The organism is Enterobacter soli, assembly GCF_964208575.1.
GTDB lineage: Bacteria > Pseudomonadota > Gammaproteobacteria > Enterobacterales > Enterobacteriaceae > Enterobacter > Enterobacter soli_A.
Genome location: NZ_CAXOFU010000003.1, coordinates 57,672 through 113,937, shown reverse-complemented (window position 1 = coordinate 113,937; position 56,266 = coordinate 57,672). Strand labels below are relative to the sequence as shown.

The window sequence follows — 56,266 nt, the reverse complement described above, 5'->3', positions numbered from 1 at the left end:
CCTGAATAAAACCCACCTCGAAAGCTCGGTGTTCCGCTATGTGCAGGAAAATCTGGGGTTAAAGATTATGGGGTCATACCGCGTGGTGCGCGCGCTCAAGCCGAACGCGCTGGATATGCAGCATCTGGTCTGCGAGCAAACCGATCCGGTTCTGGAAGTGGAGCAGGTTATCTATCTGGAAGACGGCACGCCGCTGGAGTATGCCCACTGCCACTATCGCTACGACCACGGCGGGATCGTGATCGTGAATAATGGGTAAGGTGTTACGCGTTCAGGCGCAAGACTCAAAGTAACTATCGGTATCTTTTATATAAAGATCGTTCTGGCATAAATAGTGGATTTGACCCGGTTTAAACGTAAAACGAATCTTTTGAAAAAAGGAGCGTTTAATTTTGCTGGTATTAGCCCGTGACAAGCCATAGTCATGGATTATTTCATGAACATGACGGATGCTTTCGGCCGAAACATATACAGGTGTTTTAGTCAGCTGAATAAGTTTGCTGATCCAGATATCGTCCGCGCGTGGACATACCTTAAGGAAGTCCTCATTGTAGTGGAAATATTCCGGGATCATACTTTTCTTCAGCACCACACCACCAAGACCGGTGATGATATAGTCCTGCTCGATCACTTTTGGCACGGTAATTAACGGGAAATTACGGTAGGTATCGAGGATATCTTTCTTCTTCTTTACCGTTTTACGGACGCGGGCAGCAACGACGCACTTTTGGTTGTGGCGATAAAATTCCGTGAGGAGAGTTTCAGCCCAGATTTCGTTATAAATAGCGTCGTCATCGGCATAGATCAGAATATCGTCTTCGTTAGCAACCTGTAACGCCGGAAATAACTTGCGGTAAGGTCCTGTATTCTTTACCCATTTGAAAACAAGGTTAGTACCCGTCTGACGAATTTTTTCCACCCACTCTGGTTCTTCAGTGATGCCTTCGTCACTGAGATAGGGGGTTTTGGATACCCAGACAACAATTTGATCGACTTTAGTGCTCTGGTTCGCCAGTGACCACACTGTTTGCGAACAGAGATAAAGGCGCGATTTGGTTGTTGTTAAGTTAATACTGATCATGTAACTAAGCGGGCTCCAGGAAGAATTTACAACCCTACAAAATGCAGAAAAAACTGATTTTACAGGTTGGCGCATCATAGCACTTAGCTTGAAAGAAGTAACCCCGAAGGTTTAACAGAAAATGGCGGGATTGAGAGATATAGCAACTATTGTCTTTTGAACAACCAGAATTTGTGGGGCACCGCAAATAAAAAACCCCGCCTGAGCGGGATTTTCCGAATATTCAGCAGCGGGGGCGTTTAGTTCAAACGCACTGGCATCCCGGAGCGGTTTTGCACAGCCTGGTCAACAACGGTGGTGTCTACGTCAGCCTGAGAAGTCACAGCCTGTACTGAGCTGGTCAGGGTGATTGGAACGATTTCGTTGTTGTTGATCTGGTCTTCGCTGGTGGACAGCGGGTTATGCACTTCGATGTAGCGGCTGCCGTCCGGCTCGGAGGTGGCTTTTACCGGCTCGTTGATGAACTGCACGCGGGTGCCAACTGGAACATTCTCAAACAGGAACTTGATGTCGTCGTTACGCAGGCGCACGCAGCCGTGGCTCACGCGCAGGCCGATACCGAAGTTGGCGTTGGTGCCGTGAATAGCATACAGGCGGCCAATGTACAGGGCGTACAGACCCATTGGGTTATCCGGGCCCGCCGGAACAACGGCTGGCAGCGGCTCGCCCGCAGCGATGTATTCAGCGTGCATTTTCGCGGTTGGCGTCCAGGTCGGGCCTGCTTTCTTACGCTCAACTTTGGTGGTCCAGTTCAGCGGGGTGTCTTTACCCAACTGGCCGATACCAATCGGCAGCACGATAACGGTGTTGGTACCTTTCGGGTAGTAATACAGACGCATCTCGGCGCTGTTAATGACGATACCTTCGTGAACGGTATCTGGCAGGATCAGCTGCTGAGGAATGTTCAGCACGGTACCCGCTTTTGGCAGATACGGGTCAACGCCCGGGTTCGCTTCCAGCATGTTGGAAAGGCCCAGCTGATACTGAGCGGCGAAGTACTCTAACGGCTGAGTATTCCCTTCTTCGATAGTGACAACCTGATTTTGACCAACCAGACGGCTACCATCGGTCGGCAGAGGATAAGTCACCGCAGAAGCGGTTTTGCAAAAACCTACTACGGCAAACGCCGCCGCAAAAAGCGTTGTTAATTTCATGTTCATGTTATGCGAGGTATCTGAGCCACTCTGGCGATTAGTTGATAAGTCTGAATCTGTGATGGGAGCGCATTATATGTGCATTCCATCTAACAGGGAATTCAGATGTGTACGAAATCACATTTTTTTCAATTTTGTTAAAGTTTAGTGGAAAGCCGCAACACGGGATCTCATTTCGGAATTGTGGCATAATGCCGCGTTTATCACACTTTTCGCAGGAATCTCCCCGTGTTAGTTACCAGCAACGTCACTATGCAGTTTGGCAGTAAGCCGCTGTTCGAAAACATTTCCGTCAAATTTGGCGGCGGCAACCGTTACGGCCTGATTGGTGCCAACGGTAGCGGTAAATCCACCTTTATGAAGATCCTCGGCGGTGACTTAGAACCGACGCTGGGCAACGTATCGCTCGACCCTAACGAGCGTATCGGTAAGCTGCGTCAGGATCAGTTCGCCTTCGAAGAATTCACCGTACTCGACACGGTGATCATGGGACACGCGGAGCTGTGGGAAGTGAAGCAGGAGCGCGATCGCATCTACGCGCTGGCCGAAATGAGCGAAGAAGACGGCTATAAAGTGGCCGATCTGGAAACGCAGTACGGCGAGATGGACGGTTACTCCGCTGAAGCGCGCGCCGGTGAGCTGCTGCTTGGCGTGGGCATTCCGGTTGAACAGCACTACGGCCCGATGAGCGAAGTCGCGCCGGGCTGGAAACTGCGCGTGCTGCTGGCACAGGCGCTGTTCTCAAACCCTGACATCCTGCTGCTCGACGAACCAACGAACAACCTGGACATCGACACCATTCGCTGGCTGGAGCAGACCCTGAACGATCGCGACAGCACCATGATCATCATCTCGCACGACCGTCACTTCCTGAACATGGTCTGTACGCACATGGCGGATCTGGACTACGGCGAGCTGCGCGTTTATCCGGGCAACTACGACGAATACATGACCGCGGCGACCCAGGCGCGCGAGCGTCTGCTGGCGGATAACGCCAAGAAAAAGGCACAGATTGCCGACCTGCAATCCTTTGTAAGCCGCTTTAGCGCCAACGCCTCTAAATCTCGTCAGGCGACGTCCCGTGCGCGCCAGATCGACAAGATCAAACTCGACGAGGTGAAAGCCTCCAGCCGTCAGAACCCGTTCATCCGCTTCGAGCAGGACAAGAAGCTGTTCCGTAACGCGCTGGAAGTGGAAGCCCTGGCAAAAGGCTTTGAAAACGGCCCGCTGTTTAAAAACTTCAACCTGCTGCTGGAAGTGGGCGAAAAGATTGCCATTCTGGGCGCCAACGGCGTGGGTAAATCTACCATGCTGAAAACCCTGGTGGGCGAGCTGCAGCCGGACAACGGCACCGTGAAGTGGTCCGAAAACGCGCAGATTGGCTACTACGCGCAGGATCACGAATATGAGTTCGAAAACGACCTGACGGTGTTCGACTGGATGAGCCAGTGGAAGCAAGAGGGCGACGACGAGCAGGCGGTGCGCAGCATTCTGGGGCGTCTGCTGTTCAGCCAGGACGACATCAAGAAGCCTGCGAAAGTGCTCTCCGGTGGCGAGAAGGGCCGCATGCTGTTCGGCAAGCTGATGATGGAAAAACCGAACATCCTGGTGATGGACGAACCGACTAACCACCTGGATATGGAATCCATCGAATCGCTGAACATGGCGCTGGAGATGTATCAGGGCACGCTGATCTTCGTCTCTCACGACCGCGAGTTTGTCAGCTCGCTGGCGACCCGCGTGATTGAGATTACGCCTGAGCGCGTGGTGGACTTCACCGGGAACTACGAAGACTACCTGCGCAGCAAAGGCATCGACGGCTAATTTCCCGTCGTTTTTCACGCTGCGGGTGCATTGGCTTCACCTGTTCACCCCGGTCGCTTACCTGTGTAAGCTCCCGGGGATAAACAGGTTTGCCGCCTTCCTGCAGCGCGAAATACTTAGGGAAAGGCGTCGTGCTTTTATTCCCTCTCCCTGTGGGAGAGGGCCAGGGTGAGGGCATCAGGCCGCGCTACACCACCCACTCATCCGCTTCAACTCCGTTCACCCGCAGCGTGCGTTTTTCCCCAACCGGCAGCGACACCTTCAGCGCTTTCCACGCCGGACGATAATCCCCGCGCGCGTTCACCTTCAGGTTGACGGTTGTGCCGTCGCATACCATTTCCCACTCTACCCACAGGGCATTGCCTGTCTGGTAGCCCCAGCTCTCGCCGTCATCTTCAAACAGCAGCCCGGACGACGTGCCCACGCCTTTCACCGGGAACAGCTTCAGCTCGCGGGTTGTGTCCTGTTCGGCGCTAACGTGGGTAATACGCTCGCTGAGCGGCAGGCCCGCTCCGGCACGCACCAGCAGCGGCAGTTTTTCCAGCGGCGCGTCGCGCACGATACACTGCCCGCCAGAGAACCACTCGTGGGTGTAAAAATCGTACCAGCCGGTTTCGTTATCCGGCAGCCAGACGCGACGCTCGCGCTGTCCCGCCTCGACGACGCTTGCTACCAGCACGTCGCGACCGAGCAGGAAATCGTCGCACTCTTCGAAGGTCTGCGCGTCGTGCTCGTGGTCGAGGAAGGTCGGACGCAGCATCGGCTCATCGTCGGCGTGCGCCTGCCAGAGCAGGGTGTAAAGGTACGGCAGCAGACGGTAGCGCAGCTCGATCGCACCGCGAATGGCGGGGGTCACGCCCGGATACATCCACGGCTCGTTCACGGTGCTATCGTCATTCCACGAGTGAATGGTAAAGCGCGGGTGCATCACGCCGTTTTGTACCCAGCGCACGAACAGCTCGGCGTCGGGCTTATCCCCGGAGAAACCGCCGACGTCGTGGCCCACGTTAAACAGCCCGGACAAGCTCATCCCCAGCCCCATGCGGGTATTAAAGCGCAGGGTATCCCAGTTGGTACGGTTATCGCCGCTCCAGGTCTGGACGTAGCGCTGCATGCCGGCGCAGCCGGAGCGGGAGATCAGATACGGACGCTTCTCCGGGGCGAACTGCTGCTGCGCTTCCAGCGAGGCGCGCATCATCAGCAGCGGCATCACCGGGCGAATGTGCTTGATGGCAATCTCCTTGCCAAACCCGTGACAGCGCGCTTCGCCGTCCCAGACTTCAAACTCGTTGTTATCGTTCCAGGTCGAATCGATCCCCATCTCCAGGATCTGCGTGGTCACGCCGTTCTGCCACCACTTCACCGTCTGCGGGTTAGTAAAGTCGAGGTGGGAACCTTCGTCGTCCCAGAAGCTTGAACGTTCCGGCGCATCGGTTTCTGAATCACGGATGAACAGGCCATTTTCCGCCACCTCGCTGTAGCGCGGGTGATCCTGCAGCAGGCACGGCTTGATGTTTGCCGCAAGCTTCAGCCCCGCATCGTGGAACGCCTGGGTCATGACCTTCGGCTGCGGCACCTTGTCGTAGTTCCAGTTAAAGACGTAGCGCTTCCCGTTGATGGAGGTATAGCCGGACGAGAGCTGGAACGAATCGCACGGAATAGCGTGCTCTTCGCACAGGCGGATAAAGTTCATCAGCTGGTTTTGCGCGTCCGGCGCATCGGTGTAATGCATGGTCGAGCCGCTGTAGCCCAGGCTCCATTTCGGGCCAAACAGCGTCTTCCCGGTCAGGCGCACAAAGGCTTTGGTGACGTCCAGCACCCGTTTGCCGGTAAAGATGTAGTAATCAACGTCGCCCGCTTCCGCCTGCCAGCGGCGGTAGGCGGTGTGGTAGTTATCGATTTCGTTGCCCAAATCCAGCCAGCAGCTGCTCAGGTTGTCGTAAAACAGACCGTAGCTCACGTCGTCCCGGCGGGTGATGGTGAACGGAATATGCTTGTACAGCGGGTCGGTGCTGGCCGCGTTGTAGCCCATCGCGTCGAGATTGCGCATCTCATAGCGCTTGCCGTTGCGCTGTAAATTCCCCGCTTTTTCGCCCAGGCCGTAGAAGCGTTCGTCCTTGCGACGGCTCAGGTAGTGCGCCACGCCGTCGCCGTGGGCGTTCAGCAGATAGGCGCTGGTCGGACGGTCGTTAACCAGCGGCTGCCACTCGCCCGCCTCGTCGCGGTAGTGCCACTCCAGCCACAGGGGCTGGTGAACGGTCACCCGCAGCTGTTCGGTGGCTACGATCGCCACTCCGTCGCGCTCGACCAGCGTCCAGGCCGGGCAGGTAAAGCCGCTCACGTCGTCGCGGCGGCGGCCTTCCCACGGCACGTCTTTATCAGGGGCAATGCTCCAGGTGCGGTCGAGGGCCAGTTCGCCTTTGCGCTTAATCAGCACGCGGAACAGGTTCTCTTCCAGCACGTACAGGCACAGGCGGTGCTGATTATCGACCACCAGTTCCACATGGTTCGCCGACTGCTTATCGAGGGTCCAGTTTTTCAGGGTTTTCATATGCAATACATCCACTATCAGGCGCGCTTGGCGCGACGTTCAGCAATAAATGCTACCAGGAAGACAGCGCCAATCAGGTCAAAGAAGCCCATGGCAATAAAGAGCGGGTTAAAGCCGATTTTGTCGGCGGTCACGCCAATCAAAAGAGAGAACAGGAAGCTGGCGATCCACGCCGCCGAGCCGCGCATTCCGTTGACGGTCGCCATCTGGCCCTTGTCAAAGGACTCCACGACCAGGGCGCTCAGCATGCAGGAGATAATCTGGTGCCCGAAGCCGCCGATGGAGATCAGCACGATGGTGATGTACGGGTCGCGGGTGATGGCGACGATGGCCAGCGAAATCATCAGGAACGCGCCGGTGACGGAGCTGGCGACCACCGAGTTCACGCGGGAGCAGCCGAACCAGCGGGTGTAGAGGCGGGTGAGGTAGCCGCTTGCCACGCTCCCGAGGTCGGCGGCCAGGAACGGCAGCCAGGCAAACATCGCAATCTGCTTCAGATCCATGCCGTGTTCTTTGGCAAGGTACAGCGGCACCCAGAAGCTCAGCACCGCCCAGGCAGGCTCGGCCATAAACGCCGGGATGGCGATGCCGTAGAAGCGTTTGTTTTTCGAGACGGTTTTCAGGGCGGTGAGGAACGGCAGTTTTACCGCCGGCGGCTCGTTATCCTGCTTGATGAACGCCAGCTCGTCTTTGCCCAGATTCGGGTGCTGCTCCGGGTTATGGTAGAACGCCCACCACAGGAGCACCCACAGCAGGGCCAGCACGCCGGTGAACATAAACGCACCCTGCCAGCCAAACGAGGCGTGGGCAAAGTAGATGATTGGCGGCGCAAGCATGGCGCCAACGGAGAACCCTACGCCCGCCCAGCCGGCGGCGACAGGGCGCTCTGATTTCGGGAACCATTCGCCGATGGTTTTGGCGTTCGCCGGGGTAGCGGCCGCCTCAGACGCACCCATAAAGAAGCGCAGAATCGCGAGATGCAGCCAGCTTCCGGCACCCGCGTGGAAGATACACATCAGCGCCCAGAGTCCGGCGCAAACCATAAAGCCAATCTTCAGACCGATCACATCGATCAGCCAGCCGCACAGGGGCTGGAAAATGGTGTAGGCAATCTGGAACGCACCGACTATCCACGAATATTGCTCGGTGGTGATGCCCAGGCTCTCTTTCAGCTCTGGCGCCAGAATGCCGAGGGAGTTACGGGTGATGTAGTTAACGGTGACGCCCAGTAAGAACAGTACCAGAACGTACCAGCGCAGGTTCTTAATGACCCGGCGGGTTTTGCTGGCGGTGACGGTGTTGTTAATGTCCTGACTCATTTCTCGCTCCACAAGAGGACGGTAGGGGATAAGCGTTTCGGGTGTCACACACATTTTTATAGGACTTTGATAGTTATCAGTTTTACCGCTAAAAGTTGCTATACAACTAGTATGGAAGGTGTGTGACAAATTCACCTTAAGGGAGAAAATGGACGGGCAATAGTGGATTTTGTGCAAGCTTTCTCATAACTCACATCAATTGTTTGCCATCATGGCGGCAAATACAGTGATGACCTGATGTTTACGCTATGAAAATTTTTTCATTTAGCAAATGGAGCCAGATCACAAAATGGATAAAAGGCTAAAAATCGCAGAAATTGCCGGTCGAACGCAGCTATCTATCAGCACGGTTTCTCGGGTGCTGGCAGGGAAGGCCAACACCAGTGAAAAAGCGCGCACCAAAGTGCTGGAATGCGCGCGGGCGCTGGGCGTCATCGACGGCATGGCCGCCGGACGATTGCTGCTCAACAGCCTGATGGTCTTCGCGCCGCAGCGCGCATTTGACGAGCGGTCCGACATCTTTTACTACCGCGTGATCCAGAGCGTCAGCAAAGGGCTGGCGTCGCACGAGGTTCGCCTGCGCTACTGCGCGCTGGAAGAGAACGACAGCGACGCGCAGCTCTTTCTGACGCGCATGAACGAAGCCGATACCCAGGCCGCGATATTGCTCGGCATTGACGATCCGCACATTCACGATTTGGCCGTGGATATCGGCAAGCCCTGCGTGCTCATCAACTGCCGCGACAGGCATATGCGCCTGCCCGCGGTCGCGCCCGATCACCGCACCATCGGCGAGCGGGCGGCTGAATATCTGCTCGAAATGGGCCACCGGGAGGTGATGAACGTGCTGTGCCTGCGCCGCTACACGATGGAGCTGCGCCTGGCGGGCATTCGCGACGCGTGGCAGTCCCACAACCTGAAATTCACCGACAGGCGCGACCTGCTGGTGGTGCCAAGCTTCAGCGCAAAAGAGACCGAGGAGCAGGTCAGCGCCTGGCTCAGCGATCGACAGGGGAAAGATCTGCCCACCGCGTTTCTGGTCGGCGGCGATTTTATGGCGGCAGGCACCATCAGCGCCCTGCAAAAGCACGGGCTGCGCGTGCCGCAGGACGTGTCGGTGATGAGCATTGACGGGTTCAATCTGGCGGCAATTCAGGACGTGCCCCTGACGGCGGTGCACGTTCCGCGCGATGAGCTTGGAACCGAAGCGGTACATATGCTCCAGCAGCGGCTGATGCGCCCGGACGCGCCGACGGGCACCTTGCTGATAAACGGCACGCTGACGGTGCGGGAGTCAGTGCGGCGGATACGTCAGGGGAAACGACGCACCGCCGTGGAGCGGGAAGGGCTTTACGACAGTTAGGCCATGCCCAGCGCGCGCTTGCCGTGGATGTTCAGGTCATTCACGGTGAAGCGATCCTGCCAGGTTTTTTCATAATCCTCGCGCGGGAAATCTCCGGGCGACGCGCCGGTTTCCAGCGCCGCTTTTACCTTTTTCGCGTAGGCGAGGTTCTTCTCGCACATCGGCGCGGCAGGAATGTACATCACGTTGCCCCAGCCCTGCTGGTTTTCAACCGGCGCGACCGAGTGGATCACATCGCAATGCCACCACACGGAATCCCCCGCCTCCAGCGCCGGAATGCTGGTCAGCGCTTCGACGAGCAGCGGGTGCCATTTTTCAGAAATCGGCAGCACGCGCCCCGGCGCCACGCCGCACAGCTCGTCTTCCGGCACGTCGTCCAGCAGCGGACGAAGAAGAATATAGGCCATCGCTTCCGGGATCGGCACCACGTGCAGCAGCCCCTGTCCGGGGATCATGTCCGACAGCGCCGTCCAGCCCTGGAAGGTGCGGAACACGGAGCACTTGGTGGTGTTCTCCACGGTGTACTCTTCCACCTCGGTACGGTGCGCGGCGTTCCACGGATCGTACTTCTCGACGTTGCCGTCGAACACGCGGGCAAACACCTGCTGATAGGCCGGGAGCAGCCAGCGCTCCAGCGCGCCGGAGTCGGTATGCGCCCCCAGGCCTTTGGAGGTGGTTCCCGGCGGGCGGCGGCGAATGCGGTCAGGGTAAATCACGCTCACGTCCGGATTAAACCACTGCTTGCCGTTGCTCTCGAATGTCCATAAACGGTTCAGGAACGACTGTACCTGCGCCATCTCTTCGCTCTGGCGCGCCTGCATCTGCGCCTGCGACCAGTAAATTGGGTAAATCTCCGGGCGAGAGGCCGTTAAGGTGCCGAAGAAGTTATCCCCCGGCCCCTTGTAGACGTCATCAAAGTGGTTGAGATCGAGGTAGTCGAGCATCGACCGATCCCACGCCAGCGCCTGCTCGCGCGGGAAGTGCCCCTTAATAACGGCGCAGCCGCGGCGCTTCACCGCCTCGCGCTGGGCGTCGGTAATCGTACCGTTTTTCACGTCCTCGAACGGGATCGACGGCCATACGGCGTCGCCCCTGCTTTTCAGATCGTTAATCTCCGCCACGCGGGTGGCGATCCTGTCGCTCAGCTTGTCGAACACCGCCTGAACGTCACCGATTTGCGCGCGCAGCTCGCGCTTCATCTGACGAATGGCCGCTTTGTGGTCGGCAGGCAAAATCTCACTGGTAAACGTCATAACAGCCTCGCATCTTTCATTCGAAAGTAAAGGTATCTACAAACGATACTTTAAGTTAAAAATAAGTTAATGCAAGTTTAAAAACTTGACGCATAGCACAGGATGGAAAAAGAGTGAGGTGCCGGGACGGTGCCCCGGCGGGGAGGGAAATCAGGCGTCGAACGGGGAGTGGTTGTCCAGCACGGCCTGAATGACGTTCAGCGCGCCCTGGTGGTTGTTGTCGTCGGTGCTGTAGCGGCTAATCTCTTTAATGCTCTCTGCCGCGTTGCCCATCGCGAACGCGTACTTCACCAGCTTGAGCATCTCGGCGTCGTTGCCGCTGTCGCCAATGGCCGCGCACTCCTGCGGGGAGATTTTCCAGCGCTTCAGCAGACGGCTGATGCCGTTCGCCTTGTGCAGGCCAGGAATAATCAAATCGACAAAGCCGAACCCGCTGGTGACGGGCTTCATAATGCCGTCCAGCGACACGTGCAGCTTGTCGATCAGGTCAGGAATGTCGCTGTCCGGCAGGTTCAGGGAGAACTTGAACAGCACGTCGTCGATGTCGCGGTAATCGTCGATGCGTTTCAGGCGGTGGTAATGTTTTGCCATCAGCGCCACGAACTCGTCCGGCGCATTTTTGCTAACGTAGGCGCTTTCCAGCCCGCAGGCCACGAAGTTCAGCCCTTTGTCCTTCAGCAGCTCACCAATCACGATTTGCGATTCGTGGCGGGTCAGCTCGCCGTGGAAAATCTGTTCGCCGTGATCGAACACCAGAGCGCCGTTTTCTGCCACAAAGGAGATCTGTTCTTTCAGCTCCGGGAAGAAAGAGATGAGCTGGTAATACTGGTTGCCGCTGGCGACAACGAATTCAATATTACGGGATTTGAGTTGCTCGAACTGTGCCTTAAAGCGGTCGCGATCGTACTGCTTGGCATCATCAAGAAAAGTTCCGTCCATATCGGTGACGATAACTTTAACGGTCATAAATTGCGCTCCTGAATATTACTGCGGCGAGCAACATTCTAATAACAAGGTGACGGGGAGCACAAATTTATTTCATTCGAAAGTAAAAGCAAAACGGCAACCCGGGTTGCCGTTGTTAATGTTTTCTCCCTCTCCGGGTGGGAGAGGGGATCGAACTACAGCGTATGCTCAGTACGCGCGATAATATCGTCCTGCGCGTCCGGCGACAGGGCGGTGAAGAACGCCGAGTACCCCGCCACGCGCACCACCAGATCGCGATACTGGTCAGGGTGTTTCTTCGCTTCCAGCAGCGTTTCGCGCGACACGATGTTGTACTGGATATGCCAGCCTTTATGCACCTCGAAGAAGGTGCGCAGCAGCACCATCAGCTTCTGGCGATCGCTGTCGTTTTCCAACGTTGCCGGGTTCAGCTTCTGGTTAAGCAGCACGCCGCCGAGAATGGCCTCGGTTGGCAGCTTGCCAACGGAACCAATAACCGCCGTTGGCCCCAGATGGTCAGTACCGGAAGACGGGCTCGCGCCTTCTGCCAGCGGGGTATGCGCTTTACGTCCGTCCGGTGTCGCCATGGTTGCTGCACCAAACGGCACGTTCGCGGAAATGGACGACGTACCCGCGTAGTAGTTACCGCCAATCGGGCCGCGGCCGTAGCGCGGGTTGTGATACTGCTTCAGCTCTTCGATGTAGGTTTCATACGCGCGGGCCAACAGCAGATCCACGCTGTCGTCGTCGTTGCCGTACTTCGGCGCGCCGTTGATCAGACGCTGGCGCAGCTGCTCGTGGGTCAGCCCTTCGTAATCATCGGCCAGCGCCGCCGCCAGCTGCTGCTGACCAATCGCGCCCTGCTCGAAGACCAGCTTCTTCACCGCCGCCAGGCTGTTGCCGAGGTTGGCGATACCGACCTGCAGGCCAGACACCCAGTCGTACTTCGCGCCGCCCTGCTTGATGCTCTTCGCACGCTCGATGCAGTCATCCACCAGCGCAGAGCAGAGAATATCGTGTACGTTCTCTTCCAGCATGGTGTCGACCACGTACTCAATCTCGATGGATTTGCGGGTGTAGTAGCGGATCTGGGTATCCCACGCCGCCATCACCTCATCGAAGTTATCGAAGTTGCCCGCAGAGAGCGCTTTGTCCTGCGGCAGGAAGATTTTGCCGCTGGTGGCATCGCGACCGCCTTCCAGCGCCGCCAGCATCACGCGCGCAAAGTTGATGAAGCTCATGCCGGTGCAGCGGTAGCCCCACTTGCCGCCGACGGCGGTTTCGATGCAGCCGATAGCCGCATAGTCGTAGGCATCCTCTTTTTCCACGCCCAGCTTGATGAACTCAGGGATAACGATCTCATCGTTGTTGAAGGCCGGCATCCCGAACCCGCAGCGAATCACCTGAACGCAGGCGTCGAGGAAGTCGTTGCTCATGCCCGCGTGGTAGCGCACGCTCAGGTTTGGCTGCGTGGAGCGCAGACGACCGCAGGATTCCAGAATGGCGTAGGAGAGCGGGTTCACCGCGTCCATCGCTTCGCCGTTAACCAGCTTCTGACCTCCGATGGTCACGTTCTGATACAGCGGGCTGCCCGCAGAGGCTTTAGAGTGCGAGCCGGAGCGGATTTTATTCACTTCCAGCAGCTTCAGCCAGCAGCTGTGCAGCAGCTCAATGGCGTGTTCGCGGTCAAGCGTCTGGCTCAGCTCCACGTCGCGGCGGTAGTAAGGGTAGAGATACTGGTCCATACGGGCGAACGATACGGAGTGGCCGTTGGACTCGATTTGCAGGATCAGCTGGATGAAGTAGCACAGCTGCAGCGCCTGCCAGAAGGTTTTTGGCGGCTCGTGGGCAATCACGTCGCAGTTATCGGCAATGGCCAGCAGCTCGTCGCGGCGGCTTGCGCGGGTTTCTGTTGCCGCCATTTCGCGCGCCAGCTCTGCAAAGCGAACGATGTGCAGGCTGACCGCGTCGAGCACGATATCAATCGCTTTCAGGAACTGGTCGCCGTGCAAATCGTCCAGCACGGTCAGGTTGATGCGGGAGCGGCGTTCAGCAACTTTGGCGCGCAGTCCGTCCAGCCCTTTTTCCAGCAGCAGCGGGAAATTCACCGCCAGGTGCGCGTCGCCGGAGGTCATGTTGCCTTCGGCTTTGATAATGCCGGTTTCCAGCAGGCCTTTTTGCTCGTCGGTGAACATCCCGTAGCAGCGATCCTGAACCGTCTGACCGCGCCACCACGGGCACACGTCATGCAGCACGCGCTTGTTCTCTTCGCTGACGGAAAAGCCTGCGCCCGGACGGTCGGCCAGATCGTCGATCTCTTTTTCAATCCACGACACGGTGTATTCCGGGAAGATCGGCGCCGCGCGCACTTCGCTGGCCTGGTTACCGACGATCAGCTCGTCGTGTTTGATCCAGATAGTGCGCTGCGCCAGGTGGTGAGCCAGCGCCAGGGCGCGGCGCACCGGGATCGGCTTGTCCAGATGCTGCTGGTACATTTCGGTGTAGTGCTGCGCGCGCTCGGTACACACCGGCGGCTTAACGATATGCACCAGTGCGTTTTTGTGCGCCTTAATACGGTCGCTGAGCGTGTTGAGATTCAGGGTCGTCATAATATTATCCTCGTAAGGTCGCGGTTAACCCTTTCTGGCAGGCGTACTGTTGCGCAAAATCCAGAAGCTCAGGGTTATCAAGCGGTTTATCAGGGGCAGAGTAGGGTTGACCGAGCAGGGTGTACTTGTTCATGCCCAGCGTGTGATACGGCAAAAAATGAATATCGCGGACGTTCAGTTCGTCGGCAGCGAAGTTGGTAATGGCGGTCACGGAGGCTTCGTCCGCGTTAAAGCCCTGGATCAGCGGCACGCGGATGGTGAGCTGTTTTCCGGCGGCGGCCAGGCGTTTGAGGTTATCCAGCACCCGTTTTGCCGAGCCGTCCGTCCAGCGTTTGAACACCTCGCCGTCAACGTGCTTCAGGTCAGCGAGGAACAGGTCAACGTAGGGCAGCGAGGGCTCGATGTAGCGCCACGGCACGTGAAGACAGGTTTCGACGGCGGTATGGATACCGCTTTCATGACTGGCTTTAAACAGGGCCTGAGCCAGATCCGGGTTCATAAAAGGTTCGCCGCCGGAGAGGGTGATCCCGCCGCCGCTGCGATCGTAAAACGGTTTATCGCGCAGCACGGTGGCCATGATCTCCTCAACCTGCTGCTCCTCACCGCAGACGGTTAACGCCTGGGTGGGGCAGCACGACGTCAGGGCGTCAAGGGTGGATTCGCACAGCTTTTCGCGGTGGATGACTAAGCCGTTCAGCGTGCGATCGATTACGCCGGGCGCGGTTTGCTGGCACAGATCGCAACCGTCGAGGCACAGGCGAGCGTCAAACAGCACGTCCCGACTGTGGGAGCGGCTTTCCGGGTTCTGGCACCAGCGGCAGCCCAGAGAACAGCCTTTCAGGAACACCACGGTACGGATACCGGGGCCATCGTGGGTTGAGTAACGCTGAATATTGAAGATCATTTTTTCGCCTCGCATCTTGCATATGAAGATTAAATTACTTTCGAATGAAAGTTATCTTGATGCAGGTCAACTCTTGAGCGGGTTTTGCCGTGATAGGGTTAGTGCAGGCTAATTTTGAGGGTTACATCATGGAACTTTATCTCGACACCTCCGACGTTGCGGCAGTCAAAAAGCTGGCCCGCGTCTTCCCGCTGGCGGGCGTTACCACCAACCCAAGCATCGTTGCGGCGGGTAAAAAGCCGCTCGACGTGCTGCTGCCGGAACTGCACGACGCGCTGGGCGGTAAAGGCCGTCTGTTCGCGCAGGTCATGGCGACGACTGCAGAAGGCATGGTGGAAGACGCGCGTAAGCTGCGCGCCATTATTAACGATCTGGTGGTCAAAGTGCCGGTGACGGTGGAAGGGCTGGCGGCGATCAAAATGCTGAAAGCGGAAGGGATTCCTACGCTGGGCACGGCGGTTTACGGCGCCGCGCAGGGGATGCTGTCCGCGCTGGCGGGGGCGGAATACGTTGCTCCTTACGTGAACCGCGTTGATGCGCAGGGCGGTGACGGCATTCAGACCGTGGTGGAATTGCAGCAGCTGCTGACGCTGCACGTGCCGCAGTCAAAAGTGCTGGCCGCGAGTTTCAAAACGCCGCGTCAGGCGCTGGACTGCCTGCTGGCAGGCTGCGAGTCGATTACCCTGCCGCTGGATGTGGCGCAGCAGTTCATCAGCTCCCCGGCGGTGGATGCGGCGATTGTGAAGTTTGAGCAGGACTGGCAGGGGGCGTTTGGACGGACGTCGATTTGATGGATGCGGCCTGATGCCCTCACCTCAACCCTCTCCCACGGGGAGAGGGAGAAAACACTAAAACGGCAACCTGAAGGTTGCCGTTTGCTTTATCCTCCGCAAACCTCGCATCCCGGATAGCGCATCAGCTTCATCTCCCGGAACTGGCAGGTCATCGCGTCATACATCACGATTTTCCCCGCGGCGGGCGTGCCGTAGCGGCTCAGCACCTTAATCGCTTCCATGGCCTGCAACGATCCGATCACGCCCACCAGCGGCGCCATCACCCCCGCTTCCACGCAGGTTAACGCATTTTCGCCAAACAGACGGCTCAGGCAGCGGTAGCAGGGCTCTCCCTCGGCGTAGGTGAAGACGCTGATTTGCCCTTCCATGCGGATGGCGGCGCCGGACACCAGCGGCGTTTTATGCGCAAAGCAGCCCGCGTTCAGCTGGTTACGGATAGCGACGTTATCGGTGCAGTCCAGCACCAGGTCGTGCTGGGCGATGCGCGCGAACAGCGCGTCGTCGTCCAGCAGGGCATTGATGAGGGTGAACTGAACGTGGGGATTGATCCGCGCAAGCGCCGCTTTCGCCGAGTCAACTTTTGGCTGACAGACGGTCGCATCGCTGTGCAGCGTCTGGCGCTGCAGGTTGGACACCGACACGGTGTCGAAATCCAGCAGCGTCATGCTGCCCACGCCCGCCGCCGCCAGGTATTGTGCGGCGGCGCAGCCGAGCCCGCCCAGGCCGACGACCAGCACGCGGGCGGTCTTCAGCGCTTCCTGACCCTCGAAGTCAAAACCGCGCAGCACGATCTGGCGGTTGTAGCGCATCATCTCCTGGTCGCTCAGTTCCACCGTCATGGTTAGCCTCCGAACAGGTGGTTAAAGGTTTCCACCTCAACCCATTCGCCCGCTTCCACGTGACCGCGCTCGCGCTCCAGCACGATAAAGCAGTTGCCCTGGCTGAAAGAGCTAAAGATGTGCGAGCCCTGATGACCGGTGGTGCTCACTTCCAGCTCGCCGTCGGCGCCGCGCGCTAAAATGCCGCGCTGGAAATCCAGACGACCCGGCGATTTTTTCAGGCGCGTTGCCGCCCGCACCCGCATACGCGCAGGAAGGGGGCTGGCAGCGCTGCCGGAGAGCTTCGCCAGCAGCGGCTGTACCAGCTGGTAGAAGGTCAGCGCGGCGGAGACCGGGTTGCCCGGCAGGCCGCAGAACCAGCTGTGCTCCAGCCTGCCGAAGGCGAAAGGTTTGCCCGGCTTGATGGCCAGCTTCCAGAAGGCGATTTCGCCCAGCTCGTCGAGAATGGTTTTAGTGTAATCCGCTTCCCCGACGGAAACGCCGCCGGAGCTGATCACCACGTCCGCAGCCTTATCCGCTTCGATAAACACCGCGCGCAGCTTGTCCGGATCGTCAGGAATAATGCCGAGATTAATCACCTCGCAGCCGAGCTGCTCCAGCATCAGGTGTACCGCCAGGCGGTTGGTATCGTAAATCTGGCCTTCCTGCAGCGGCTGCCCCGGCAGCTGCAGTTCGTCGCCGGTGGAGAAGAGCGCCACCCGCACCTTGCGGATAACCTCGATGTCGGCAATGCCCAGCGAAGCCAGCACCGGCAGCTCTGCAACGGTCAGCTTTTGCCCGGCGGCGAACACCGTCGCGCCACGCTGGATATCTTCACCCGCGCGGCGGATGTTCTGGCCTGCCTTCACGCTGGCGGTGAATCGCACGCCCGCGTCGGTATCTTCAGTTTCTTCCTGCATCACCACCGCGTCGCAGCCGGCGGGAACAGGCGCCCCGGTCATGATGCGCACGCAGCTGCCGGCAGGCCATTCGCCGCTAAACGGCTGGCCCGCAAAGGCTTTCCCTGCAACTGGCAGCGGCTCGCCCGTCTGGAGATCCGCAAGGCGAACTGCGTAACCGTCCATCGCGGAGTTGTCGAATCCCGGCACGTTAAGCGGGGAAACGATATCGCGCGCGGCAATACGCCCGAAACAGCGCACCAGCGGCAGCGTTTCGCTTTCTTGCAGCGGGGAAATGCGGTCAAGCATCTGCGTGAGGGCCGTGTCGAGCGGCATCAGTCCGGCGGTAAAATCCATGGGTGGCTCCTGCGGGGAAACAACGAAAGCGCTCATTATGGCAGAAAAGTGCCGCTAACTGTATGACCCGATAGGCGTACCCTTTACATCGCGGTAGCGTCTTTCTATATTCAAAAATCATCTGAAGAATCATCGACGATAATGATATTTATAGAAAAAGCAGCGAATCTGGCTGATGGTGATGAGAAATGGTCAATGCGGTTATCGCGATTCACGGTGGCGCCGGGGCAATCACCCGCGCGTTGCTCAGTCCCGAGCAGGAAAAGCGTTATATTGATGCACTAAACGCCATTGTGGAAACAGGGCAAAGAATGCTGGAAGCGGGCGAAAGCGCGCTCGATGTGGTAACCGAGGCAGTACGTCTGCTGGAGGAGTGCCCGCTGTTCAACGCGGGCATTGGCTCGGTGTTTACCCGCGATGAAACGCACGAGCTGGACGCCTGCGTAATGGACGGAATTACCCTCAAGGCCGGGGCGGTGGCGGGCGTTAGCCGTCTGCGAAACCCCGTGCTGGCGGCGCGTCTGGTGATGGAGCAAAGCCCCCACGTTCTGCTGACCGGCGCAGGCGCCGAGCAGTTTGCCTTTGAACGCGGGATGGAGCCGGTATCGTCCGATATTTTCTCTACCCCGGAGCGTTACCAGCAGCTGCTGGAAGCCCGCTCGGCGGGCATTTCGCAGCTCGATCACGCCGCGCCGCTCGATGAGCGCACCAAAATGGGCACCGTGGGCGCGGTGGCGCTGGATAAAGCCGGCAACCTCGCCGCGGCGACCTCGACCGGAGGCATGACCAACAAGCTGCCAGGACGGGTAGGCGACAGCCCCCTGCCGGGTGCGGGATGCTATGCCAATAACGCCACCGCAGCGGTATCGTGCACTGGCACGGGCGAAGTGTTTATTCGCGCGCTGGCGGCCTACGACATCACCGCGCTCATGGATTACGGCTGCTTAAGCCTGTCCGAGGCCTGCGAGCGGGTAGTGATGGAAAAGCTGCCCGCGCTGGGCGGTGAGGGCGGGCTGATTGCGGTCGACCGCGAGGGCAACGTTGCGCTGCCGTTCAACAGTGAAGGTATGTACCGCGCCTGGGGCTATGCCGGGGACGCGCCCAGCACCGGGATTTATCGTGAATAAGGGGGTCTTACGTGCCGCACAGTGAAGAGCTGGACAGCCGCGAAGTGCTTGAGGTTCAACAGCTTAATATTGCGTTCCAGGAAGAGCGGCAGTTCATCCCCGCGGTTAAAAATCTGTCGTTTTCGCTGAACCGGGGCGAAACGCTGGCGATTGTCGGCGAATCCGGTTCCGGTAAATCGGTCACCGCGCTGTCGCTCATGCGCCTGCTGGAGCAGACGGGCGGCCGGATTGAAAGCGATAAGATGCTGCTGCGCCGCCGCAATCGTCAGGTTATCGACCTGAACGAACTCAGCGCCTCGCAAATGCAGGGCGTGCGCGGCGCGGATATCGCGATGATTTTCCAGGAGCCGATGACCTCGCTCAACCCGGTCTTTCCGGTGGGGGAGCAGATTGCGGAGTCCATCCGTTTGCATCAGGGGTTAAACCACGAGCAGGCGCTGGCCGAGGCAAAACGAATGCTCGAGCAGGTGCGCATTCCCGAGGCGCAGGCCATTTTGTCGCGCTACCCGCACCAGCTTTCCGGCGGGATGCGCCAGCGCGTGATGATCGCGATGGCGCTCTCGTGCCGTCCGGCGGTGCTGATTGCCGACGAACCCACTACCGCGCTGGACGTCACCATTCAGGCGCAGATCCTGCAGCTGATTAAAGTGCTCCAGCAGGAAATGGACATGGGGGTGATTTTCATCACGCACGACATGGGCGTGGTGGCGGATATCGCCGACCGCGTGCTAGTGATGCACCAGGGCGTGGCGGTAGAAACCGGCGGCGTCGGGCAGATATTTCACGCGCCGCAGCACCCCTATACCCGGGCGCTGCTCGCCGCCGTGCCGCGTCTTGGCGCGATGAACGGCAGCGCGCTGCCGCGCCGGTTCCCGCTTTTGTCGACGGAGAGCGCCGCGCGCCAGGAAGACGAAACGGAACAGGATACGGTGCTGCCCGGCGAGCCGATTTTGCAGGTGCGCAATCTGGTGACCCGCTTCCCCCTGCGCAGCGGCCTGTTTAACCGCGTGAAGCGCGAAGTGCATGCGGTGGAAAACGTCAGCTTTGATTTATGGCCGGGCGAAACCCTGGCGCTGGTGGGCGAGTCGGGCTGCGGTAAATCCACCACCGGACGCGCGCTGCTGCGGCTGGTGGAGTCGCAGGAAGGCACCATTACCTTTAACGGGGAACGTATCGACACCCTTCCTGCCAGCAGGCTCCAGCCGCTGCGCCGGGATATTCAGTTTATCTTCCAGGATCCCTACGCCTCGCTCGACCCGCGCCACACCATCGGCTATTCGATCATGGAGCCGCTGCGGGTGCATAACCTGCTCGACGGCGAGGCGGCGCAGCGCCGCGTGGCCTGGCTACTGGAGCGTGTGGGCCTGTTGCCTGAACACGCCTGGCGCTATCCGCACGAGTTTTCCGGCGGGCAGCGTCAGCGAATTTGTATTGCGCGCGCGCTGGCCCTGAACCCGAAAGTGGTCATCGCCGACGAGTCGGTGTCGGCGCTGGACGTCTCTATCCGCGCGCAAATCATCAATTTATTGCTCGACCTCCAGCGGGAGATGGGCATCGCCTTTTTGTTTATCTCCCACGATATGGCGGTGGTTGAGCGCATCAGCCATCGGGTGGCGGTGATGCTGCAGGGGCAAATCGTTGAGATTGGCCCGCGTCAGGCGGTATTTGAAAATCCGCAGCACCCCTACACCCGTAAGCTGATGGCGGCCGTGCCGGTTGCCGATCCTGCCCATCGCCGCGCCCAGCGGGTGCTGCTGCAGGACGAGATGCCGGGCAATATTCGTAAGCCGGGAGAGTCGACGGAGCGCGTGGCGCTTCGCGAAGTCAGCCCCGGTCATTTTGTTGCACCACCGCGTCAGGACAACGCATTCTCGCGGTTATAACCTTAAACAGGCAGGAGAACACAATGGTTAAATTTGTTGCTCGTACATGGCTGTTAGCCGCGAGCGTGACGGCAGCCCTGGCCGCAGCCCCCGCGTTCGCTGCCAAAGACGTGGTTGTCGCGGTCGGCTCGAATTTCACGACCCTCGATCCTTACGACGCCAACGACACGCTCTCGCAGGCGGTTGCGAAGTCGTTTTACCAGGGGCTGTTCGGCCTGGATAAAGAGATGAAGCTGCATAACGTGCTGGCGGAAAGCTACACCGTGTCCGACGACGGGCTGGTGTACACCATCAAGCTCAGAAGCGGCGTTAAATTCCAGGACGGCACCGACTTCAACGCCGAAGCGGTCAAGGTGAACCTCGATCGCGCCAGCAATCCGGAAAACAGCCTCAAGCGCTTTAACCTGTATAAAAACATCGCCAGCACCGAGGTGGTTGACCCGGCGACGGTGAAAATTACCCTCAAAGAGCCGTTCTCGGCGTTCATCAACATTCTGGCGCACCCGGCGACGGCGATGATCTCCCCGGCGGCGCTGAAGAAATACGGCAAAGAGATTGGCTTTCACCCGGTCGGAACCGGGCCATACGAGCTGGACACCTGGAATCAGACCGATTTCGTGAAGGTGAAGAAGTTCGCCGGATACTGGCAAAAAGGGCTGCCGAAGCTGGACAGCATCACCTGGCGTCCGGTGGTGGATAACAACACCCGCGCGGCGATGCTGCAAACCGGCGAGGCGCAGTTCGCCTTCCCGATCCCCTACGAGCAGGCCGCTCTTCTTGCCAAAAACAGCAAGCTGGAGCTGGTGGCGAGCCCGTCCATCATGCAGCGCTACATCAGCATGAACGTGACGCAAAAGCCGTTCGACAACCCGAAGGTGCGCGAAGCCATCAACTACGCGATCAACCGCCAGGCGCTCGTGAAGGTTGCGTTTGCCGGATACGCCACCCCGGCCACCGGCGTAGTGCCGCCGTCCATTGAGTATGCTCAACACTATCAGCCGTGGCCTTACGATCCGGCTAAAGCGCGCGAGCTGCTGAAAGAGGCGGGCTATCCGAACGGCTTCAGCACCACGCTCTGGTCGTCACATAACCACAGCACCGCGCAGAAGGTGTTGCAGTTCACCCAGCAGCAGCTGGCGCAGGTGGGGATCAAGGCGCAGGTCACGGCGATGGATGCCGGACAGCGCGCGGCGGAAGTGGAAGGCAAAGGGCAGAAAGAGAGCGGGGTGAGGATGTTCTACACCGGCTGGACGGCCTCCACCGGGGAAGCGGACTGGGCGCTGTCGCCGCTGTTTGCCTCGCAGAACTGGCCGCCAACCCTGTTCAACACCGCGTTCTACAGCAGTCCGCAGGTGGATAAAGACCTGTCCCAGGCGCTGCAAACCACCAAACCAGAAGAGAAAGCGCGGCTGTACAAAGACGCGCAGGACACCATCTGGAAAGAGTCGCCGTGGGTGCCGCTGGTGGTCGAGAAGCTGGTGTCGGCCCATAACAAGGCGCTGACCGGGTTCTGGATCATGCCGGATACGGGCTTCAGCTTTGAAGACGCGGATTTGAAATAAGAGAACTCACTCCCGCAGGCAAGCGCGTGCGGGATGAGAGGAAAAGGCATGCTGAACTATGTGTTTAAACGCCTGCTGGGGCTTATCCCGACGCTGCTGATTGTGGCGGTGCTGGTGTTTTTGTTTGTCCATATGCTGCCGGGCGATCCGGCGCGGCTGATTGCTGGACCCGAAGCGGACGCGTCAGTGATTGAGCTGGTGCGTAAACAGCTGGGCCTCGATCAGCCGCTGTATAAGCAGTTCCTGCACTATATCGGCAATGTCCTGCAGGGCGATTTCGGCACCTCGATGGTGTCGCGCCGTCCGGTGTCGGAAGAGATCGCCAGCCGCTTTATGCCGACATTCTGGCTGACCATCGCCAGCATGACGTGGGCGGTGCTGTTTGGCCTGGTGGCCGGGATTGTCGCCGCCGTCTGGCGCAACCGCTGGCCGGATAAGCTCGGCATGGCGCTGGCGGTGACCGGGATTTCGTTCCCGGCCTTCGCGCTCGGGATGCTGCTGATGCAGATTTTCTCCGTCGAGCTGGGCTGGCTGCCCACGGTGGGGGCGGATACCTGGAAGCACTACGTGCTGCCGTCGCTGACCCTCGGGGCGGCGGTGGCGGCGGTGATGGCGCGGTTTACCCGCGCCTCGTTCGTGGACGTGCTGAGCGAGGATTACATCCGCACCGCGCGGGCGAAAGGGGTGAGCGAAAAATGGGTCGTTCTCAAGCACGGTTTCCGCAATGCGATGATCCCGGTGGTGACCATGATGGGGCTGCAGTTCGGATTCCTGCTGGGCGGCTCGATCGTGGTGGAAAAGGTGTTCAACTGGCCGGGGCTGGGGCGTTTGCTGGTGGACTCTGTGGATATGCGCGATTACCCGGTTATTCAGGCCGAAGTGCTGCTTTTCTCCCTGGAGTTTATTCTTATCAATTTGGTGGTGGACGTGCTCTACGCCGCCATTAACCCGGCTATCAGGTATAAGTAAGATGCGATTGTTAAACTGGCGTCGTCAGGCCGTTTTGAACGCTATGCCGGGGCTAAAGCCGGACCATATTCGAACCCCGTGGCTGGAGTTCTGGCGACGCTTTCGCCGTCAGCCGGTGGCGATGGCGGCCGGGCTGTTTGTTCTGCTGCTGATTGTGGTTGCGGTGATAGCCCCCTGGATTGCCCCTTTTGATGCGGAAAACTACTTCGATTACGACCGTCTGAACGACGGGCCGTCGATGATGCACTGGTTTGGCGTGGACTCCCTCGGGCGCGATATTTTCAGCCGCGTGCTGCTGGGCACGCGCATTTCGCTGGCCGCCGGGGTATTTGCGGTGCTGATCGGCGCCGCGATTGGAACGGTGCTTGGCCTGCTGGCGGGGTATTACGAAGGCTGGTGGGACAGGGTCATCATGCGTATCTGCGATGTGCTGTTCGCGTTTCCCGGCATCCTGCTGGCCATCGCGGTGGTGGCCATTATGGGCAGCGGCATGGCGAACGTGATTATCGCCGTGGCGGTGTTCTCGATCCCGGCGTTTGCCCGTCTGGTGCGCGGCAATACCCTGGTGCTCAAGCAGCAGACGTTTATCGAGTCGGCGCGCAGCATGGGCGCCAGCGATACCACCATTTTGTTCAGCCATATTCTGCCGGGCACTGTGTCGTCCATCGTGGTCTATTTTACGATGCGTATCGGCGTGTCGATTATCTCTGCGGCAAGCCTGTCGTTTCTGGGGTTAGGCGCGCAGCCGCCAACGCCGGAGTGGGGGGCGATGCTCAACGAGGCAAGGGCGGATATGGTGATTGCGCCGCACGTGGCGCTGTTCCCGAGCCTGGCGATTTTCCTGACGGTGCTGGCGTTTAACCTGCTGGGAGATGGGTTGCGGGACGCGCTGGATCCGCGGATTAAGGGGTAAGTTTTGCCCCTCACCCTAACCCTCTCCCCGGAGGGGAGAGGGGACGGTTTGGTGCGGTCTTTGCCCCCTCGCCCAGACCGGAGAGGGTGGCGGTGCGGTCTTTGCCCCCTCACCCAGACCGGAGAGGGTGGCGGTGTGGTCTTTTCACCCTCGCCCAGACCGGAGTGGGTGCGGTGTGGTCTTTTCCCCCTCGCCCCTTTGGGGAGAGGGCCGGGGTGAGGGGAATAACGCGGAATTAAACCCGGCTACCCCACAGATCATACTCGTCGGCGTTCTCAACTTTTACGCGCACGATGTCGCCCGGCTTAACCTTCGTTTCACCGTTCAGGTAGACCGCGCCGTCGATTTCAGGGGCGTCCGCCATGCTGCGGCCAATCGCGCCTTCTTCGTCCACTTCGTCGATAATCACCAGAATTTCGCGGCCCACTTTTTCCTGCAAACGCTCGGCAGAGATCTGCTGCTGCAGCTGCATGAAGCGGTTCCAGCGCTCTTCTTTGATCTCTTCCGGCACCTGATCCGCCAGTTCGTTCGCGGTTGCGCCTTCTACCGGGCTGTATTTGAAGCAGCCTACGCGATCCAGACGCGCTTCTTTCAGGAAGTCGAGCAGCATCTGGAAATCTTCTTCGGTTTCACCCGGGAAGCCAACGATAAAGGTTGAGCGCAGGGTCAGCTCCGGGCAGATTTCGCGCCACTGCTTGATGCGCGCCAGCTGGCGGTCAACGGAGCCTGGGCGTTTCATCAGCTTCAGAATACGCGGGCTGGCGTGCTGCAGCGGGATATCCAGATACGGCAGAATTTTGCCTTCCGCCATCAGCGGGATCACATCGTCAACGTGCGGATACGGGTAAACGTAGTGCAGACGCGTCCAGATGCCGAGCTTAGAGAGCTGCTCGCACAGGCCGACCATGCTGGTTTTCACCGGCTCGCCGTTGTGGAAGCCGGAACGGTGCTTCACGTCCACGCCGTAGGCGGAGGTGTCCTGGGAGATCACCAGCAGCTCTTTCACGCCCGCATCGGCCAGACGTTTTGCTTCGGCCAGCACCTCGCCAATCGGACGGCTCACCAGATCGCCGCGCATAGACGGGATAATGCAGAAGGTGCAGCGGTGGTTGCAGCCTTCGGAAATTTTCAGGTACGCGTAGTGGCGCGGGGTCAGCTTCACGCCCTGCTCCGGCACCAGGCTCAGGAACGGGTTGTGCTTTGGTTTGGGTACATAGTGGTGAACATGTTCCAGCACCTGCTCATAGCTGTGGGGGCCGGTGATCTCCAGCACCTTCGGGTGCACTTCACGGATCTGATCCACCTTGGCGCCCAGGCAGCCGGTAACGATCACTTTGCCGTTTTCCGTCAGCGCTTCACCGATGGCTTCCAGGGATTCCTGAACCGCGCTGTCGATAAAGCCGCAGGTATTCACGATAACCATATCGGCGTTGTCGTAGCTTGGCACCACGTCATAGCCTTCGGTACGGAGTTCGGTCAGGATGCGTTCGGAATCCACCAGGTTTTTCGGGCAGCCCAGGGAAACGAAGCCGATTTTCGGCTGGTGCGTAACATTGCTCATAGGTTAAAAATTCATCAATTATGGAGTTATCAGGGCGGGATTTTACAGCGTTCCGCGGGGGATTTATACACTCTTCGCGCGGTCGCGCCATCATGCAGAGGTTGTAACATTGTAAAGAATGTTAATCAGATAAGATTTATTGATCTCAACCATTAAACTGTACAAAAAATAACCGTATTCTGACTATGCACAATGGCTGACAGAGGAGGAAATAGCATGTCCGTTGACAGACTGAAACGCGATCTGCTTAACAAGCTGATCAACGCCCGCATCGATCTTGCTGCTTACCTGCAGCTGAGAAAGGCCAAAGGGTATATGTCAGTCAGCGAAAGCGAACATCTGCGTGATAATCTCTTTGAACTGTGCAACTTCATGCGTGAAAAAGCCCCGATCCTGAAAGCGGAGTACGCTGAAAGCGAGCTGATTGCTCTGCGTCGCGCCGCCGAGGTGCTCTCCATCGCGGGAGTTTGTCTGATGACCGGACACCACGACTGTCCAACGTTTATCGCCGTTAACGCAGAGAAGCTCGAGCACTGCCTGACTACGATCTCTCTTTGCATTATGTGCCTGAGCGAACATAACGAGCTCGAACAGCACTGAACCCGGGGGAGGCAACTCCCCCTTCTGATTAAGCTTTTGTAAAAGTGATAACGCGCCGGGCCTCAGTGGCTAACCTTTAAGCCATATGCTGATAAAGGAGCGCGTTATGCATCGATCCTCGCTGATTTTCCTGCCCGTGCTGTTATTTCCCGTTTCCCTTCTCGCTGCGCCTCAGGCGGTAAAGGTTGAGGTGCTGCAAAGCAAGCTGGATCACCCCTGGTCGCTGGCATTTTTGCCGGACAATAAAGGGCTGCTGGTCACCCTGCGCGACGGGCAGCTTAAGCACTGGCAGGCGGGCAAAGGGCTTTCCGATCCGATCGTTGGCGTGCCGAAGGTGTGGGCGAACGGACAGGGCGGCCTGCTGGACGTGGTGCTGGCGCCTGATTTTGAAAAATCCCGGCGTATCTGGCTCAGCTACGCCGAAGCGGGGAGCGACGGGAAGGCGGGGACGGCGGTGGGCTATGGCCGCCTGAGTGAGGATCTGTCGCGCATCGAGGGCTTCCAGGTGGTGTTCCGCCAGATGCCGAAGCTCTCCACCGGCAACCATTTCGGCGGCCGTCTGGTGTTTGACGGCAAAGGCTATCTGTTTATCGGCCTCGGCGAGAACAACCAGCGCCCGACGGCGCAGGATCTGGACAAGCTGCAGGGGAAGGTGGTGCGTCTGACCGAGGACGGTAAGGTCCCGGCGGATAATCCGTTCGTGAAGACCGCCGGCGCGCGGCCTGAAATCTGGTCCTATGGCATCCGCAATCCGCAGGGAATGGCGATGAACCCGTGGAGCGACGTCCTGTGGCTCAACGAGCACGGCCCGCGCGGCGGGGATGAGATCAACATCCCGGAAAAAGGCAAAAACTACGGCTGGCCGCTGGCGACGCACGGCATCAACTACAGCGGGCTGAAAATTCCCGAGGCGAAGGGCGAGCACGCCGAGGGCACCGAGCCGCCGCTGTTTGTCTGGAAAGTGTCGCCCGCGGTGAGCGGCATGGCGTTCTACAACAGCGACGTTTACCCGCAGTGGAAAAACAAACTCTTCGTTGGGGCGCTGAAAGAGAAGTCGGTCATCGTGCTGAGCGTTGACGGCAATAAGGTAACGGAGGACGGGCGCATTCTGGAGGAGAGAGGGGAACGTATTCGCGATGTGCGGGTCGGGCCGGACGGCGCGCTGTACGTCCTGACGGACGAATCGGACGGGCATCTGCTGAAGGTCAGCCCGTCCGCGTCGTAATTAGCTAACCGGGGTCATTACCGTGTTCTGGTACGCCGGGCGCTCGCTCAGCTGTTTGATCCAGCGTTCGAGGTGAGGGCGCGGCGCCCACTTCAGCCCCATGTTGGTCAGATTCCACACGAACGGCGCCACGGCGATATCGCCCACGCCGAAGGCCTCGCCGGAAAACCATTTATGGTTCGCCAGCTCGTTGTCCATCAGGGCGAACAGCGATTCGCAGGCGTCCTGCGCGGCGTGAATGGCGGGGTAGTCGCGCTCGGCTTCCGGGGTGCGGATAAGGCCCATCAGGATCACCCTGTGGGTTGGCGAGAGGGTCTGGTTGGCCCAGTCCATCCACTTTTCGCCCTGGGCGCGCTCCGCCGGGCTATCGACCCACAGGCGGCTCTGACCATACTGGGCGGCAAGGTAGCGCACGATGGTGTTAGATTCCCAGAGCGTGATGCCCGTTTCGTCGTCGCGCAGCAGCGGCACCAGCCCGTTTGGGTTCATGGCCAGATATTCGGCCTCTTTATTCACTCCGTACTGCAAGCCCGCCATAATCTGATTAAACGGTAAATCCAGCTCTTCCAGCGTCCAGAGAACTTTCTTAACGTTGGTTGAATTGTTCCTGCCCCACAGCGTAATCATATTAACTCCCGAAATAGTCAAACAACCTGAGATGTGAATCAGCGCCAGCGATTTGACATGGTGAGATAAAGCTAACAATTACGCAACAGAAGACAAAAAAATCGCGTCAACCGAAGCGTATCCGGCTGTTATTGCATAAACTTTAAAAACTTTACCTGGTTTAGGTTTCTTTAACAGTTTTAGTGCGCTATTACTCATCGCTTCTTGCGACACGGTGATGTGACGTAATTTTTGAAATGGACACTCGGGTGGCATTTATGACGCGAAAAACTTCTTCTCTGCGCAGCCTGGCGGCAGGCTCTGCGCTCCTTTTCCTTTTTGCTCCGACACTTTACGCAGCAGAACAGACGGCTCCCGAAGCGCCGCCCGTTGACGCGCGTGCCTGGATATTAATGGACTACGCCAGCGGCAAAGTGCTGGCGGAAGGTAACGCCGACGAGCAGCTTGATCCGGCGAGCCTGACCAAAATCATGACCAGCTACGTGGTCGGCCAGGCGTTGAAAGCGGGCAAGATCAAGCTTGAGGACATGGTCACCATCGGAAAAGATGCCTGGGCGACCGGCAACCCTGCGCTTCGCGGCTCCTCGGTGATGTTCCTGAAGCCTGGCGATCAGGTATCGGTAGCGGATTTAAACAAAGGGGTGATTATCCAGTCGGGTAACGACGCCTGTATCGCGCTGGCGGACTACGTGGCGGGCAGCCAGGACTCCTTTATCGGCCTGATGAACGGCTACGCCCAGAAGCTTGGCCTGACCAACACCACCTTTAAAACCGTCCACGGCCTTGATGCGCCGGGCCAGTTCAGCACCGCGCGCGACATGGCGCTGCTGGGCAAAGCCCTGATCCACGACGTGCCGGAAGAATACGCCATCCACAAAGAGAAAGAGTTTACCTTCAACAAAATCCGCCAGCCGAACCGCAACCGTCTGCTGTGGAGCAGCAATGTGAACGTCGATGGGATGAAGACCGGAACGACGGCAGGGGCGGGCTACAACCTGGTGGCCTCCGCGACGCAGGGCGATATGCGCCTGATCTCCGTGGTGCTGGGCACCAAAACCGACCGCATTCGCTTTAACGAGTCCGAAAAACTGCTGACCTGGGGCTTCCGCTTCTTCGAAACCGTGACGCCGATTAAGCCGGACGCCACCTTCATCACCCAGCGCGTCTGGTTTGGTGACAAGAGCGAGGTTAACCTGGGCGCCGGTGAAGCGGGCTCCGTGACCATTCCACGCGGACAGCTTAAAAACCTGAAGGCGAGCTACACCCTGACCGACAAGCAGCTGACCGCACCGCTGAAAAAAGGTCAGGTCGTGGGGACAATTGACTTCCAGCTTAACGGCAAATCCATCGAGCAGCGTCCGCTGATCGTGATGGAGGCAGTCGAAGAAGGCGGCTTCTTTAGCCGGATGTGGGACTTCGTGCTGATGAAATTCCACGGATGGTTTGGCAGCTGGTTTAGCTAATCTTTAATCCGTTTCCCCCTCTTCCATAGGGAGAGGGCCGGGGTGCGGGCATCAGACCGCACCCCTTTCAATACATCAACTTTATCTGCTGCGCTTTGGCGTGAGCCGCCAGCTCGTCATCCGGACGGCAATCGCTCACGATCGCATCAAAGCGCGACAGCTCGCCCATTCTCGCCGAACGAACCTTGCCGAACTTGCTGTGATCCACCACCAGCACGTGGTACTGCGCCGCGTTCAAGGCCCAGTGCTTCACCGGAAGCTCTTCCAGGTTAAAGCAGGTCGCGCCCTGCTGCACGTTCACCCCTGCCGCGGAGTAAAAGGCAATGTCCGGGCATAAATTGCTCAGGGTATCGTGCAGATTCAGCGGCTTAAAGATGGCATTGCTGGCGTGGAACTCGCCGCCGCAGAGGATCACGCGGCACTCGGGCTTTTCCTGCAAGGCGAGAAAGGTATTCAGGGAATAGCAGACGGCGGTGAAGGGCAGGCTGCTGTCAATCGCCTCAATGATCCACGGCGTGGTGGTACCGCAGTCGAAAAACAGCGTCTGGTGCGGCTGCACCAGCGAGGCCGCGACGCGGGCCGCTTTGCGCTTTTCTTCCACCAGGCGCGTTTTTTGATCGCTGATCAGATAGTGGCTGGCGCTGCGGGGTTCAAGAACGATATACCCGCCCAGCAGCACAACGGGGGCGCTGTCGCTGTTCAGGTCACGACGAATGGTCATCTCAGAAACGCCGAGCAGGTTCGCGGCTTCTTTGAGGTGCAGCTTGTCGCTGCGCTTCAGCGCCTGTAGCAGCTGAGCAATGCGGTCATCGCGTCGTGTTTCCATATGTCCTCAGGGTATAAAAAAGTGAGCCCCCGCAGGGCGGGGGCTCAAAGTGTAACCTGTCTGACCGGGATTAGTCACGCACCCAGCCTTTGCGGATGGGGATGGCAAAAATAACCCGATAGGCCTGAGACAGGCCGCGGTAGAGCGCCTGACCGAAGAGGCTCCACAGGATCGCCGCGCTCACGCAGCCAATCAGCCCCACCAGGAAACCGCCCACCATATCCAGCGGCCAGTGCACGCCGAGATAAACGCGCGACCAGGCGATCGCCAGCGCCGCCACCATCAGCACGGCGCCAGACCACAGGCGGTGCCAGAACAGGAACGCCAGCGCAAAGGTGAAAATCACCGTGCCGTGATCGCTCGGGAAGGAGTCATCCGGCGCGTGGTGCAGGAAGTTGTAGCCCACGCGATCGACGAACGGACGATCGTGCGGGAACAGGAGCCCCAGGGCGTAGCTTGCCAGCACGCTGACGGCGAGCGCCATGGCAACTTTGATAATCAGCTGGCGCTGGGCGTTAACCTGGCTGCGCGGCCCCCACAGCCAGAGGATCGCCGCCAGCACGGGAACGATGCTTATCAAATCCTTTGCCAGGAAGGTCGCGAAATCAATCATCCATTCCGGGGATGCCGGAGTGGCGTTGATCCAATAAAACAGGTCGTAATTCAGTTGCTCTAACATAGCGTTGTCACTCTTTAGCAAACCAGGCGGAAACCAGTCCGTAGACTGCGACCTGGGAAAACCAAACCCACCACCCGGCCCACAGGTTGTGAGAGAAAAAATGTGCCCCGCGCATCACCTGGCCGTAGCCCATCGCCAGACCTAACGCTAAGCCCAGCGCGACAAGGCTCCACGCCAGGCGAGGCCGCTCGCGCCAGAAGGCAAAAAACAGCCCCATCACCATAAAGCCGCTCGAGGCATGGCCGCCGGGGAAGCAGCGTCCGGGGCCGCTGTCCGCCGGGGCTGCGCTGAACAGGGGGTAAGAAACGGCCTTACCGCCATACTCCACCAGATCCCACGGGCAGCTGTGGTGGCTGATGCTTTTCAGCACCCCCACGGCCAGCGCCCCCACGCCCATCAGCAGCGCGGCGGTCACCAGCCTCGCGTTGCGCGTCCAGGCGCCGTAAAACAGCGCCACGGCACCGAGCGCAATGGCAATGTATTTCGCCAGTCGATGGTTCAGCAGATCCAGCAGGTGATTCTTTTGCAGTGGAAAACTCTGCGTCGCCGCGTCGTACCAGTAGCCGGTTATCCATTTGTCGAGCGTTTCAGTGCGCGACAGCCAGGTAAACACGACAGCGAGGGCAATCAGCACTAAAAGCTGATAACCATAAAAGCGGGCCGGCAAAGGGTAAAGACGTTTTGTCTTATTTGTCGGTAACTTAGATAATTCTGAACGGCGGGTGGTTTGTGCCATAATTTAGCGTCGGTGACGTGAAATAGGGCTATCATAGGGGTGTCAACTTAAGGAAACCTTAAACAACTACGCTGTGTGCTTTATTTCTGTTTCTCCTCGATAAATTGCTATCTCAGACAGCGGCATTTCATTACACTCATCGCGATTTTTTCATCATAAAGAGATTGCATGTTAAACCGTTCTTCTTCCGGTAATCGTCTGGGTCGTCAGGCGTTACTTTTCCCCCTGTGTCTGGTGCTCTACGAATTCTCCACCTATATCGGCAACGATATGATTCAGCCAGGGATGCTGGCCGTTGTTGAACAATACAACGCCGGGATCGAGTGGGTACCGACCTCCATGACTGCCTATCTTGCGGGCGGCATGTTTTTGCAGTGGCTGCTAGGGCCGCTGTCAGACCGTATTGGCCGCCGCCCGGTGATGCTGACGGGCGTGGTGTGGTTTATCATGACCTGCCTCGCCACGCTGCTGGCGCAGAACATCGAACAATTCACGCTGCTGCGCTTCCTGCAAGGGGTGAGCCTGTGCTTTATCGGCGCGGTGGGCTATGCCGCCATCCAGGAGTCGTTTGAAGAGGCGGTGTGTATCAAAATCACCGCGCTGATGGCGAACGTGGCGCTGATTGCGCCGCTGCTTGGCCCGCTGGTGGGCGCCGCGTGGGTTCACGTTGCGCCGTGGGAGGGGATGTTTGTTCTCTTCGCGGTGCTGGCTGCGATTTCTTTCTTCGGCCTGCATCGCGCCATGCCGGAAACCGCCACGCGCCTGGGCGAGAAGCTGTCGCTCAGGGAGCTGGGGCGCGATTATAAAGAAGTGCTGAAAAACGTCCGCTTCGTGGCGGGAGCGCTGGCGACAGGGTTCGTCAGCCTGCCGCTGCTGGCGTGGATCGCCCAGTCTCCGGTGATTATCATCAGCGGCGAGCAGCTCAGCAGCTACGAGTACGGCCTGCTGCAGGTGCCGATTTTCGGCGCGCTGATTGCCGGTAACCTGGTGCTGGCGCGCCTTACGTCCCGGCGCACCGTGCGGTCGCTGATCGTGATGGGCGGCTGGCCGATTATGGCAGGGCTGATTGTCGCGGCGGTGGCCACGGTGGCCTCGTCGCACGCCTACCTGTGGATGACCGCCGGGCTGAGCATCTACGCGTTCGGCATCGGCCTTGCGAACGCCGGGCTGGTGCGCCTGACGCTGTTTGCCAGCGAGATGAGCAAAGGCACGGTGTCGGCGGCGATGGGGATGCTGCAAATGCTGATCTTCACCGTCGGCATCGAGGTGAGCAAACACGCCTACGCGCTGGGCGGGAACGGGCTGTTCAGCCTGTTTAACCTGGCCAACGGCCTGCTGTGGGTGGGGCTGATGGTGGTGTTCCTGAAAGACAAGCGCGTCGGGAACGCATTGCAACCGTAAAACGTATTCCCTCTCCCTGTGGGAGAGGGGACCAGAATTAATTAAACGGCGCTTCCCCGTTCAACACTTTATCAATCACATCCAGTACGCCTTCGTCGTTATTGTGCGGCGCTTCGAAGCGGGCAACCGCTTTGATGTGCGGCCTGGCGTTCGCCATCGCAAAGCTGAACCCGGACTGGCGCAGCATTTCCACGTCGTTCCCGCTGTCGCCAAAGGCCACCACTTCGCCGTCTTCGATGCCCCAATGCTTTTGCAAGATCCGCAGGCCGTTGGCCTTATGCACGCCGGGAATGATCAGGTCGATACTGCCGTGGCCGGTGGTGACGGGCACCATGATGTCGCCAAGCTTTTCGTGCAGCAGCGCCTGAATGCGCGGGATTTCATCGTCGGAAACGTTAAGCCCGAACTTGAAGAAGATATCGTTCAGGTTGTTGAAGTTGTCCACCATTTCAAGACGATGGTAGTAAAGCGCTGCGATGGCTTTAAAATTGTCATCGTAGGCTTTAAGCGTATACGCGCTGCCTTTACCGCAGGCGATGATCTCGATGCCGGGAACGTCGTTTAACAGGGCGGCGACGGTCGCAAAATCGGCTTTCGTCAGCTCGCCGTTGAATACGTCTTCCCCGGCATTCACCACCCAGCCGCCGTTTTCGGCAACGAAGGCAATCTCGTGGGCGATCTCCGGGAAGAACGAAATTAGCTGGTAATACTGGTTACCGCTGGCGACCACAAAGCGAATGCCCTGCGCCTTCATGCGCGCGTACTGGGCGCGAAAACGGTCGCGATTGTAGGTTTTCGCGTCGTTCAGGAAGGTGCCATCCATGTCGACTGCAATCAGTTTAACGCTCATATCCCTTCTCCAGTGTCGTCTGTTCTGTTTCTGGTTTTGCCACCGCGCGCGCCACCAGCGCCGCAATCATCACCAACCCTAATACCACCAGCATCGCGCTGCGCAGCCCGTAGTGCTCGCCGAGGAAACCAAGCAGCGGCGGGCCCACCAGGAACGCGAGATAGCCGGTCGTTGCCACTACGCTGACGCGGGTCGGGGCATCCGGTCCGGTGTCGCTGGCGGCGGAGATGGTCAGCGGGAAGCCAAGCGATGCGCCGAGCCCCCACAGAATGACCGATACCCCGGCGATCCAGTCCACGTCTACAAAGATGATCATCGCGATGCCCAGCCCGCCCAGCAGGGCGCTGGCGCGCACAACCGCCACGCGGCTGTAGCGGTCGATAAACCAGCCCCCGGTAAAGCGCCCGACGGTCATGCCCAGGGTAAACCCGGCGTAAATCAGCGACCCGGAGGTCGGGCTAAAGCCGTGACCGTCCACCATCAGCAGCGGCAGCCAGTCGTTCGCCGAACCTTCGGCAAAGGCCATCGCCAGCACCACCACGCCAATCAGCATCAGCTGCATGTCGCGGTAGAAGGGCAGGCCCTTTTCAGCGGACTTCTGCTCATCGCCGGAGTTTTTCCCGGTACCGTTCGGAATGGCCCTGATGCCCGTGAGAATGGGAAGAATACAGACCAGCGCCGCGAGCAAAATATGCACGTTCGCCGCAATGCCAAACGCCGTCAGGGCCATCCCCACCCCCGCGCCCGCGAGCGTACCGAGGCTGTAAAAGCCGTGCATCATCGGCAGCACCGTTTTGTTCATCTCGCGCTCGACCGCGGCCCCTTCGACGTTGATCGCCACTTCCGCCGCGCCAAAGCTGCCGCCAAACACCGTCAGCCCGAGGGCAAACAGCACCGGAGAGGCAAACCACAGCGCCACGCTCAGCACCATCATCCCGAACACCGCGCAGCACATGGTGGTGCGGATCACCGCCCGCGTGCCGAAGCGTTTGACCAGCCAGGCGGAGCAGAGAATGCCGCTCATGGATCCAATCGACAGGCCAAACAGCACGATGCCCATTTCAGCGGTGGAGACCGACAGGATGTCGCGGATCGCAGGCGTGCGCGTGGCCCAGGAGGCCATCAGCAGCCCGGGAATAAAGAAGAACATAAACAGCGCCCACATGCGCAGTCGCAGGGCCTTACGGGAAGAGTTCAACGTCATTGGGATAACCACCAGAAGTACAACAATAGCGACAACACTATCAACTTTGTGTACATTTGTACACAAACGACGTGAGGGTTTTATGAGCAGACCACCGAACGATCCCAACCGCCGGGAGAAGATACTTCAGGCCACGCTGGACACCATTGCCGAACATGGGATCCATGCCGTCACGCACCGCAAAATCGCCAGCTGCGCGGGCGTGCCCCTGGGCTCGATGACCTACTATTTCGACGGCAAAGAGCCGCTGCTCGAAGAGGCGTTCACGTGGTTTACGCAGCAGATGTCCCGGCAGTATCGCGACTTTTTTGCGGGCGTCACCGGCCCGGAAATGGCCTGCGAATCCATCACCACGCTTATTCACAGCTCGGAAGTCACCACGCCGCAAAACATGGAGCTGATGTATCAGCTTTACGCCTTTATGAACCGCAGCGCTGCGCTAAAAACGGTAATGCAGGACTGGATGAAAATGAGCCAGAACACGCTCGAACAGTGGTTTGACCCGGTAACCGCCCGCGCGCTGGACGCGTTTATTGAAGGAATGACGCTGCATTTTGTGACGGACAGACAGCCGCTTTCCCGGGATGAGATCGGGGCGATGGTGAGGAGAATTGCGGGAATTTAGGGCAACAAAAAACCCATCAACCTTGAACCAAAACGGCGGGGTTGATGGGCTCCACAAATTGGGGACATCAAAGAAAAGCAGTGGCACTAGTTATGACTGCCCCCTGAGTAAAAAGTTCTGCGCATATCAAAAATTTTTTCTGCCGTGCGCAAACTTGAGACTTATCCGAGTCCCGGCCAGATAATGATGATTAGCGTACCCGCCAGCGTCAGCAGCACGTTGGCGATGGCATACGTCCCGGCATAGCCCAGCGCCGGGATGTTGCTGCGCGCGGTGTCGCTGATAATTTCCATTGCGGGGGCACAGGTACGCGCACCCATCATCGCGCCGAAGAGCAGGGCGCGGTTCATGCGCAGCACGTAGGCGCCGAACAGGAAGCAGATCACCACCGGCACCAGGCTGACGATCAGGCCGGAGACCAGCATCTGCCAGCCGACGGCGCCCAGGCTGTGGCCGATGCCGCTGCCCGCGCTTAAGCCGACGCCTGCCATAAATACCATCAGCCCGAACTCTTTCACCATGTTCAGCGCGCCCTGCGGGATATAGCCGAAGGTCGGGTGGTTCGCTCGCAGGAAGCCGAGCATGATCCCGGCGAACAGCAGCCCGGCGGCGTTACCGATACCGAAGCTAAAGTTGCTGAACTGGAAGGTGATCATCCCGATCATCAGGCCGACGATAAAGAAGGCGCAGAAGGCCAGCAGATCCGTTACCTGGCTGTGAATGGAGATAAAGCCGATGCGGTCGGCCACGGTTTTTACGCGGCGCGCGTCCCCGCTGACCTGCAAAACGTCGCCCTTGTTGAGCACCACGTTGTCGTCGATAGGCATCTCAATTTGGCTGCGGATCACGCGGTTTAAGAAGCAGCCGTGGTCGGTCAGCTTGAGCTGCGCCAGGCGGCGGCCCACGGCGTTGTGGTTTTTCACCACGATCTCTTCGGTGACGATACGCATGTCGAGCAGGTCGCGGTCGAACACCTCTTTACCGTTGCGGAAGCTCGGGTCGAGGCGCGCGTGCGCGTCCGGGTAGCCCACCAGCGCGATGTCATCGCCCATTTGCAGCACCGCGTCGCCGTCCGGGTTCGCCAGAATGCCGTTACGGCGGATACGCTCGATGTAGCAGCCGGTCTGGCGGTAAATGCCCAGCTCGCGCAGGTTTTTACCGTCCGTCCAGGCCACCAGCTCCGGGCCGACGCGGTAGGCGCGAATCACCGGCAGGTAGACTTTGCGCTTGCTGTCGGTATCCAGGCCGCGCTCGCGGGCGATTTGCTGCGCGCTGGTCTGCAAATCCTGATGCTGCAGCTTTGGCAGATAGCGCGCGCCGACGATCAGGCTCACCAGACCAATCAGGTAGGTCAGGGCATAGCCCAGGCTCAGGTGGTCGAGCGCCGTGGAAAGTGAATCACCCGCCATGCCGGAGTGACGCAGGGTATCCCCCGCACCGACAAGCACCGGGGTGGAGGTCATGGAGCCCGCCAGCATACCGGCCGTCAGGCCGATATCCCAGCCAAACAGTTTGCCTAAGCCGAGGGCGATCAGCAGGGCGCTGCCGACCATCACCAGCGCCAGCATCAGATAATTTTTGCCGTCGCGGAAGAAAATTGAAAAAAAGTTCGGACCTGCTTCAACACCCACACAAAAAATAAACAGCATAAATCCGAGGTTGAGCGCGTCCGTGTTAATGCTGAAATGTTGCTGACCTAATAATAATGAAACGACCAAAACACCAATCGAATTACCAAGTTGAACTGAACCCAGGCGCAATTTACCCAGACAAAGGCCCAGTGCCAGTACCACAAATAATAACAGGATGTAATTCCCGTTTAACAAGTCTGCGACGTTTATATTCACGGAGGCTAACTTCTTGTTTACCAGTAAGTTGTTGAATGAAGAGGTTTTTTGGGCTACTGTTTTGAGCGTTAGGGAAAATTCTTAGTTCCCAAACTCCCTTAATTAATTCCATAAAACAATAACCGGTGTTTAGTTTAATCGTATTAGCTATCAACGGCTACCTATTATCGCGCGCTTGCGTGCGGGCTTTGGCAAGGATTGCCACTCTGCTTTATCTGACTGGGCGTCCTCGGGACGAAAGTGTATTTGATAGAGAATTGGTCAGGAGGATTGTTTGAACATTAAACGTAACTGGGCCGGTGTGGTCAGCTGCTTTTTGCTGTTCATCGTGGTGTGCCTGTCATTAACCTTTAATGTGAAAGGGGCGTTCAGAGCGGAAGGCCATCCCGAGCTGGGGCTGCTGTTTTTCACGCTTCCGGGCGCGGCGGCAAGTTTCCTTTCACGCGGAGGTGAGGTGGTCAGGCCGCTGCTCGGCGCCATGCTGGCTGCACCATTATGTCTGCTGTTAATGCGTTTGCTGTTTGTAACATCAAGAAGTTTCTGGCAGGAGCTGGCGTGGCTGATGAGCGCCGTGTTCTGGTGCGCGCTTGGGGCATTGTGTTTCTTGTTTATCCGCGGCCTCGTGGGCAGGCTGCGCCATCACAAATAAAAACGCCCTCAGGTGAGGGCGTCTTCGCGTTACTGGGCGGCAAACAGGCCCAGGTTTTCTTTGGCGTAAGCTTCAAAATCAGTGCAGCCGCCGATGTGTTTCTGATCGAGGAAGATCTGCGGTACGGTTTCAACCGGTTTACCCACGGTTTTTTCCAGATCGGCTTTGCTGATCCCTTCCGCGTGGATATCCACGTAGCGGAAATTAAAATCATCACGCTCTTCGGTCAGCTTCTCAGCCAGCTCTTTTGCACGCACGCAGTAAGGGCATCCTGGACGACCAAAAATGACTGCAAACATATCTCTCTCCTGAAAAAACAAGCCTGACGGCGAATAGCAGCTATATTGCCTGATAACCTACGGTGATGAAAAGAAGGTTTCGCCTGTCGCATTGATATCTTCGGGCTATGTTTCGCCAATTACATCCCGCACATCATTGCCTATACTGGCAGCCATACCGCGTAAAGAGAGCTAGAGAGAGACAAGATGACGCCTACAATTGACCTGCTGCGTTCCCACCGTTCCATTCGCCATTTCACCGATGAACCCATTACCCAGGCGCAGCGCGACGCGATTATTGACAGCGCCAGAGCCACGTCCAGCTCAAGCTTCCTGCAGTGCAGCTCGATTATTCGCATCACCGACCCGGCCATGCGCGAGCAGCTGGTGACCCTGACGGGCGGGCAGAAGCACGTCGCGCAGGCCGCCGAGTTCTGGGTGTTCTGCGCCGACTTTAACCGCCATCTGCAAATCTGCCCGGAGGCTGAATTAGGCCTGGCGGAACAGCTGTTGCTGGGCGTGGTCGATACCGCGCTGATGGCGCAAAACGCCTTTACCGCCGCAGAGTCGCTGGGGCTGGGCGGCGTGTACATTGGTGGGCTGCGCAACAATATCGAATCCGTCACCGAGCTGCTGAAGCTGCCTAAACACGTCCTGCCGCTGTTCGGCCTGTGCCTCGGCTGGCCGGCGGATAACCCGGACCTGAAGCCGCGCCTGCCTGCGGCGATGCTGGTGCACGAAAACCACTACCAGCCGGTGGACCAGGACGTACTGAATCAGTACGACGAAGAGCTGGCGAACTACTATCTGACCCGCGACAGCAACAACCGCCGCGATACCTGGAGCGATCACATCCGTCGCACCATCATCAAAGAGAACCGCCCGTTTATTCTCGACTATTTGCACAAACAGGGCTGGGCAACGCGATAGTCCATTTATCCTGTGCCTGCCTGCGTATATGATACGCAGGCTTTTTCCATGTATTTAGAGAGGTGCAGGGTGAAAATTGCCATTTTGTCCCGGGATGGAACGCTCTATTCATGCAAACGCCTGCGCGAAGCGGCGGCCAAACGCGGGCATCAGATTGAAATCCTCGATCCGATGTCCTGCTATATGAACATCGATCCTGCGGCATCGTCGATCCACTACAAAGGCCGCAGGCTGCCGCATTTCGATGCGGTGATCCCGCGCATTGGCTCGCAGATCACTTACTACGGCACCGCCGCGCTGCGGCAGTTTGAAATGCTCGGCAGCTATCCTCTCAACGAATCCGTTGCTATCTCCCGCGCCCGCGACAAGCTGCGCTCGCTACAGTTGCTGGCCCGTCAGGGAATCGACCTGCCGGTGACCGGCATTGCGCACTCCCCGGACGACACCAGCGATCTGATTGACATGGTCGGCGGCGCGCCGCTGGTGATCAAGCTGGTGGAAGGCACCCAGGGCATCGGCGTGGTGCTGGCCGAAACGCGTCAGGCGGCAGAGAGCGTTATTGACGCCTTTCGCGGCCTCAACGCCCATATTCTGGTGCAGGAGTACATCGAAGAGGCCAAAGGGCGGGATATTCGCTGCTTCGTGGTCGGTGACGAAGTGGTGGCCGCCATTGAGCGCCAGGCGAAAGAGGGCGATTTCCGCTCGAACCTGCACCGCGGCGGCGTGGCGCGAATCGCGGACATCAGCGATCGCGAGCGCGACATCGCGGTAAAAGCGGCGCAGACCCTGGGGCTGGACGTGGCGGGGGTCGATCTTCTGCGCGCCACGCGCGGCCCGCTGGTCATGGAGGTTAACGCCTCACCGGGTCTGGAAGGGGTGGAGAAAACCACGGGCGTCGATATCGCGGGTAAAATGATCGCCTGGATCGAGCGGCACGCGACGCCGGGATTTTGCCTTAAAACGGGCGGTTAAATGGATTACAGCGCACTTTTTGCGTAATCTAGGCGAAGTTTATTTTAAGAGGCTGCACTGCTATGGAATTACAGGTCGTTCCCACTCTGGATACGTTACGTCAATGGCTCGATGATGCCGGTATCACCTATTTCGAGTGCGATTCTTGTCAGGCTCTGCACCTGCCGCACATGCAAAATTTCGACGGCGTGTTCGATGCGAAAATCGATCTGATCAACGACGTTATTCTTTTTTCGGCCCTCGCTGAAGTTAAACCTTCTGCGCTGCTGGCGCTGGCGTCCGATCTGTCTGCGATCAACGCGAGTTCTTTGACCGTGAAAGCATTTCTGGACATACAGGACGATAATCTGCCGAAGCTGGTGGTTTGCCAGTCTTTATTCTCCGGTGCCGGGGTGTCGTTTAAACAGTTCTCCTGGTTTATGCGCCTGAGCGAAGAGCAGATCTCCATGGTGATGCTGGAAGCCAGCGCACACCATCTGCTGTATGGCAACGAAGAAGAGTCAGAGAATAATGATGCATCTCCCAATTTTCTCCACTAGCGCTGTTTGACTTTTGCGCAGTCGCTGCCAGAGCGGCTGCATAACGCCATTTTTTCTGCTGCATTTAACCTTTCATTAAAGATTTATTCACCTCCCTCAAGGCCATTTCGGCTTATCACATAGACATAATGTGCATAAAAAATTGATAAAAGGCGTTTTTTCGTCTGGGCTATAGCCTGATCCACAGGCTACAGTTATTCTTGCGATGCTTTAAAAAGCGAGCGATTACTGCCGGAAAATTTCTTTTCAATCCTTTCGGTCAGAGCGACAAAATATGCATGATTCTTGCATATCTCCAGATTGCACAGTTTTAGTTCGTTTGTTAACGAGCTTTCAGAAGGAATAAAGATATGATCGCCTTGAATAAAAAGTGGTTATCGGGTCTGGTTGCGGGTGCTCTGATGGCTGTCTCTGCCGGCACGCTCGCTGCGGAACAAAAAACGCTGCACGTTTATAACTGGTCTGACTATATTGCGCCGGACACGGTGGCAAATTTCGAAAAAGAGACCGGCATTAAAGTTGTCTATGACGTGTTCGATTCCAACGAAGTGCTCGAAGGCAAGTTAATGGCCGGCAGCACCGGGTTTGACCTCGTCGTCCCTTCCGCCAGCTTCCTTGAGCGTCAGCTGACCGCTGGCGTCTTCCAGCCGCTTGATAAAAGCAAACTATCGAACTGGAAAAACCTCGATCCGGAGGTGCTGAAGCTGGTCGCTAAACACGACCCGGAGAACAAATACGCGATGCCTTACCTGTGGGCGACCACCGGTATCGGCTATAACGTCGACAAGGTGAAGGCCGTGCTGGGCAAAGACGTTAAGCTGGACAGCTGGGACGTGGTGCTCAAGCCGGAAAACCTCGAAAAGCTGAAAAGCTGCGGCGTCTCTTTCCTCGATGCACCGGAAGAGATTTTCGCGACCGTGCTTAACTACCTGGGCAAAGATCCTAACAGCAGCAAGGCCGATGACTACACCGGCCCGGCCACCGATCTGCTGCTGAAGCTGCGTCCGAATATTCGCTACTTCCACTCCTCCCAGTACATCAACGATCTGGCGAACGGCGACATCTGCGTCGCGATCGGCTGGGCCGGCGATGTCTGGCAGGCGGCCAACCGCGCGAAAGAGGCGAAAAACGGCGTGAACGTGTCTTACTTCATTCCGAAAGAGGGCGCCCTGGCGTTCTTCGACGTCTTCGCCATGCCTGCGGATGCGAAAAACAAAGAAGAAGCCTATCAGTTCCTCAACTACCTGATGCGTCCGGACGTCATCGCACACATCAGCGACCACGTTTACTACGCGAACGGTAACAAGGCCTCCGTGCCGCTGGTCAGCGAAGAGATCCGTAACAACCCGGCGATTTACCCACCGGCGGACGTCTTCGCCAAGCTCTTCACCCTGAAAGTTCAGGATCCGAAGATTGACCGCGTGCGTACCCGCGCGTGGACCAAGGTAAAAAGCGGCAAATAACGGCGTTTGGTATTGTTGCCCGGTAGCCTAAAAGCCTGCCGGGCATGCAAAACCCGTAGGCCGGGCAAGCGTTCGCGCCGCCCGGCGATGCGCACCCTGACGGTGCGTTTGCACCAGTTTTGATCTCTACCGGAGAACACCCCGTGAATGACGCTACCCCCCGCCCGCAGGCGAAAGTCCGTAAAGCGCTGACCCCGCTGCTTGAGATCCGCAACCTCACCAAATCCTTCGACGGCCAGCATGCCGTGGACGACGTCAGCCTGACGATTTACAAAGGTGAAATTTTTGCGCTGCTTGGCGCATCCGGCTGCGGAAAGTCGACCCTGCTGCGTATGCTGGCCGGATTTGAACAGCCCAGCGCCGGGCAGATTGTGCTGGACGGCGTGGATCTCTCCAGCGTGCCGCCCTATCAGCGTCCGATAAACATGATGTTCCAGTCTTACGCCCTGTTTCCGCACATGACCGTGGAGCAGAACATCGCATTCGGCCTCAAGCAGGACAAGCTGCCCAAGGCGGAAATCACCGCCCGCGTGGCCGAAATGCTGAGCCTGGTGCATATGCAGGAGTTCGCCAAACGCAAGCCGCACCAGCTCTCCGGCGGCCAGCGTCAGCGCGTGGCGCTGGCGCGCAGCCTGGCGAAGCGCCCGAAGCTGCTGCTGCTCGACGAGCCAATGGGCGCGCTGGACAAAAAGCTGCGCGACCGCATGCAGCTTGAGGTGGTGGATATCCTTGAGCGCGTGGGCGTGACCTGCGTGATGGTGACCCACGACCAGGAAGAGGCGATGACCATGGCCGGGCGCATCGCGATCATGAATCGCGGTAAGTTCGTGCAGATCGGCGAGCCGGAAGAGATTTACGAGCACCCGACGACTCGCTACAGCGCGGAGTTCATCGGCTCGGTCAACGTGTTCGAAGGGCTGCTGAAGGATCGTCAGGAAGACGGGCTGGTGATTGAATCGCCGGGGCTGGTGCATCCGCTGAAGGTGGATGCCGATGCCTCTGTGGTGGACAACGTGCCCGTCTACGTGGCGCTGCGCCCGGAAAAAATCATGCTCTGCGAGGATCCGCCTGCGGATGGCTACAACTTTGCCGTCGGCGAGGTGGTGCATATTGCCTATCTGGGCGACCTCTCCATCTACCACGTTCGCCTCAAGAGCGGGCAGATGATCAGCGCCCAGCTGCAAAACGAACATCGCTACCGTAAGGGGCTGCCGACCTGGGGCGACGAAGTGCGCCTGTGCTGGGACGCGGACAGCTGCGTCGTGCTGACGGTATAAGGAGCGGCTATGAGTACACTTGAACCACCGGCCCGCGTGCAAAAACCGGGCGGCGCTGCAAACTGGCTGACGCAGATGAAGATGGCCCACGGGCGCAAGCTGGTGATTGCCATGCCGTATATCTGGCTGATCCTGCTGTTCCTGCTGCCGTTCCTGATCGTGTTCAAAATCAGTCTGGCGGAGATGGCGCGGGCGATCCCGCCTTACACCGACCTGTGGGAGTGGGCCGACGGGCAGTTTACCCTGACCCTGAATCTCGGCAACTTCCTGCAGCTCACCGACGATCCGCTCTACTTCGACGCCTATCTGCAGTCGCTGCAGGTGGCGGCGATCTCGACGATCTGCTGTCTGCTGCTTGGCTATCCGCTCGCCTGGGCGGTGGCGCACAGCAAGCCCTCGACGCGCAATATTTTGCTGCTGCTGGTGATCCTGCCGTCGTGGACGTCGTTCCTGATCCGCGTCTACGCGTGGATGGGGATCCTGAAAAACAACGGCGTGCTGAATAACTTTCTGATGTGGCTTGGGGTTATCGACCAGCCGCTGACGATCCTGCACACCAATCTGGCGGTTTATATCGGGATTGTGTACGCCTATTTGCCGTTTATGGTGCTGCCAATCTACACGGCGCTGACGCGCATCGACTATTCGCTGGTCGAAGCGTCGCTGGATCTGGGCGCGCGGCCGCTCAAAACCTTCTTTAGCGTGATCGTACCGCTGACCAAAGGCGGCATTATTGCAGGTTCGATGCTGGTGTTTATTCCGGCGGTGGGGGAGTTTGTGATCCCGGAACTGCTCGGCGGCCCGGACAGCATCATGATTGGCCGCGTGCTGTGGCAGGAGTTCTTCAATAACCGCGACTGGCCGGTGGCCTCTGCGGTGGCGATCGTGATGTTGCTGCTGCTGATCGTGCCGATCATGTGGTTCCACAAGCATCAGCAAAAACAGATGGGAGACCACGGATGAACAACTTACCGGTAGTGCGCTCCCCGTGGCGAATTCTGATCCTGGTGATTGGCTTTACCTTCCTGTATGCGCCGATGCTGATGCTGGTGATCTACTCGTTCAACAGCTCGAAGCTGGTGACGGTGTGGGCGGGCTGGTCAACGCGCTGGTACGGGGAGCTGTTCCGCGACGACGCGATGATGAGCGCGGTGGGGCTGAGCCTGACCATCGCGGCGCTGGCGGCCACCATGGCCAGCGTTCTGGGCACGATTGCCGCGCTGGTGATGGTGCGTTTCGGACGCTTTCGCGGCTCGACCGGCTTTGCGTTTATGATCACCGCGCCGCTGGTCATGCCTGACGTGATCACCGGCCTGTCGCTGCTGCTGCTGTTCGTTGCCCTGGCGCACGCCATCGGCTGGCCGGCGGATCGCGGGATGCTCACCATCTGGCTGGCGCACGTAACGTTCTGTACCGCCTACGTTGCGGTGGTGATCTCCTCGCGCCTGCGCGAACTGGATCGCTCCATCGAAGAGGCGGCGATGGATCTCGGCGCAACTCCGCTGAAGGTGTTCTTCATTATCACGCTGCCGATAATCATGCCCGCGGTGATTTCCGGCTGGCTGCTGGCGTTCACCCTCTCCCTTGACGATCTGGTTATCGCCAGCTTCGTTTCGGGTCCGGGGGCGACGACGCTGCCGATGCTGGTCTTCTCCAGCGTGCGCATGGGGGTGAACCCGGAAATCAACGCCCTGGCGTCCCTTATCCTCGGCGTTGTCGGCATTGTCGGTTTTATCGCCTGGTATCTGATGGCGCGTGCTGAAAAACAGCGCGTGCGTGATATCCAGCGTGCAAGACGCGGCTGAAGCATTTAAAATTTCCAGTGAAGTGCCGCGCGTGTCGCGGCACTGTTTTTCAGGGAAGTAAAACATTGGGATTCTTTAGAAAATCACGTCAAACGCACGCCCGTCTGAACGTACCTGCGCTGGTGCAGGTGGCGGCGCTCGCCATTATTATGATCCGCTGCCTCGACCTGCTGATGATCCTGAACACCCTCGGCGCGCGCGGGATCGGTGAATTCATTCACCGCAGCGTGCAGACCTGGAATCTGACGACGGTCTTCCTCGGCAGCCTGATGCTGGTGTTTATCGAGATTTACTGCGCGTTTTCGCTGGTCAAAGGCCGCAACTGGGCGCGCTGGATCTATATGCTGACGCAAATCATCGCGGCCAGCTATCTGTGGGCGGCCTCGCTGGGCTACGGGTATCCGGAGCTGTTCAGCATTGCCGGAGGCTCGAAGCGGGAAATTTTCCAGTCGCTGGTGATGCAAAAACTGCCGGATATGCTGGTGCTCTGCCTGCTGTTTATCCCGGCGTCCAGTCGGCGGTTCTTCCGCCTGCAATAATGTGTATACACGTCATCCTCCAAGCCGTCTCTGCGTTGGCCGCGTCTGTTCACCCCAGTCACTTGCTTGAGTAAGCTCCTGGGGATTCTCAGACTTGCCGCCTTGATACAACTTGCATGATTTTGTGTATATAATCGCAGCCCTCGTGATTCTTAAGGTTTTAATATGCAGTGCGCACTCTATGACGCGGGTCGCTGCCGCTCCTGTCAGTGGATAGAACAGCCGATCGCCGAACAACTCGCCGCCAAAATGACCGACCTGCAGCAGCTGCTGGCTGACCGTGCGGTAGGCGAGTGGTGCGCACCCGTCAGCGGGCCGGAGCAGGGCTTTCGCAATAAAGCCAAAATGGTGGTCAGCGGCAGCGTCGAAAAACCGCTGCTGGGCATGCTGCACCGCGACGGTACGCCGGAAGATTTAACCGCCTGTCCGCTCTATCCCGCCTCTTTTGAACCGGTCTTCGCCGCCCTTAAGCCCTTTATTGCCCGCGCGGGCTTAACGCCCTATAGCGTGGCGCGTAAACGCGGCGAGCTGAAATACCTTCTGCTTACCGAAAGCCAGCGCGACGGCGGCATGATGCTGCGTTTTGTGCTGCGTTCCGAGGCCAAGCTGGAGCAGCTGCGCGCGGCGCTGCCGTGGCTGCAGGCGCAGCTTCCGCAGCTTAAGGCGATCTCCGCAAACATTCAGCCGGTGCATATGGCCATCATGGAAGGGGAGAAAGAGATTTTCTTCACCGAACAGCACGCGCTGGCCGAAACCTTCAACGGCGTGCCGCTGTGGATCCGCCCGCAGAGCTTTTTCCAGACCAACCCGACGGTGGCGAGCGCGCTGTATGCCACCGCACGCGACTGGGTGCGGGCGCTGAATATTCAGCATATGTGGGATCTCTTCTGCGGCGTCGGCGGGTTTGGCCTGCACTGCGCCACGCCGGAAATGCAGCTGACGGGTATCGAAATTTCGCCCGAAGCTATTGCCTGCGCGAAGCAGTCCGCCGCCGAGCTGGGTCTGACGAACCTGCGCTTCCAGGCGCTGGACTCCACCCGGTTCGCCACCGCGCAGGGGGACGTGCCGGAGCTGGTGCTGGTCAATCCGCCGCGTCGCGGCATTGGCAAAGCGCTGTGCGACTACCTGAGCGAAATGGCGCCGGACACCATCATCTACTCCAGCTGTAACGCGCAGACCATGGCAAAAGACATCGCAAACTTGCCGGGCTACCGCATTGAACGCGTTCAGCTTTTCGATATGTTCCCGCATACCGCGCATTATGAAGTGCTGACGCTATTAGTGAAAACGCGCTAATCCTTAACATTGCCCGGTAAGGCGAAGCCGCAATGTTCAACAAAATGTGAACTCTTCGTCCCCACAAAATCAGGTAAGCTTAAGCCATAAGAACCCAATAAAGGCTTACCCATGAAGCAGATCCTGCTGGTGGAGGACGATCGCGACATCGCGGCGCTCCTGCGCCTCAACCTGGAAGACGAAGGCTACGCCATCACCCACGAGGACGACGGCGGCAATGCGCTGCGTCTGCTGGAGCAACATACCTGGGACGCGGTGATCCTTGATTTAATGCTGCCCGGCGTCGACGGGCTGGAGATTTGCCGCCGCATTCGCCAGATGACCCGCTATTTGCCAATCATTATTATCAGCGCCCGCAGCAGCGAAACCGACCGCATAACCGGCCTGGAAACCGGGGCCGACGATTACCTCGCTAAGCCGTTCTCCGTGCAGGAGCTGATTGCCCGCATCAAGGCGCTGTTCCGCCGCCAGCAGGCGATGGGGCAGGCGCAGACCGACGGGCATATTCAGGCGCACGGCCTGACCATCGATCCGCTGGCGCGCAGCGTGCTGCTTCACGGTCAGGTGGTGGATCTCACCCCGCGCGAATTCGAGCTGCTGTACTTTTTTGCCCGTCATCCGGGAGAGGTGTTTTCGCGCCTGGCGCTGCTGGAGCAGGTCTGGGGCTATCAGCACGAAGGCTACGAACACACGGTCAACACCCATATCAACCGCCTGCGCATCAAGATTGAAAAAGATGCCGCCGAGCCGGAAATCATTCGCACCGTCTGGGGAAAAGGCTACAAATTTGCGGAGCTGCCATGATGCGACGTTTTAGTCTCAGCCAGCGCCTGACGCTGCTGTTTATCCTGCTGATGATGCTCTGCGCCACCGTCGCCTGCGCGGTTCAGCTTTACAGCAGCACCCAGTACGGAAACGCGATGGTGCAGCGGCTGTCCGGCGGGCTGGCGCAGCAGATCGTGCAGCGGGAACCGATTCTGGACGCGCAGGGGAGGGTTGACCGCAGCGCGCTGAAACCGCTGTTCGGTCGGCTGATGACCTTTAATCCGAGCGTCGAGCTGTACGTGGTGTCGCCCGACGGCGAGATCCTGGCCGATGCCGCACCGCCGGGCCACGTTCAGCGCCAGACCATCGACCTTGCTCCGGTGCAGAGCTTCCTCAGCGGCGCCTCCATGCCGGTGTTTGGCGACGATCCGCGCAGCCAGAACAAGAAAGTGTTTAGCGCCACGCCGCTGCGGCAGGACGGCGAGCTTAAAGGCTATCTGTACATCATCCTGCAGGGCGAGGAGTCGAACGCGCTGGCGGAGATGGCATGGCATAAGGCGCTGTGGAGCACGGTGCTGTGGTCATTGCTGTGGGTGGCGCTGTTTGGCCTGCTGGCAGGACTGCTGGTCTGGTACTGGGTGACGCGTCCGGTGAAGCGCCTGACCGCCGAGGTTGCCGGGCTGGAGCAGGACAGCATCAGCGCCATCCGGGTGCTGGCGGCGCAGCCGCCGGTTCCGGCGGCGAAGGATGAGGTGGCGCTGCTGCGCAACGGCTTTATCGAGCTGGCGCGCAAAATTACCTCCCAGTGGGACGAGCTTGCCGACAGCGACCGCCAGCGCCGGGAGTTTATCGCCAATATTTCTCACGATCTGCGCACGCCGCTGACCTCGCTGCTCGGCTATCTGGAAACCCTGTCACTCAAGTCCGCCACCCTGACGGCGCAGGAGCACCAGCAGTATCTCGCCACCGCGCTGCGTCAGGGGCAGAAGGTGCGCCACCTTTCCCAGCAGCTGTTCGAGCTGGCGCGTCTGGAACACGGTGGCATCAAGCCCCAGCGCGAGCGCTTTGCGATGGGGGAGCTGATCTCCGACGTGGCGCAGAAGTTCGAGCTGACCGCGCGCACCCGGGAGCTGAGCCTGCATATTGACGTGCCGGGGCCGCTGCCGCTGGTCAACGCCGACGTGTCGATGATTGAGCGCGTGGTGACCAACCTGCTGGATAACGCGATGCGCCATACGCCCGTCGGCGGTGAGATCCGTCTGGCGGTGTGGCAAGAGAACGAACGGCTTCAGGTCGAGGTGGCCGACAGCGGTACGGGCATCGATGCGGCGCTGCGCGACGATCTGTTCCAGCGGCCCTCGGCCCTGAACACTCAGGCCTCGCGAGAGAATCGCGGCGGGTTAGGTCTGCTGATTGTGAAACGGATGCTGGAGCTGCACGGCGGCGGGATCAGGCTAATGGATTCGGTTGGCGGGGCGCGGTTCAGGTTCTTTGTGCCATTGTGAGAGAGTGCCGGGTGGCGCTGCGCTTACCCGGCCTACAACTCCCCCCGTAGGCCGGGTAAGGCGAAGCCGTCACCCGGCAAAAAACATTACTGCGGGAACCACTGGTCGCTAATTTTCTGGTACGTACCGTCGGCTTTAATCGCTTTCAGCGCACCGTTCAGTTTTTCCAGCAGCGCCTTGTTATCCGGACGTACCGCAATGCCGAGGCCGGTGCCGAAGTACTGCGGATCGGTCACTTTCTCGGTCGCGGTGCCGAGCTGCGGGTTGGTTTTCAGCCATTCGTTGACCACCGCGGTGTCGCCGAAGACGCCATCGATACGGCCATTCTTCAGGTCGATAATCGCATTCTGGTAGCTGTCGTAAGCCACGGTTTTCACTTCAGGATGTTTGTCCTGCAGGTATTTCTGGTGCGTGGTGCCGTTTTCCATCCCGATGCGTTTGCCTTTCAGCTCGTCAAAGGAGGTGTAGGCGCCTTTCTTCGCGATCACCACCGCCGAGTTGGCGTAGTACGGGTCGGTGAAGGAGACCTGCTTGCTACGCTCCGGCGTGATGTCCATTCCGGAGATCACCGCGTCGTATTTTTTGAATTTTAAAGACGGGATCAGGCTGTCGAACGCGTGGTTGGTAAAGGTGCAGTCGGCCTGCATTTGTTTGCACAGGGCTTTCGCGAGGTCGATATCAAAACCTACGATCTGGTTGCTGGCATCCAGGGATTCAAAGGGTGGATAGGTAGCAGATACGCCGAAATTGATTTTATCCGCAGCGGATGCGCCAGCGGCAAACGTTGCCAGTAATGCGGCCAGAATAACCTTTTTCATTTTAATACTCCCGTCTGTAGGTCTTGAACGTTGCTACAATGCCAGTGATTGAATTTATATGCAATAAAAATGATTAAATATTATTTCAGGCATAAAAAAAGCGGGTAAACCAGAAGGTTACCCGCTATGGATTTTTGCATTTATGCAGTTTTAGCGTTAGTTTCTGCGCTCAAACGCCAGCGCTTTACGCTCGATCAGGCGCATCATCAGGGTCAGCAGACCGTTAACCACCAGATACACCACGCCCGCCGCGCCGAACACCATCACATCGTAGGTGCGTCCATACAGCAGCTGCCCGTGGCCCATCACTTCCATCAGCGTGATGGTGTAAGCCAGCGAGGTACTCTTGAACACCAGCACCACTTCGTTGGAGTAGGAGGAGAGGGCGCGCTTAAACGCGTACGGCAGCAGGATCGCCAGCGTGTCTTTCTTGCTCATCCCCAGCGCACCGCACGACTGCCACTGCCCTTCCGGGATGGCGCGGATAGCGCCGTAGAACAGCTGGGTGGTATAGGCGGCGCTGTTCAGCGAGAGCGCAATCAGGGCGCACAGCCACGGCTCAGAGAGCAGATGCCAGATAACCGGATACTCTTGCAGCGTCGGGAACTGGCCCGGGCCGTAGTAGATCAGGAAGATCTGCACCAGCAGCGGCGTACCGGTGAACAGCGTGATATAGCCGCGCACGATCCACACCAGCACCGGCGTTTTCAGCGTCAGGATGATGGTAAAAATCAGCGCCAGGATCAGCGCCACGACGATGGACGCCACGGTCAGCGTCAGGCTGGTGTGCAGCCCTTTCATCAGCTCGGGTAAGTAGTCCAGCATCAGCCTGGTCTCCGTTCAAAACGCGTTGCGCGCAGGTCAATACGCTTGAGGATGTACTGACTCAGCAACGTGATTACCAGGTAGATAGCCGCCGCCACGATGTACCAGGTAAACGGCTCCTGGGTGCGGGTGGCGATACTTTTGGTTTGCAGCATTAAATCGTTCACGCTGATAAGGCTCACCAGCGCGGTATCTTTCAGCAGCACCAGCCACTGGTTGCCCAGCCCCGGCAGCGCGTGACGCCACATCTGCGGCATCACCAGGCGGAAAAAGATGGCCGCTTTCGACAGCCCCAGCGCCTGGCCGGATTCCCACTGCCCCTGCGGTACGGCTTTCAGCGCACCGCGCAGGGTTTGCGACGCGTATGCGGAATAGAGCAGGGAGAGGGCGATCACGCCGCACAGGAACGGACTGACGTCAAAATTTTCAATCTGCATCTGAACCGGGATCTGCACCACGCCCAGATTAAGGGTGAAGCCGTCGGACAGCATCAGCAGCAGCTGTGAAGAGCCGAAATAGATAAACAGGACCACCAGAATTTCCGGTAGCCCGCGCAGCACGGTAACCAGCGCCGAGCCAGCCCATGCGACGGGGTGCCATTTGGCTGACTCCCACACCGCAAAGAACATCGCCAGCACGAGGCCGATAATCAGCGCACAAACGGCAAGGCCGACGGTCATCCCGGCGGCGCTTGCTAAAGGAAGAATTTCATTCATCAGGAATTACTTCTGGAACCATTTTTTGTAGATGGTTTCGTAGGTGCCGTCTTTCTTCACTTTTTCCAGAGCAGCGTTGAATTTCTGCTGCAGCTCAGTGTTGCCCTGACGAACCGCGATACCCAGGCCGGTGCCGAAGTAGTCTTTATCGGTCACTTTGTCGCCTACCGCTGCCAGCTTGTCGTTGGCCTTCAGCCACTCGGTCACCACGGCGGTGTCACCAAACACGCCGTCGATACGGCCGTTTTGCAGATCCAGCTTGGCGTTCTGGTAGCTGTCGTAAGGGACGGTAGTGATTTCCGGATGTTTATCCATGATGAATTTCTGGTGCGTGGTACCGTTCTGTACGCCCACTTTCTTGCCTTTCAGCTGGTCGGCAGAGGTGAATTTGCCTTTCTGACCGATGAACAGCGCGGAGTTATCGTAGTAAGGGGTGGTGAACAGAACCTGCTTTTCACGCTCCGGGGTGATGTCCATACCGGCCATCACCGCGTCAATACGGCGGAACTTCAGGCTTGGGATCAGGCTGTCAAAGGCCTGGTTGCTGAAGGTACAGGTCGCGTCGATCTCTTTACACAGGGCGTTCGCCAGATCCACGTCAAAGCCGACAATCTTGTTGTTGGCGTCGATGGATTCAAACGGAGGGTAAGAGGCTTCCGTTGCGAAACGAATGGTCTGGGCTGCGGTAGCGGAAAGGCTGACGCTGGCAAACAGTGCGGCGATCAATACTTTTTTCATTATCATTTCCCCTGGCAAATCAGTGAGACAAGTAGTTTTTGAAGGCGTCGGTTTGCGGTTGGGTAAAGCAGCTCGCATCACCTTGCTCGACGATGTATCCATTTTCCATGTACACCACGCGGCTGGCGGTTTTACGCGCCACTTCCACTTCGTGGGTCACGATAACCTGCGTGATGTTGGTTTCAGCCAGCTCACGGATGATGCTCACGATCTGGGCGGTGATTTCCGGATCCAGCGCGGCGGTCGGTTCGTCAAACAGCAGAACGGCCGGCTCCATCATCAGGGCGCGGGCAATGGCCACGCGCTGCTGCTGGCCGCCGGAAAGGTGCAGCGGATAGCGGTCGCTGTATGGCTTAAGGCGCAGACGCTCAAGCAGCTTTTCGGCACGCGCCATCGCCTGATCCTTGCTTAAGCCCAGCACGCGGCAGGGGGCTTCAATCAGGTTTTGCAGCACGGTCAGGTGCGGCCAGAGATTGTATTGCTGGAAAACCATGCCCACGTTCTGACGCAGCTCGCGAATGGCTTTATCAGAAGGCGTTTTTGCGAAATCAAAGTGGTTACCGGCGATGGCCAGCGTGCCCGAACGGGGCATTTCAAGCAGATTAAGCACACGCAGAAGGGAGCTTTTGCCTGCGCCGCTAGGGCCGAGCAAAACCAGCGTTTCGCCCTCAGGGCAGTCCAGCGTGATGTCGAACAGCGCCTGGTGTGCGCCGTAGAAGCAGTTAATGCCGTTTAGTTTAATACTCATCGGGGCAGTCTTTACTCATCCAGGCAATCTATAGCAATTGAGGCCGCAGATAGTACCGTTGACAGAATAGTTATGCAATATTTCTGCGTTAAAAGTTAAATATAACCCGTATTCTTATCTAAACATAGCACAAAATAGCGAAGGCCAATGGCGGCGAGTATAAATGTCGGCATTCCGCATGAAATGCCGGACATTTTACGGGGTTAACATTTATCTGACTGATGAATTAACGGTTCTCAATCGACTGACGGAGGGTGCCCGCCGGGGCGTGAACGCTGCCGCCAACGTAGCGTACATCGTCAATGGCCCAGCACTGTCCTTCGCGGATCATCAGCACTTCATCCTGCCAGGTTTGCGTGCCCTGGGTCAGCTTCACGCGCAGTGGAATGTTCCGCGCATCGGTGTTGGGGATGGTGGATGCGCTGGTCACCTCGGCGCTGTCGGGGAGCGTCGTGCGGCTTGAGAACGGATCGGATTTAAGCAGCGCGTTATGCTGCGGGTCGCGTGAGGCATCGTTAAGCAGTTTTGCCAGGCTATCGCTCAGATACGGACGCAGCGCGGTGACGTCGTTGCTGCGGTGCTGAATGCGATAATCATAGAACTGCTGGGCCACGGTGTCCGGGCCGCCATCAATACAGGGGCCGCTGCGGGTACCGATATCCTTAAAGGCTGGCGTGACCGTGGTGGTGCAGGCGCTGAGCACCAGCGCGCATGGCACTAAAAGCGTTAAAGCAGAGTAGCGCATGTTGATTTCCTTATTTATTAACTATCCTTTCAATCATAGCGTAACGAACCGATAATGCAGTCCCTAAGGCATTGAACGCTAAAGAAGGAGAGAACCATGCAGTTTTCAACAACGCCAACCCTGGAAGGGCAGCCTATTGCCGAGTACTGCGGCGTCGTCACCGGCGAAGCCATTCTCGGTGCCAACATCTTCCGCGACTTCTTCGCCGGGATCCGCGACATCGTCGGCGGGCGCTCCGGTGCGTACGAAAAAGAGCTGCGTAAAGCGCGGGAAATCGCCTTCAAAGAGCTGGGCGAGCAGGCGAAGGCGCTGGGCGCCGATGCCGTGGTCGGAATTGACATCGATTACGAAACCGTGGGGAAAGACGCCAGTATGCTGATGGTCAGCGTGAGCGGGACGGCGGTGAAGATCCGTCGATGAAGCGTTCGTTATCCACACTCCTGCTGGCGCTGCTGCTGGCAGGCTGCGCCACGGAAAAGGGCATTGTTGATAAAGGCGCGTATGAGCTGGATACGCGCCACCAGGCGCAGGCGGCCTACCCGCGTATAAAGGTGCTGGTGATTCACTACACCGCCGGGGATTTCGACAGTTCCCTCGCCACGCTCACGGACAAGAACGTTAGCTCGCACTACCTTATTCCCGCCATTCCCCCTGCGCCTGACGGCAAACCGCGTATCTGGCAGCTGGTGCCGGAACACGAGCTCGCCTGGCACGCGGGGATAAGCTTCTGGCGCGGCACGAACCGCATCAACGACACCTCTATCGGCATTGAGCTGGAAAACCCCGGCTGGCAGAAAAACGGTGAGGTGAAGTTCTTCGTGCCGTTTGCCCCGACGCAGATTGCCGCCCTGGTTCCTCTCGCCAAAGACATTATTGCCCGCTACAACATCCGGCCTGAAAACGTGGTTGCCCATTCGGATATTGCGCCCCAGCGCAAAGACGATCCCGGCCCGCTATTTCCGTGGCGCGAGCTGGCGCAGCAGGGCATCGGTGCCTGGCCCGATCCTGCGCGCGTGAGGTTTTATATGAACGGCCGCCCGCCCTATGAGCAGGTGGACACCGCCGCGCTGCTCGATCTGCTCGCGCGCTACGGCTATGAGATCCCCGACGCTGCGACAGAGCAGCAGCAGAAGAGAGTTATTACAGCCTTTCAGATGCATTTTCGTCCAACATTATGGAACGGTGTTGCTGATATAGAAACACTGGCCATTGCCGAAGCATTACTGGAGAAATACGGGCAGGGATAAGACTTTTCCTGCACTTCTTTTCAGGCTTTTATCAGATTTATGTGAGATTAATCTTAGGTTCAATCTCAATTCACTTTTAGTTAATTGACTTAAAATTACCCGCGATTAGTATAGACACATAGCTTGCTAACCAATCTAGCAAATAAATATTACTACTGAGATTCATTTCCAGTATTAATCATTAAAAAAATTTAAACACATTGTCGTTATATATTATTTCGGCACGGTTTCTCTATATTAAAAATTAAACATCTTAAGCGGGTATATAATCATGTTAAGCATTTACGGTAAAAAACTGCGTCCTCATAGCGAAATGGAAGCGATTATTTCTGCGACCGACGGTTATGAAGAAAAAACCTTAAAAAAATGGCAAAAAATCACCACCTCTGAGTCAGATTACATTCACGTCATCGTCAGCGGGGAAGTGGAATTCCGCCGTGCA

Annotated in this window: 54 protein-coding genes (2 of these 54 only partly in view); 29 read left to right on the top strand and 25 right to left on the bottom strand. The window is 58.3% G+C overall.

The window, feature by feature from the left end:
* Window positions 1–259 carry the 3' end of a GntR family transcriptional regulator gene (locus tag AB6V08_RS03970; RefSeq protein ID WP_368541482.1) on the top strand. It extends 458 nt beyond the left edge of the window, so only the last 259 of its 717 coding nucleotides appear in the window; the start codon falls outside the window, past its left edge; it ends in the stop codon at window positions 257–259.
* A gap of 12 nt (window positions 260–271) precedes the next feature.
* Here the strand turns inward: AB6V08_RS03970 and AB6V08_RS03965 are convergent, their stop codons facing one another.
* On the bottom strand, window positions 272–1,081 hold the full coding sequence (locus AB6V08_RS03965) for a glycosyltransferase (RefSeq protein WP_368541481.1): 810 nt from the start codon (window positions 1,079–1,081) through the stop codon (window positions 272–274).
* A gap of 239 nt (window positions 1,082–1,320) precedes the next feature.
* On the bottom strand, window positions 1,321–2,241 hold the full coding sequence (ldtB, locus tag AB6V08_RS03960; protein ID WP_368541480.1) for a L,D-transpeptidase: 921 nt from the start codon (window positions 2,239–2,241) through the stop codon (window positions 1,321–1,323).
* Between the two features lie 222 nt (window positions 2,242–2,463).
* Here ldtB and AB6V08_RS03955 point away from each other — a divergent pair, with 222 nt between their 5' ends.
* Entirely contained in the window at window positions 2,464–4,059 is a 1,596-nt protein-coding gene (locus AB6V08_RS03955; protein WP_047346997.1) for an ABC-F family ATPase, read from the top strand.
* A gap of 187 nt (window positions 4,060–4,246) precedes the next feature.
* Here AB6V08_RS03955 and AB6V08_RS03950 read toward each other — a convergent pair whose 3' ends face one another.
* Window positions 4,247–6,610: a glycoside hydrolase family 31 protein gene (locus AB6V08_RS03950; RefSeq protein WP_368541478.1), complete on the bottom strand. Its 2,364-nt coding sequence runs from the start codon at window positions 6,608–6,610 to the stop codon at window positions 4,247–4,249.
* Window positions 6,611–6,627: 17 nt separating this feature from the next.
* Window positions 6,628–7,929, bottom strand: coding sequence for an MFS transporter (locus tag AB6V08_RS03945; protein ID WP_368541477.1), 1,302 nt, complete (start codon window positions 7,927–7,929; stop codon window positions 6,628–6,630).
* 289 nt (window positions 7,930–8,218) lie between these two features.
* Here AB6V08_RS03945 and AB6V08_RS03940 point away from each other — a divergent pair, with 289 nt between their 5' ends.
* The gene (locus tag AB6V08_RS03940; RefSeq protein WP_368541476.1) at window positions 8,219–9,292 is read left to right on the top strand and encodes a LacI family DNA-binding transcriptional regulator; all 1,074 of its coding nucleotides are present in this window, start codon (window positions 8,219–8,221) and stop codon (window positions 9,290–9,292) included.
* Here AB6V08_RS03940 and AB6V08_RS03935 read toward each other — a convergent pair.
* The 4 genes from AB6V08_RS03935 to AB6V08_RS03920 form a co-directional block, all read right to left on the bottom strand.
* The gene (locus tag AB6V08_RS03935) at window positions 9,289–10,545 is read right to left on the bottom strand and encodes a DUF1479 domain-containing protein (RefSeq protein ID WP_368541474.1); all 1,257 of its coding nucleotides are present in this window, start codon (window positions 10,543–10,545) and stop codon (window positions 9,289–9,291) included. The genes AB6V08_RS03940 and AB6V08_RS03935 overlap by 4 nt on opposite strands.
* Before the next feature lie 150 nt (window positions 10,546–10,695).
* A complete protein-coding gene (locus AB6V08_RS03930) occupies window positions 10,696–11,511 on the bottom strand; it encodes a Cof-type HAD-IIB family hydrolase (protein ID WP_368541473.1) in 816 nt (271 codons plus the stop codon).
* Between the two features lie 155 nt (window positions 11,512–11,666).
* Complete coding sequence (locus tag AB6V08_RS03925; RefSeq protein WP_368541472.1) at window positions 11,667–14,099, bottom strand: formate C-acetyltransferase/glycerol dehydratase family glycyl radical enzyme; 2,433 nt, start codon at window positions 14,097–14,099, stop codon at window positions 11,667–11,669.
* A 4-nt stretch (window positions 14,100–14,103) separates the two neighbouring features.
* Window positions 14,104–15,003 (bottom strand): glycyl-radical enzyme activating protein, encoded by a 900-nt coding sequence (locus tag AB6V08_RS03920; RefSeq protein WP_368541471.1) that lies wholly within the window; start codon window positions 15,001–15,003, stop codon window positions 14,104–14,106.
* A 128-nt stretch (window positions 15,004–15,131) separates the two neighbouring features.
* Between AB6V08_RS03920 and fsa the strand changes: the two genes are divergently transcribed.
* Window positions 15,132–15,794 carry a fructose-6-phosphate aldolase gene (gene fsa / locus AB6V08_RS03915; RefSeq protein ID WP_368541469.1) on the top strand — a complete coding sequence of 221 codons (663 nt, stop codon included), beginning with the start codon at window positions 15,132–15,134 and terminating at the stop codon, window positions 15,792–15,794.
* Window positions 15,795–15,883: 89 nt separating this feature from the next.
* On the opposite strand, the gene moeB is transcribed toward fsa, so the two are convergent.
* Together moeB and moeA are read right to left on the bottom strand one after the other, a co-directional pair.
* Window positions 15,884–16,636, bottom strand: coding sequence for a molybdopterin-synthase adenylyltransferase MoeB (gene moeB, locus AB6V08_RS03910; protein WP_368541467.1), 753 nt, complete (start codon window positions 16,634–16,636; stop codon window positions 15,884–15,886).
* Window positions 16,637–16,638: 2 nt separating this feature from the next.
* The gene (gene moeA / locus AB6V08_RS03905) at window positions 16,639–17,871 is read right to left on the bottom strand and encodes a molybdopterin molybdotransferase MoeA (protein ID WP_368541465.1); all 1,233 of its coding nucleotides are present in this window, start codon (window positions 17,869–17,871) and stop codon (window positions 16,639–16,641) included.
* 188 nt (window positions 17,872–18,059) lie between these two features.
* Here moeA and iaaA point away from each other — a divergent pair, with 188 nt between their 5' ends.
* From iaaA to gsiD, 5 genes are read left to right on the top strand one after another with little or no spacing between them, the layout of a single operon-like run.
* Window positions 18,060–18,998 (top strand): beta-aspartyl-peptidase, encoded by a 939-nt coding sequence (gene iaaA, locus AB6V08_RS03900; RefSeq protein WP_368541464.1) that lies wholly within the window; start codon window positions 18,060–18,062, stop codon window positions 18,996–18,998.
* An 11-nt stretch (window positions 18,999–19,009) separates the two neighbouring features.
* Entirely contained in the window at window positions 19,010–20,881 is a 1,872-nt protein-coding gene (gene gsiA / locus AB6V08_RS03895) for a glutathione ABC transporter ATP-binding protein GsiA (RefSeq protein ID WP_368541462.1), read from the top strand.
* 23 nt (window positions 20,882–20,904) lie between these two features.
* On the top strand, window positions 20,905–22,443 hold the full coding sequence (gene gsiB / locus AB6V08_RS03890) for a glutathione ABC transporter substrate-binding protein GsiB (protein ID WP_368541461.1): 1,539 nt from the start codon (window positions 20,905–20,907) through the stop codon (window positions 22,441–22,443).
* Between the two features lie 48 nt (window positions 22,444–22,491).
* The gene (gsiC, locus tag AB6V08_RS03885; RefSeq protein ID WP_368541459.1) at window positions 22,492–23,412 is read left to right on the top strand and encodes a glutathione ABC transporter permease GsiC; all 921 of its coding nucleotides are present in this window, start codon (window positions 22,492–22,494) and stop codon (window positions 23,410–23,412) included.
* A gap of 1 nt (window position 23,413) precedes the next feature.
* Window positions 23,414–24,325, top strand: coding sequence for a glutathione ABC transporter permease GsiD (gsiD, locus tag AB6V08_RS03880; protein ID WP_368541458.1), 912 nt, complete (start codon window positions 23,414–23,416; stop codon window positions 24,323–24,325).
* A gap of 235 nt (window positions 24,326–24,560) precedes the next feature.
* On the opposite strand, the gene rimO is transcribed toward gsiD, so the two are convergent.
* On the bottom strand, window positions 24,561–25,886 hold the full coding sequence (rimO, locus tag AB6V08_RS03875; RefSeq protein WP_368541457.1) for a 30S ribosomal protein S12 methylthiotransferase RimO: 1,326 nt from the start codon (window positions 25,884–25,886) through the stop codon (window positions 24,561–24,563).
* 216 nt (window positions 25,887–26,102) lie between these two features.
* Between rimO and bssR the strand changes: the two genes are divergently transcribed.
* Entirely contained in the window at window positions 26,103–26,486 is a 384-nt protein-coding gene (gene bssR, locus AB6V08_RS03870) for a biofilm formation regulator BssR (protein WP_368541456.1), read from the top strand.
* Between the two features lie 106 nt (window positions 26,487–26,592).
* Window positions 26,593–27,711 carry a PQQ-dependent sugar dehydrogenase gene (locus tag AB6V08_RS03865; protein WP_368541455.1) on the top strand — a complete coding sequence of 373 codons (1,119 nt, stop codon included), beginning with the start codon at window positions 26,593–26,595 and terminating at the stop codon, window positions 27,709–27,711.
* Here AB6V08_RS03865 and AB6V08_RS03860 read toward each other — a convergent pair whose 3' ends face one another.
* Complete coding sequence (locus AB6V08_RS03860) at window positions 27,712–28,338, bottom strand: glutathione S-transferase family protein (RefSeq protein WP_368541453.1); 627 nt, start codon at window positions 28,336–28,338, stop codon at window positions 27,712–27,714.
* 257 nt (window positions 28,339–28,595) lie between these two features.
* On the opposite strand from AB6V08_RS03860, the gene dacC reads away from it, so the two are divergent.
* Entirely contained in the window at window positions 28,596–29,801 is a 1,206-nt protein-coding gene (dacC, locus tag AB6V08_RS03855) for a serine-type D-Ala-D-Ala carboxypeptidase (protein ID WP_368541452.1), read from the top strand.
* 67 nt (window positions 29,802–29,868) lie between these two features.
* Here the strand turns inward: dacC and deoR are convergent, their stop codons facing one another.
* From deoR to AB6V08_RS03840, 3 genes are all read right to left on the bottom strand, one after another.
* Window positions 29,869–30,627, bottom strand: a complete 759-nt coding sequence (gene deoR / locus AB6V08_RS03850) for a DNA-binding transcriptional repressor DeoR (RefSeq protein ID WP_368541451.1) — start codon at window positions 30,625–30,627, stop codon at window positions 29,869–29,871.
* A gap of 70 nt (window positions 30,628–30,697) precedes the next feature.
* Window positions 30,698–31,306 (bottom strand): undecaprenyl-diphosphate phosphatase, encoded by a 609-nt coding sequence (gene ybjG, locus AB6V08_RS03845; protein WP_368541450.1) that lies wholly within the window; start codon window positions 31,304–31,306, stop codon window positions 30,698–30,700.
* A 7-nt stretch (window positions 31,307–31,313) separates the two neighbouring features.
* Window positions 31,314–32,042 carry a phosphatase PAP2 family protein gene (locus AB6V08_RS03840; protein WP_368541448.1) on the bottom strand — a complete coding sequence of 243 codons (729 nt, stop codon included), beginning with the start codon at window positions 32,040–32,042 and terminating at the stop codon, window positions 31,314–31,316.
* A 168-nt stretch (window positions 32,043–32,210) separates the two neighbouring features.
* Between AB6V08_RS03840 and AB6V08_RS03835 the strand changes: the two genes are divergently transcribed.
* On the top strand, window positions 32,211–33,443 hold the full coding sequence (locus tag AB6V08_RS03835) for an MFS transporter (protein ID WP_368541446.1): 1,233 nt from the start codon (window positions 32,211–32,213) through the stop codon (window positions 33,441–33,443).
* 37 nt (window positions 33,444–33,480) lie between these two features.
* Here AB6V08_RS03835 and AB6V08_RS03830 read toward each other — a convergent pair whose 3' ends face one another.
* Together AB6V08_RS03830 and AB6V08_RS03825 are read right to left on the bottom strand one after the other, a co-directional pair.
* Window positions 33,481–34,293, bottom strand: a complete 813-nt coding sequence (locus tag AB6V08_RS03830; RefSeq protein ID WP_368541445.1) for a Cof-type HAD-IIB family hydrolase — start codon at window positions 34,291–34,293, stop codon at window positions 33,481–33,483.
* Window positions 34,283–35,497, bottom strand: coding sequence for an MFS transporter (locus tag AB6V08_RS03825; protein WP_368541444.1), 1,215 nt, complete (start codon window positions 35,495–35,497; stop codon window positions 34,283–34,285). The genes AB6V08_RS03830 and AB6V08_RS03825 overlap by 11 nt, the downstream gene beginning before the upstream one ends.
* An 82-nt stretch (window positions 35,498–35,579) precedes the next feature.
* Between AB6V08_RS03825 and AB6V08_RS03820 the strand changes: the two genes are divergently transcribed.
* The gene (locus tag AB6V08_RS03820) at window positions 35,580–36,122 is read left to right on the top strand and encodes a TetR/AcrR family transcriptional regulator (RefSeq protein ID WP_368541443.1); all 543 of its coding nucleotides are present in this window, start codon (window positions 35,580–35,582) and stop codon (window positions 36,120–36,122) included.
* Between the two features lie 161 nt (window positions 36,123–36,283).
* On the opposite strand, the gene AB6V08_RS03815 is transcribed toward AB6V08_RS03820, so the two are convergent.
* Window positions 36,284–37,969 (bottom strand): aspartate:alanine antiporter, encoded by a 1,686-nt coding sequence (locus AB6V08_RS03815; protein WP_368541442.1) that lies wholly within the window; start codon window positions 37,967–37,969, stop codon window positions 36,284–36,286.
* 274 nt (window positions 37,970–38,243) lie between these two features.
* Here AB6V08_RS03815 and AB6V08_RS03810 point away from each other — a divergent pair, with 274 nt between their 5' ends.
* On the top strand, window positions 38,244–38,618 hold the full coding sequence (locus AB6V08_RS03810; RefSeq protein ID WP_368541441.1) for an inner membrane protein YbjM: 375 nt from the start codon (window positions 38,244–38,246) through the stop codon (window positions 38,616–38,618).
* Window positions 38,619–38,647: 29 nt separating this feature from the next.
* On the opposite strand, the gene AB6V08_RS03805 is transcribed toward AB6V08_RS03810, so the two are convergent.
* On the bottom strand, window positions 38,648–38,917 hold the full coding sequence (locus AB6V08_RS03805) for a GrxA family glutaredoxin (RefSeq protein WP_014069504.1): 270 nt from the start codon (window positions 38,915–38,917) through the stop codon (window positions 38,648–38,650).
* A gap of 186 nt (window positions 38,918–39,103) precedes the next feature.
* Between AB6V08_RS03805 and nfsA the strand changes: the two genes are divergently transcribed.
* The 11 genes from nfsA (at window position 39,104) to AB6V08_RS03750 (ending at window position 49,987) form a co-directional block, all read left to right on the top strand.
* The gene (gene nfsA, locus AB6V08_RS03800) at window positions 39,104–39,826 is read left to right on the top strand and encodes a nitroreductase NfsA (protein WP_368541440.1); all 723 of its coding nucleotides are present in this window, start codon (window positions 39,104–39,106) and stop codon (window positions 39,824–39,826) included.
* A gap of 69 nt (window positions 39,827–39,895) precedes the next feature.
* A complete protein-coding gene (rimK, locus tag AB6V08_RS03795) occupies window positions 39,896–40,798 on the top strand; it encodes a 30S ribosomal protein S6--L-glutamate ligase (protein WP_368541439.1) in 903 nt (300 codons plus the stop codon).
* A 62-nt stretch (window positions 40,799–40,860) separates the two neighbouring features.
* Window positions 40,861–41,337, top strand: a complete 477-nt coding sequence (locus AB6V08_RS03790) for a YbjN domain-containing protein (RefSeq protein WP_368541438.1) — start codon at window positions 40,861–40,863, stop codon at window positions 41,335–41,337.
* 350 nt (window positions 41,338–41,687) lie between these two features.
* On the top strand, window positions 41,688–42,800 hold the full coding sequence (gene potF / locus AB6V08_RS03785; RefSeq protein ID WP_368541437.1) for a spermidine/putrescine ABC transporter substrate-binding protein PotF: 1,113 nt from the start codon (window positions 41,688–41,690) through the stop codon (window positions 42,798–42,800).
* A gap of 143 nt (window positions 42,801–42,943) precedes the next feature.
* The gene (gene potG, locus AB6V08_RS03780; protein WP_368541436.1) at window positions 42,944–44,077 is read left to right on the top strand and encodes a putrescine ABC transporter ATP-binding subunit PotG; all 1,134 of its coding nucleotides are present in this window, start codon (window positions 42,944–42,946) and stop codon (window positions 44,075–44,077) included.
* Between the two features lie 9 nt (window positions 44,078–44,086).
* The gene (gene potH / locus AB6V08_RS03775; protein WP_368541435.1) at window positions 44,087–45,040 is read left to right on the top strand and encodes a putrescine ABC transporter permease PotH; all 954 of its coding nucleotides are present in this window, start codon (window positions 44,087–44,089) and stop codon (window positions 45,038–45,040) included.
* On the top strand, window positions 45,037–45,882 hold the full coding sequence (gene potI, locus AB6V08_RS03770; protein ID WP_368541433.1) for a putrescine ABC transporter permease PotI: 846 nt from the start codon (window positions 45,037–45,039) through the stop codon (window positions 45,880–45,882). Before potH ends, potI begins: the two co-directional genes overlap by 4 nt.
* Before the next feature lie 17 nt (window positions 45,883–45,899).
* Complete coding sequence (locus tag AB6V08_RS03765; RefSeq protein WP_368541432.1) at window positions 45,900–46,421, top strand: YbjO family protein; 522 nt, start codon at window positions 45,900–45,902, stop codon at window positions 46,419–46,421.
* A 165-nt stretch (window positions 46,422–46,586) separates the two neighbouring features.
* Entirely contained in the window at window positions 46,587–47,717 is a 1,131-nt protein-coding gene (gene rlmC, locus AB6V08_RS03760; protein ID WP_368541431.1) for a 23S rRNA (uracil(747)-C(5))-methyltransferase RlmC, read from the top strand.
* A gap of 111 nt (window positions 47,718–47,828) precedes the next feature.
* Window positions 47,829–48,521 carry a response regulator transcription factor gene (locus tag AB6V08_RS03755; RefSeq protein WP_368541430.1) on the top strand — a complete coding sequence of 231 codons (693 nt, stop codon included), beginning with the start codon at window positions 47,829–47,831 and terminating at the stop codon, window positions 48,519–48,521.
* Window positions 48,518–49,987 carry a sensor histidine kinase gene (locus AB6V08_RS03750; protein ID WP_368541429.1) on the top strand — a complete coding sequence of 490 codons (1,470 nt, stop codon included), beginning with the start codon at window positions 48,518–48,520 and terminating at the stop codon, window positions 49,985–49,987. The genes AB6V08_RS03755 and AB6V08_RS03750 overlap by 4 nt, the downstream gene beginning before the upstream one ends.
* Before the next feature lie 86 nt (window positions 49,988–50,073).
* On the opposite strand, the gene artJ is transcribed toward AB6V08_RS03750, so the two are convergent.
* The 6 genes from artJ to AB6V08_RS03720 form a co-directional block, all read right to left on the bottom strand.
* A complete protein-coding gene (artJ, locus tag AB6V08_RS03745) occupies window positions 50,074–50,805 on the bottom strand; it encodes an arginine ABC transporter substrate-binding protein ArtJ (protein WP_368541428.1) in 732 nt (243 codons plus the stop codon).
* Window positions 50,806–50,961: 156 nt separating this feature from the next.
* Complete coding sequence (gene artM / locus AB6V08_RS03740; RefSeq protein WP_368541427.1) at window positions 50,962–51,630, bottom strand: arginine ABC transporter permease ArtM; 669 nt, start codon at window positions 51,628–51,630, stop codon at window positions 50,962–50,964.
* A complete protein-coding gene (gene artQ / locus AB6V08_RS03735) occupies window positions 51,630–52,346 on the bottom strand; it encodes an arginine ABC transporter permease ArtQ (RefSeq protein WP_368541426.1) in 717 nt (238 codons plus the stop codon). Before artQ ends, artM begins: the two co-directional genes overlap by 1 nt.
* A gap of 6 nt (window positions 52,347–52,352) precedes the next feature.
* Window positions 52,353–53,084 (bottom strand): arginine ABC transporter substrate-binding protein ArtI, encoded by a 732-nt coding sequence (artI, locus tag AB6V08_RS03730; RefSeq protein ID WP_368541425.1) that lies wholly within the window; start codon window positions 53,082–53,084, stop codon window positions 52,353–52,355.
* Window positions 53,085–53,103: 19 nt separating this feature from the next.
* The gene (gene artP, locus AB6V08_RS03725) at window positions 53,104–53,832 is read right to left on the bottom strand and encodes an arginine ABC transporter ATP-binding protein ArtP (RefSeq protein ID WP_368541424.1); all 729 of its coding nucleotides are present in this window, start codon (window positions 53,830–53,832) and stop codon (window positions 53,104–53,106) included.
* 226 nt (window positions 53,833–54,058) lie between these two features.
* Entirely contained in the window at window positions 54,059–54,577 is a 519-nt protein-coding gene (locus AB6V08_RS03720; protein ID WP_368541423.1) for a lipoprotein, read from the bottom strand.
* A 96-nt stretch (window positions 54,578–54,673) separates the two neighbouring features.
* On the opposite strand from AB6V08_RS03720, the gene AB6V08_RS03715 reads away from it, so the two are divergent.
* The 3 genes from AB6V08_RS03715 to AB6V08_RS03705 all read left to right on the top strand — a co-directional run.
* Window positions 54,674–54,997, top strand: coding sequence for a heavy metal-binding domain-containing protein (locus tag AB6V08_RS03715; protein WP_368541422.1), 324 nt, complete (start codon window positions 54,674–54,676; stop codon window positions 54,995–54,997).
* Window positions 54,994–55,824 carry an N-acetylmuramoyl-L-alanine amidase gene (locus tag AB6V08_RS03710; RefSeq protein WP_368541421.1) on the top strand — a complete coding sequence of 277 codons (831 nt, stop codon included), beginning with the start codon at window positions 54,994–54,996 and terminating at the stop codon, window positions 55,822–55,824. The genes AB6V08_RS03715 and AB6V08_RS03710 overlap by 4 nt, the downstream gene beginning before the upstream one ends.
* 271 nt (window positions 55,825–56,095) lie before the next feature.
* A protein-coding gene (locus tag AB6V08_RS03705; protein ID WP_368541420.1) for a helix-turn-helix domain-containing protein crosses the window boundary here: on the top strand, window positions 56,096–56,266 show its 5' end (the start). It continues 453 nt past the right edge of the window; 171 of the gene's 624 nt are visible here — the first part of the coding sequence; its start codon is at window positions 56,096–56,098; its stop codon lies off the right edge, out of view.

Excerpts from the sequence above, each read along its gene's own strand:
- AB6V08_RS03950 (WP_368541478.1), bottom strand. The coding sequence starts at position 6,610 with ATGAAAACCCTGAAAAACTGGACCCTCGATAAGCAGTCGGCGAACCAT.
- AB6V08_RS03940 (WP_368541476.1), top strand. The coding sequence starts at position 8,219 with ATGGATAAAAGGCTAAAAATCGCAGAAATTGCCGGTCGAACGCAGCTA.
- moeA (WP_368541465.1), bottom strand. The coding sequence starts at position 17,871 with ATGGATTTTACCGCCGGACTGATGCCGCTCGACACGGCCCTCACGCAG.
- AB6V08_RS03805 (WP_014069504.1), bottom strand. The coding sequence starts at position 38,917 with ATGTTTGCAGTCATTTTTGGTCGTCCAGGATGCCCTTACTGCGTGCGT.
- gsiB (WP_368541461.1), top strand. The coding sequence starts at position 20,905 with ATGGTTAAATTTGTTGCTCGTACATGGCTGTTAGCCGCGAGCGTGACG.
- AB6V08_RS03820 (WP_368541443.1), top strand. The coding sequence starts at position 35,580 with ATGAGCAGACCACCGAACGATCCCAACCGCCGGGAGAAGATACTTCAG.
- artP (WP_368541424.1), bottom strand. The coding sequence starts at position 53,832 with ATGAGTATTAAACTAAACGGCATTAACTGCTTCTACGGCGCACACCAG.
- AB6V08_RS03715 (WP_368541422.1), top strand. The coding sequence starts at position 54,674 with ATGCAGTTTTCAACAACGCCAACCCTGGAAGGGCAGCCTATTGCCGAG.
- AB6V08_RS03965 (WP_368541481.1), bottom strand. The coding sequence starts at position 1,081 with ATGATCAGTATTAACTTAACAACAACCAAATCGCGCCTTTATCTCTGT.
- ybjG (WP_368541450.1), bottom strand. The coding sequence starts at position 31,306 with ATGTTAGAGCAACTGAATTACGACCTGTTTTATTGGATCAACGCCACT.
- AB6V08_RS03830 (WP_368541445.1), bottom strand. The coding sequence starts at position 34,293 with ATGAGCGTTAAACTGATTGCAGTCGACATGGATGGCACCTTCCTGAAC.
- AB6V08_RS03945 (WP_368541477.1), bottom strand. The coding sequence starts at position 7,929 with ATGAGTCAGGACATTAACAACACCGTCACCGCCAGCAAAACCCGCCGG.
- artQ (WP_368541426.1), bottom strand. The coding sequence starts at position 52,346 with ATGAATGAAATTCTTCCTTTAGCAAGCGCCGCCGGGATGACCGTCGGC.
- AB6V08_RS03840 (WP_368541448.1), bottom strand. The coding sequence starts at position 32,042 with ATGGCACAAACCACCCGCCGTTCAGAATTATCTAAGTTACCGACAAAT.
- AB6V08_RS03750 (WP_368541429.1), top strand. The coding sequence starts at position 48,518 with ATGATGCGACGTTTTAGTCTCAGCCAGCGCCTGACGCTGCTGTTTATC.
- bssR (WP_368541456.1), top strand. The coding sequence starts at position 26,103 with ATGTCCGTTGACAGACTGAAACGCGATCTGCTTAACAAGCTGATCAAC.
- AB6V08_RS03930 (WP_368541473.1), bottom strand. The coding sequence starts at position 11,511 with ATGACCGTTAAAGTTATCGTCACCGATATGGACGGAACTTTTCTTGAT.
- ldtB (WP_368541480.1), bottom strand. The coding sequence starts at position 2,241 with ATGAACATGAAATTAACAACGCTTTTTGCGGCGGCGTTTGCCGTAGTA.
- iaaA (WP_368541464.1), top strand. The coding sequence starts at position 18,060 with ATGGTCAATGCGGTTATCGCGATTCACGGTGGCGCCGGGGCAATCACC.
- AB6V08_RS03865 (WP_368541455.1), top strand. The coding sequence starts at position 26,593 with ATGCATCGATCCTCGCTGATTTTCCTGCCCGTGCTGTTATTTCCCGTT.
- AB6V08_RS03920 (WP_368541471.1), bottom strand. The coding sequence starts at position 15,003 with ATGATCTTCAATATTCAGCGTTACTCAACCCACGATGGCCCCGGTATC.
- deoR (WP_368541451.1), bottom strand. The coding sequence starts at position 30,627 with ATGGAAACACGACGCGATGACCGCATTGCTCAGCTGCTACAGGCGCTG.
- rimO (WP_368541457.1), bottom strand. The coding sequence starts at position 25,886 with ATGAGCAATGTTACGCACCAGCCGAAAATCGGCTTCGTTTCCCTGGGC.
- AB6V08_RS03710 (WP_368541421.1), top strand. The coding sequence starts at position 54,994 with ATGAAGCGTTCGTTATCCACACTCCTGCTGGCGCTGCTGCTGGCAGGC.
- fsa (WP_368541469.1), top strand. The coding sequence starts at position 15,132 with ATGGAACTTTATCTCGACACCTCCGACGTTGCGGCAGTCAAAAAGCTG.
- gsiD (WP_368541458.1), top strand. The coding sequence starts at position 23,414 with ATGCGATTGTTAAACTGGCGTCGTCAGGCCGTTTTGAACGCTATGCCG.
- artM (WP_368541427.1), bottom strand. The coding sequence starts at position 51,630 with ATGCTGGACTACTTACCCGAGCTGATGAAAGGGCTGCACACCAGCCTG.
- AB6V08_RS03755 (WP_368541430.1), top strand. The coding sequence starts at position 47,829 with ATGAAGCAGATCCTGCTGGTGGAGGACGATCGCGACATCGCGGCGCTC.
- AB6V08_RS03935 (WP_368541474.1), bottom strand. The coding sequence starts at position 10,545 with ATGACGTTTACCAGTGAGATTTTGCCTGCCGACCACAAAGCGGCCATT.
- AB6V08_RS03790 (WP_368541438.1), top strand. The coding sequence starts at position 40,861 with ATGGAATTACAGGTCGTTCCCACTCTGGATACGTTACGTCAATGGCTC.
- potF (WP_368541437.1), top strand. The coding sequence starts at position 41,688 with ATGATCGCCTTGAATAAAAAGTGGTTATCGGGTCTGGTTGCGGGTGCT.
- potH (WP_368541435.1), top strand. The coding sequence starts at position 44,087 with ATGAGTACACTTGAACCACCGGCCCGCGTGCAAAAACCGGGCGGCGCT.
- AB6V08_RS03720 (WP_368541423.1), bottom strand. The coding sequence starts at position 54,577 with ATGCGCTACTCTGCTTTAACGCTTTTAGTGCCATGCGCGCTGGTGCTC.
- moeB (WP_368541467.1), bottom strand. The coding sequence starts at position 16,636 with ATGACGGTGGAACTGAGCGACCAGGAGATGATGCGCTACAACCGCCAG.
- gsiC (WP_368541459.1), top strand. The coding sequence starts at position 22,492 with ATGCTGAACTATGTGTTTAAACGCCTGCTGGGGCTTATCCCGACGCTG.
- AB6V08_RS03860 (WP_368541453.1), bottom strand. The coding sequence starts at position 28,338 with ATGATTACGCTGTGGGGCAGGAACAATTCAACCAACGTTAAGAAAGTT.
- rlmC (WP_368541431.1), top strand. The coding sequence starts at position 46,587 with ATGCAGTGCGCACTCTATGACGCGGGTCGCTGCCGCTCCTGTCAGTGG.
- potI (WP_368541433.1), top strand. The coding sequence starts at position 45,037 with ATGAACAACTTACCGGTAGTGCGCTCCCCGTGGCGAATTCTGATCCTG.
- AB6V08_RS03835 (WP_368541446.1), top strand. The coding sequence starts at position 32,211 with ATGTTAAACCGTTCTTCTTCCGGTAATCGTCTGGGTCGTCAGGCGTTA.
- AB6V08_RS03925 (WP_368541472.1), bottom strand. The coding sequence starts at position 14,099 with ATGACGACCCTGAATCTCAACACGCTCAGCGACCGTATTAAGGCGCAC.
- dacC (WP_368541452.1), top strand. The coding sequence starts at position 28,596 with ATGACGCGAAAAACTTCTTCTCTGCGCAGCCTGGCGGCAGGCTCTGCG.
- nfsA (WP_368541440.1), top strand. The coding sequence starts at position 39,104 with ATGACGCCTACAATTGACCTGCTGCGTTCCCACCGTTCCATTCGCCAT.
- AB6V08_RS03825 (WP_368541444.1), bottom strand. The coding sequence starts at position 35,497 with ATGACGTTGAACTCTTCCCGTAAGGCCCTGCGACTGCGCATGTGGGCG.
- artJ (WP_368541428.1), bottom strand. The coding sequence starts at position 50,805 with ATGAAAAAGGTTATTCTGGCCGCATTACTGGCAACGTTTGCCGCTGGC.
- artI (WP_368541425.1), bottom strand. The coding sequence starts at position 53,084 with ATGAAAAAAGTATTGATCGCCGCACTGTTTGCCAGCGTCAGCCTTTCC.